The sequence below is a fragment of the Luteimonas sp. A611 genome (assembly GCF_054072715.1).
Genome location: NZ_JBSVRP010000001.1, coordinates 1,529,124 through 1,584,470 on the forward strand (window position 1 = coordinate 1,529,124; position 55,347 = coordinate 1,584,470).

Sequence of the window (55,347 nt, forward strand, 5' to 3'; positions counted from 1 at the left end):
CGTTGTACTCGGCCAGGTTCATCGGGTTGATGCAGGCGGCGGGCGAGGTCTCGGTCAGGCCGTAGGCCTCGATCAGGGTCACGCCGGTGGCCTTCTTCCAGCGCTCGGCCACCGAGCGCTGCACGGCCATGCCGCCACCCAGGGTGAGGTGCAGCGAGGAGAAATTGATCTGGTCGAAGCCGGGCGTATTGAGCAGGCCGTTGAACAGCGTGTTGACGCCGGTGATGGCGGTGAACTTCTCGCCCTTGAGCTCCTTGACGAAGCCCGGCATGTCGCGCGGATTGGTGATCAGGATGTTCCTGGCGCCGTACTTCATGAACACCAGGCCGTTCGCCGTGAGCGCGAAGATGTGGTACAGCGGCAGCGCGGTGACGATGACTTCCTCGCCGAGCTTGACGTTGGTACCGATCCAGGCCGAGGCCTGCTGCATGTTGGCCACGAGGTTGCGGTGCGTGAGCATCGCGCCCTTGGCCACGCCGGTGGTGCCGCCGGTGTACTGCAGGAAGGCGATGTCGTCGTGGGTAATGGTGATCGCGGGCAGCTCGTGCTGGCTGCCGAGCTTGAGCACATCGCGGAAGCGCACCGCCTGCGGAATGTCGAAGTCCGGCACCATCTTCTTCACGTTGCGCAGCACGAAGTTGACGATGGGGCCCTTCGGGAAGCCGAGCAGGTCGCCCAGGCCGGTGGTGATGACCTGCTGCACCTCGGTGTGCGGCAGCACCTCCTGCACGGTCTTGGCAAAATTGTCGAGCACAAGGACCACGGTCGCGCCCGAATCCACCAGCTGGTGCTTGAGTTCGCGCGGGGTGTACATCGGGTTGACGTTGACCACGGTCAGGCCGGCGCGCAGCACGCCGAAAGTCGCGATCGGGTACTGCAGGCAGTTGGGCATCATGATCGCGACGCGATCGCCCTTCTTGAGCTTCAGTTCGCCCAGCAGGTAGCCCGCGAACTGGCGGCTGAGTTCATCGATCTGGGCGTAGGTCAGCGCCTTGCCCATGTTGGTGAACGCCGGGCGGTCGCCGAACTGGCGGATCGACTGTTCCAGCACCGCGGGAATCGACTGGAACTCGTCGACGTCGATTTCAGCGGGCACGCCGGCTGGATACTGTGCAAGCCACGGGCGTTCGATCGTCATGTGTTCCCCTCCACGGGACGTTCTGGCCGGCATTCTGGGCGATACCGTTGAGTATGGATTGGAGCATAGGGTCCAGGGGCTGGCAAGGCGCCGCGGCGACGGACGCAAGCGCTGCACAGACGCCGATGGTCGTACAGTGGCGCGCATGGAAAACATCCTTGAACCCCATCGTTGTGGGCCGCGCTCGCGCCGCGCCGCACGGACGATGTGCACGTCGATGTGGATCGCGCTGATGCTCGCGCTATCCGTATCGTGTAGCCGCAGCGATCCGGAAGCGGCGCTGCGCGGAAGCGTGGACGCATTGTCCGCTGCCATCGAAGCGCGCGATCCTGCTGCAATGCAACAGCATCTGGCTGCCGACTTCATCGGCAACGATGGTCTCGATCGCGACGGCGCGCGCAGGCTGGCCATGGGTTATGTGCTGCGCCACCGCGATCTCGGCGTCACCGTCGGCCCGATGGAAGTCGAGATGGCGGCCGCTCATGCCACGGTCCGCTGCAAGGCGATCCTGCGCGGCGGCAGCGGCCGTGCGCTGCCGGACAGCGCGCGGATCTACGACGTCGAATCCGGTTGGCGGATGGAAGATGGCGAATGGAAGCTCGCCAGCGCGCGCTGGACGCCGGTGATGTAGTTGGCCGCGTCCGAACGCCCTCGCGCAGTGCGCGAGGGCGGGGCTTCCGCCCTGTCCGCCGGCGAGGCCTATTCCTGGGCCGCGAGCTGCCGCAGCACGTAGTGCAGCAGGCCGCCGTGGCGGAAGTACTCCACTTCCTTCGGCGTCAGCAGCAGCACGTCCACCTCGATGCGCTTCTCCGTTCCGTTGGCATGCGTTGCCACCAGGGTTGCGCTCCTGGAGCGCCCATCGTCGAGGCCGACGATGTCGATGACCTCGGTGCCGTCCAGCCCGTGGGTCTGCGCGTTCTCGCCCTCGCGAAACCGCAGCGGCAGCACACCCATGCCGACCAGGTTGGCGCGATGGATGCGCTCGAAGCTTTCGGTGACCACCGCCTTGATGCCCAGCAGGATGGTGCCCTTGGCCGCCCAGTCGCGCGACGAACCGGTGCCGTACTCCTTGCCGGCGAAGACCACCGTCGGCACGCCGGCCGACCGGTAGCGCATGGCCGCATCGTAGATCGACATCTTCTCGGGTGCATCGGTGCTGCTGCCCGGCGCGCCGAAGTACAGCGTGTTGCCGCCTTCCTCTCCGCCGAAGAACAGGTTCTTGATGCGGATGTTGGCGAACGTGCCGCGCACCATCACGTCGTCGTTGCCGCGACGCGACCCATAGCTGTTGAAGTCGGCCGGCTGCACGCCGCGCGACTGCAGGAACAGACCCGCCGGCGAGTCCTGCTTGATCGAACCGGCAGGCGAGATATGGTCGGTGGTGATCGAATCGCCGAACATCCCCATCACGCGTGCGCCGCGGATGTCTTCGATCGTGCCCACGTCCATGGTCATGCCGTCGAAGTAGGGCGGGTTCTTGATGTAGGTCGAATCGCCGTCCCACTCGTACAGGTCGCCATCGGGCGAATCGATCGAGTTCCAACGCTTGTCGCCCTTGAACACGTCCGCGTAGTTCTGGCGGAACATCTCCGGGCCGACCGTCCTTGCGATGAAATCGCCGATCTCCCTGTTGCTGGGCCAGATGTCGCGCAGGTAGACGTCATTGCCGTCGCGGTCCTGTCCCAACGGCTCGCGGGTCATATCGATCTCCACGGTCCCGGCGATGGCGTAGGCCACCACGAGCGGCGGCGAGGCGAGGTAGTTCATCTTCACCTCGGCGTGGATGCGCCCCTCGAAGTTGCGGTTGCCCGAGAGCACCGCGGCCACGGCCAGGTCGTTCTCGGCAATGCCGCGCGACACCTCCTGCGGCAGCGGGCCGGAGTTGCCGATGCAGGTGGTGCAGCCGTAGCCGACCACGTGGAAGCCCAGCTTCTCGAGGTCGTCGAGCACGCCCGCCTTGCGCAGGTAGTCGGTGACCACCAGTGAGCCCGGGCCGAGCGAGGTCTTCACCCACGGTGCGGACTTGAGTCCCTTGGCCACTGCGTTGCGCGCCAGCAGGCCCGCACCCAGCATGACCGCCGGATTGGAGGTGTTGGTGCACGAGGTGATCGCGGCGATCACGACCGAGCCGTCGGTCAGCTCGTGGTCTGCGTCCTCGAGGCTGATGGTGGAGATCGGCTTGGCGGCAAGACGTTCGGCCTGCGGCTGGTCGCCGCCGTCCTTTTCGAATCGGCTGATCTGCGGGTCTCGGGCGGCGTCGCGGGTGGCCACCAGCGGACCGACGTTGTCGCGGAAGTTCTGCTTCACGTCCTCCAGCAACACGCGGTCCTGCGGACGCTTCGGGCCGGCCAGCGAAGGCCGCACATCGGCCATGTCGAGCTCGAGCACCGAGGAGTATTCGGCCGCGGCATGGCCGGCTTCGTGCCACATGCCCTGCGCCTTGGCATAGGCCTCGACCAGCGCGATATGCTCCTCGCTGCGCCCGGACAGGCGCAGGTAGCGCAGGGCCTCGGCGTCGATCGGGAAAATGCCGCAGGTGGCGCCGTATTCCGGCGCCATGTTGCCGATCGTGGCGCGGTCGGCCAGCGGCAGGTGCTGCAGGCCGTCGCCAAAAAACTCCACGAACTTGCCGACGACGCCGTGCTTGCGCAGCATCTGGGTCACCGTCAGTACCAGGTCGGTCGCGGTGGCGCCTTCGGGCAGCTTGCCGATGAGGCGGAGGCCGATGACCTGCGGGATCAGCATCGACGAAGGCTGGCCGAGCATCGCCGCCTCGGCCTCGATGCCGCCCACGCCCCAGCCCAGCACGCCGATGCCGTTGATCATCGTGGTGTGGCTGTCGGTGCCGAACACCGTGTCCGGATAGGCCCACGTCTTGCCGTCACGCTCGGCAGTCATCACCACGCGGGCGAGGTGCTCCAGGTTCACCTGGTGGACGATGCCGGTGTTGGGCGGAACGACCTTGAAGTTGTCGAAGGCCTTCTGCCCCCAGCGCAGGAAGCCGTAGCGTTCCTTGTTGCGCGAGAACTCGATCTGGCCGTTGAGGTCCAGCGCATCGGGCCGGCCGAACACGTCCACCTGCACGGAATGGTCGATCACCAGCTCGGAGGGAATCAGCGGGTTGATCTGCTCGGGCCTGCCGCCCAGCCGGACCACCGCGTCGCGCATCGCCGCCAGATCGACCACGCAGGGCACGCCGGTGAAATCCTGCAGCACGACGCGCGCGGGCATGAAGGCGATCTCGATGTCCGGCTCGGCCTTGGGATCCCACTTGGCGACTGCTTCGATGTGCTTGGGCAGCACGGTCACGCCGTCCTCGTGCCGGAGCAGGTTCTCCAGCAGGATCTTCATCGAGTAGGGCAGGCGCGCGATATCGAAACGCTCACCGAGCTTGGGCAGGCTGGCGTAGGTCAGGGATTGGCCGCCGACCTCGAGGGTGGCGTGGGTGGAAAAAGTGTCGGCCATGGTGGGACTCCTTTGGCGGATGGCTGCGGCGTCTGCGCGCGAGTCTACGCCGGTCATTGTCGCCGGCTTGCGACAGCTGCGGACCGCGTCCGGACCGCGCCCGGACAGTATGCTCAGTTGGGTATGGAGAAGGAAGTATGTATAATCCATCCATACCGTTCCGTGCATGGGAGAGCTGGATGGAAGCCACCGTTGCCGAACGCGGCCAGATCACCCTGCCCAAGGCGGTGCGCGATGCGCTGGGGCTGACCAAGGGCAGCGTGCTCAAGGTCGAGCTCGATGGCAGCCGCATCATCCTGCGCAAGAGCGTGGATGACGCGATCTCGCGCGTGCGCGGCAAGTTCGCGCTCGATCCCGGCGGCAGGAAGGACGGATGATCGCGGTCGACGCGCCCGTCCTGATCGAACTGCTGACCGACGGCCCGCACGCGGACGCGGTCGAGGCCAGCCTGCGCCAGTGCCTGGCCGGCGGCCGCGTGGTGCTGTGCGACGTGGCGCTGGCGCAGCTGTGCGCCTGCCTGCGCAACGGCGCCGACGCGCTGGCCGCCGTGGAGGAGATGGGCGTGCATTTCGGTGCGGTCGAGGCCAAGTCGGCCCTGCGCGCCGGTGAGATGGAGCGGCGCCAGCGCCAGCGTGGTGCGGAGCCCAGGCCCATCGCCGATTTCATCGTCGGCGCGCACGCGCTGCTGCAGTGCGACGGCCTGGTCACCTTCGACGCCACATTCCATCGCGACTATTTCAAGGGCCTGAAGCTGATCGTCCCCAAGGCCTGACACTTTTTGATCTGTTTTCTGGAGCATCGAACCATGTTGGAAGCCTACCGCCACCACGCCGCCGAACGCGCCGCGCTCGGCATTCCGCCGCTGCCGCTGAGCGCGCAGCAAACCGCCGCGGTGATCGAACTGCTGAAGAACCCGCCGGCGGGCGAGGAAGCGTTCCTGGTCGACCTGCTCAGCCATCGCGTGCCGGCCGGCGTGGACGACGCGGCCAAGGTCAAGGCTTCGTACCTGGCCGCACTGGCGTTCGGCAGCGAGAGCAGCGCGCTGATCCCGCGCGAGCGTGCTGCCGAACTGCTGGGCACCATGCTCGGCGGCTACAATGTCGCGCCGCTGGTTGAGCTGCTCGATGACGCGGTGCTCGGGACCATCGCCGCCGAGAGCCTGAAGAAGACGCTGCTGGTATTCGACGCCTTCCACGACGTGGAAGAGAAGGCGAAGACCGGCAACGCCAATGCCCGGGCCGTGTTGCAGAGCTGGGCCGATGCGGAGTGGTTCACCAGTCGCAATGAAGTGCCGCAGTCGCTGACCATCACCGTGTTCAAGGTCCCCGGAGAGACCAATACCGACGACCTGTCGCCCGCACCCGACGCGACCACGCGCCCGGACATTCCGATGCACGCGCTGGCAATGCTCAAGAACAGGCGTCCCGACGCGCCGTTCGTGCCCGAGGAAGACGGCAAGCGCGGCCCGATCCAGGAAATCCTCTCGCTCAAGGACAAGGGCCACCTGGTCGCCTACGTGGGCGACGTGGTCGGCACCGGCTCAAGCCGCAAGTCGGCCACCAATTCGGTGCTGTGGTGGACCGGCGACGACATTCCGTTCATTCCCAACAAGCGCGCCGGCGGCGTGTGCCTGGGCAGCAAGATCGCGCCGATCTTCTACAACACGATGGAAGATGCCGGTGCGCTGCCGATCGAACTCGACGTCTCGCAAATGCACCACGGCGACGTGGTGGAGCTGCGCCCCTACGAGGGCAAGGCGCTGAAGAACGGTGAGGTGATCGCGGAGTTCGAGGTCAAGTCCGAGGTGCTGTTCGACGAGGTGCGCGCCGGTGGCCGCATCCCGCTGATCATCGGCCGCGGGCTGACCGCGCGGGCGCGCGAATCGCTGGGGCTGCCGGCGACCACGCTGTTCCGCCTGCCGCAGCTGCCGGCCGATTCGGGCAAGGGCTATTCGCTGGCGCAGAAGATGGTCGGGCGCGCCTGCGGCCTGCCGGAGGGGCAGGGCGTGCGTCCCGGCACCTACTGCGAACCGAAGATGACTTCGGTGGGTTCGCAGGACACCACCGGCCCGATGACCCGCGACGAGCTGAAGGACCTGGCCTGCCTGGGCTTTTCCGCCGACCTGGTGATGCAGTCGTTCTGCCACACTGCGGCCTACCCGAAGCCGGTCGACGTCAAGACCCATCACACGCTTCCGGAGTTCATCTCCACCCGCGGCGGCATCTCCCTGCGCCCGGGCGATGGAGTGATCCACAGCTGGCTCAACCGGATGCTGCTGCCCGACACCGTCGGCACCGGCGGCGACTCGCACACGCGCTTCCCGGTGGGCATTTCGTTCCCGGCGGGCTCGGGCCTGGTCGCATTCGCGGCGGCCACCGGCGTGATGCCGCTGGACATGCCCGAGTCGGTGCTGGTCCGTTTCAAGGGCAAGATGCAGCCCGGCGTGACCCTGCGCGACCTGGTCAACGCGATTCCGTACTACGCGATCAAGGCAGGCCTGCTGACCGTGGCCAAGGCCGGCAAGAAGAACATCTTCTCCGGCCGCATCCTCGAGATCGAGGGCCTGCCGGAGCTGAAGGTGGAGCAGGCGTTCGAACTCTCCGATGCCTCGGCCGAGCGTTCCGCGGCCGGCTGCACGGTGCGGCTCGACAAGGCGCCGATCATCGAATACCTCACCAGCAACATCACCCTGCTGAAGTGGATGATCGCCGAGGGCTACGCCGACGCGCGCTCGCTCGCGCGCCGCATCGCGAAGATGGAAGAGTGGCTGGCCAACCCGCAGCTGCTCCAGCCCGATGCCGACGCCGAGTACGCCGCCGTGATCGACATCGACCTGGCCGAGGTGCACGAGCCGCTGCTGGCGTGCCCCAACGATCCGGACGACGTCAAGTCGCTGTCCGATGTCGCCGGCACGAAGATCGATGAGGTGTTCATCGGTTCGTGCATGACCAACATCGGGCACTTCCGCGCTGCGGCCAAGCTGCTGGAAGGCAAGCGCGACATCCCGACCCGCCTCTGGGTCGCACCGCCGACCAAGATGGATGCCTCCGAGCTGACCAAGGAAGGTCACTACGGCACCTTTGGCAGCGCCGGTGCGCGCATGGAGATGCCGGGCTGCTCGCTGTGCATGGGCAACCAGGCGCAGGTGCGCGAGGGCGCGACCGTGTTCTCGACCTCGACACGCAACTTCCCCAACCGGCTCGGCCGCGACGCCAACGTGTTCCTCGGCTCAGCTGAGCTGGCGGCGATCTGTTCGCGCCTGGGCAGGATTCCATCGAAGGCCGAGTACATGGCGGACGTCGGCGTGCTCGACGAGCACGGCGCCGAGATCTACCGCTACATGAACTTCGACCAGATCGAGGAATACCGCGACACGGCGGCGACCGTCGCGGCCTGATCTGGCTGCAGCTGGAGGCGCCCGCAACGACGGGCGCTTCCATGCTTCGACGACTGGGCTCGGCAGGCAAGACCCGCCGGGCGCTCATTCCCTTGCAGCGTCGCCCACTCCCTGCGGCGACCCTGCCTGATCTACGGAAGTGATCCGATGACGCGTTTTCGCGCGCTTGCCCCCGCGGGCAGGCTGTTCTCCATTGTCGCCCTGGTCGAAGCGGGAACCTGGGCCGGCCTGCTGGTCGGCATGCTGCTCAAGTACGGCACCGGTACCACCGAGCTGGGCGTCTGGCTGTTCGGGCGCCTGCACGGCGCCGCGTTCCTGCTCTATGTCGCCGTGGTCATGGTGGCGGGCGCGAAGCTGCGCTGGCCGATTTGGGCGCTGCTGCTGGCCCTGCTCGCCGCGATTCCGCCGTTGGCGACGCTGCCGCTGGAACTCTGGTATCGCCGGCGCGGACTACTCTCGGCCCGCGCCGTGTCGCAGGCCTGACCTGGCTGGCGTTCGCGCCTGAAGGCGCTCCTACAAGAGCTGCGCACCAGCCGCACATCCACGCGCACTTCCCTGTAGGAGCGGCTTCAGCCGCGATCACCGCCCCGGGCCCCGGATACCGCGTTCGCGCCTGAAGGCGCTCCTACAAGAATTGCGCAGCGCCTGCACCAGCCGCGCACCACGCGCACTCCCTGTAGGAGCGGCTTCAGCCGCGAGCAGCCCCAGCACACCCGGCCAGCCGGGTCACGCAGGAACAGCCACCCTCAGTCCAGCCAGCCCTCGATCGACTGCAGCAGCGCGCGTTTGCGCAGGAATACGTCCCACACGCTGCCGCCAAGCTGGCGCCACAGCACCGCCGAGCGCAGCGACGAGAGCAGGATGGCGCGGATCTCGGCCACCACCCCGGCTTGGCCCAGGTAGTGCGGGTTGCCCTGGACCATGACCTTGGGCCGCAGCTGGCTGACGGTCTCGGCATAGAGGCCGCCCAGGGCCGACAGCACCTCCGGATGGCTGCTGCCCAGGCGCTCGGCCTCGGTGCGGATGGCGAGGATGCCTTCATGCACGCGTTCGGCGACCTCGTCGTCGGCAACGAAGCGGCGTTCGAGCTGGGTCACCGCAAGGGCGAGCTTCGGCAACTGCGGGTCGTCGCCCTCGTTGGTGAGGTAATCGCGCAGCAACAGCAGGCCCGGACGCAGGTTGCGCGCGCCGCCGTAGACCTCTTCGGGCGAGGCGGCATCGATGCGGAACACGCTCTCCAGCGACGTGGCCAGCACGCTGGCGTCGGCCTGGCCGGTGTCGGCGATGCGGCGCACCTGTTTGAGCGCCTGCACCAGGCCGGCCAGGGCGAGGACGCGGTCGTCGATCATGCCGCGGCCCCGCGCAGGCGGCGCTCGAGCGCGGCGTCGGTGGCGGCGATGACGGCGCCGCCCAGGCAGGCGTCGCCGTCGTAGAGCACCACGGACTGGCCGGGCGTGACCGCGCGTTGCGGATTGCGGAATTGCACTTCGAGGCTGCCGCTGGATTCGTCGATGCTCACCTGGCAGGGTTCCTCCTGTTGCCGGTAACGGGTCTGGGCCGTGCATTCGAAGCGGCGCGCCGGCGGGGTTCCGCCGATCCAGTGCGCCGGCTCGCTCCACAGCCGTGTCGATCTGAGATATGGGCTGTCGCTGCCCTGGTCAACCACCAGCACGTTGCGCGCGACATCCTTGCCGACCACGTACCAGGGCGCGGCGTCGAAACCGCGCAGGCCCCCCAGCTGCAGGCCTTCACGCTGGCCGAGGGTGAAATAGAACACGCCCTGGTGGAAACCGACCACGCGTCCGTCAGGCGTCTGCATCTCGCCTTGCCGGGCGGGAAGGTACTGCGACAGGAAGCTGCGGAAATCGCGCTCGCCGATGAAGCAGATGCCGGTGGAATCCTTCTTGTCCGCGGTGGGCAGGCCCGCGTCGCGGGCAATCGTGCGCACGTCGCTCTTGGGCAGTCCGCCCAGCGGGAACACCGTGGCCGCCAGTTGCTCCTGCCCGAGCTGGTGCAGGAAGTAGGTCTGGTCCTTGCCGCGGTCGGCGGCGCGCAGCAGCCGCCACTGGCCACGATCGTGCGCCACCGCGGCGTAGTGCCCGGTCGCGATCTTCTCTGCGCCCAACATGCGGGCCGCATCCAGGAAATGCCGGAACTTGATCTCGCGGTTGCACAGCACGTCGGGGTTGGGCGTGCGGCCGGCCGCGTATTCGGCGATGAAATGCTCGAACACGCCGCTCCAGTACTCGGCCGAGAAATCGCGGAAGTGGATCGGGATGCCCAGCCTGCCGCAGACCGCGACCGCATCGCGGCGGTCGTCCTCGGCGCGGCATTCCCCGCTGCCATCCTCTGCCCAGTTCTGCATGAACAGCCCGGCGATCGGAGTACCGGCGTCGCGCAGCAGCAGCGCGGCGACCGAGGAATCGACCCCGCCGGACATGCCGACGATGACCTGCGGACCGCTCATCCCATGTTCTGCAGCAGCGACAGCGGATGCCGGCTGCCAGCCAGGTGGTCGGCCACCACCTGCCAGACCAGCGGGCTGCGATGGCGCGCCGATTCACCCCGCAGCTCCGACGGCGCCAGCCACAGCGCGCGCTCGATGCCCTCGTCCAGCGTGCGGCCCGGGTCATGCCCGACCGGCTCCGCCGCGAAGGCGAAGCGCAGGTAATGGCGCCCGCTTTCCGGGGCCTTCCACTGATAGGCTCCGATGAAGGCCGTCAGCCGCACGTCCCAGCCGGTTTCCTCGCGGGTCTCGCGCAACGCCGCGTCCATCAGGCTCTCGTCCGGTTCCAGATGGCCGGCCGGCTGGTTGAGCACCAGCCGACCCTGCACCCGCTCCTCCACGCACAGCAGCCGGCCACCGTCGACCACGACCGTGGCCACGGTCACGTCAGGTTGCCAGAAGCGGCCTTCGCGGTAGCTCATGCGTCAGAGTTCGTCGCGGTCGCCGCTGAACTCGATTTCCTTGTCGTCGGCCACCTGCGCGGCGATGTCCATCGCCGCCTCCAGCGCGGCCGCGTCGACGCTGTCGGGCAGCTTGATGACGAAGTACAGCGCGTCGCCGACGATTTCCCAGGCCCCCAGCTTCTGCGTGCGGCTGTCTTCGAGCAGGGCCAGGGCGCGGGCGCCGTTGATGCCGTCCTGGCCTACCCGGGCGGCCGGGGCGAATACCTCGCGGATGCGGAAGCCGGCGATGTCCTCGGTTGTGCCCGACACGAAGGCGAGCTGGGTGCGGCCCTCGTTGGCATAGTTGTAGACCACCTTGTAGTCGCCGTCCTCGTCCACCGTATAGGTCACGCCGCGCGCGTCCAGGCGCTTGGCCACGGACATATCGGCCCATGCGGGCAGGGAAAGCAGGGCGGCCAGCACCCCGATGGTCAGCATCAGCGGAATACGGTGTTTCATGACAGCCCCCTGTGGATTGGACGTGGATTGTCTCGCGCCGGCCGGCACGGCGTCCATGCCGCCGCGTATCGACCGGCAGGCCACGCCGCGTCCGTATAATTGCCCGATGACCCGCAAGCATCCCGAACACGAACACGGCACCGTCGTCGAGACCAGCAAGCCGGAGTTGGCGCGGCCACCGCTGTATTCGGTGCTGCTGCTGAACGACGACTACACCCCGATGGACTTCGTGGTCGAGGTCCTGGTGCGCTTTTTCAGCCTGGACCTGGAGCGCGCCACCCAGGTCATGCTGCACGTCCACACGCGCGGACGCGGTGTCTGCGGCGTGTTCAGCCGGGAGGTTGCCGAGTCCAAGGTCGCGCAAGTGAACGAATATGCCCGGCTCAACCAGCACCCCTTGCTCTGCACCATGGAAAAGGCCTAAAAGGGGCCGAAGGCCGGGCATGGAAAAGCCAGAGACGCGGCCCCATACAGGCTGCAGTTCCCTGGAGGTTACCTCCCATGTTCAGCAAGGATCTCGAGTACAGCATCGGCCAGTGCTACAAGCGCGCCCGCGAGGCGCGTGACGAGTACATGACGGTCGAGCATCTGCTGCTTGCACTGCTCGACAACCCGTCCGCCGAGGCCGTGCTCAAGGCCACCGGCGCGGACTTCACCCGCCTGCGCGGCGACCTGGAGCAGGCCATCCTGACTTCGGTCTCCAAACTACCCGACGACGACGGCCGCGACACCCAGCCCACGCTGGGCTTCCAGCGCGTGCTGCAGCGGGCGGTCTACCACGTCCAGTCCTCCGGCAAGAAGGAGGTCACCGGCGCCAACGTGCTGGTGGCGATCTTCGGCGAGAAGGACTCGCACGCGGTCTACTTCCTGCACCAGCAGGACGTCAGCCGCCTGGACGTCGTCAACTACATGTCCCATGGCATCGCCAAGACCGGCGGCGAGGCGCCCGAGCAGGGCGGCGAGGATGCAGCCGCGCGCGTCGAAGGCGCCGAAGGCGAGGCCAAGGGCGATGCGTTGGCCGAGTTCGCCACCGACCTCAACGCCATGGCCCGCGAAGGCCGCATCGACCCGCTGGTGGGTCGCGCCGATGAGATCGAACGCACCATCCAGGTGCTGTGCCGCCGGCGCAAGAACAACCCGCTGTACGTGGGCGAGGCCGGCGTGGGCAAGACCGCGATCGCCGAGGGCCTGGCGCGCCGCATCGTGCATGGTGAGGTGCCGGAGGTGCTGGCCGACGCGACCATCTATTCGCTCGACCTGGGCGCGCTGGTGGCCGGCACCAAGTACCGCGGCGATTTCGAGAAGCGGCTCAAGGCGGTGCTGTCGGCGATCAGGAAGCACCCGGGCGCGGTCCTGTTCATCGACGAGATCCACACCATCATCGGCGCCGGCTCGGCGTCGGGCGGCACCATGGACGCCTCGAACCTGATCAAGCCGGCGCTGGCCTCCGGCGAGCTGCGCTGCATCGGGTCGACCACGTTCCAGGAATACCGCGGCATCTTCGAGAAGGACCGCGCGCTGGCGCGCCGCTTCCAGAAGATCGACATCGTCGAGCCGACCGTGGGCGAAACCTACGAGATCCTGCGCGGCCTGAAGTCGAGGTACGAAGAGCACCACGACGTCCGGTACTTGGACGAGGCGCTGCAGGCGGCGGTCGACCTGTCGGTCAAGCACATCGGCGACCGGCTGCTGCCGGACAAGGCGATCGACGTGATCGACGAGGCCGGCGCACGCCAGCGGCTGCTGCCGCCGGACATGCGCAAGACCCTGATTGACGTCGAGGAGGTCGAGGCCATCGTGGCCAAGATGGCGCGCATTCCGACCAAGCAGGTCAGCGCCTCGGACAAGGACGTGCTCGAACACCTGGAGCGCAACCTGAAGATGGTGATCTTCGGCCAGGATCCGGCGATCGAAATGCTGACCTCGGCGATCAAGCTCTCGCGCAGCGGCCTGGCCAACCCGGACAAGCCGATCGGCAACTTCCTGTTCGCCGGCCCGACCGGCGTGGGCAAGACCGAGGTCACCCGCCAGCTCGCGCTGCAGCTCGGGATCGAGCTGGTGCGCTTCGACATGTCCGAGTACATGGAGCCACATTCGGTCAGTCGTCTGATCGGCGCGCCTCCGGGCTACGTCGGCTTCGACCAGGGCGGTCTGCTGACCGAGAAGATCGTCAAGACGCCGCACTGCGTGCTGCTGCTGGACGAGGTGGAGAAGGCGCACCCGGACATCTTCAACATCCTGCTGCAGGTGATGGACCGGGGCGTGCTGACCGACACCAACGGCCGCGAGGCGAACTTCCGCAACGTGATCGTGGTGATGACCACCAATGCCGGGGCCGCCCAAGCGGCGCGGCGCTCGATCGGCTTCACCCACCAGGACCACAGCACCGACGCGATGGAAGTGATCCGCAAAGGTTTCAGCCCGGAATTCCGCAACCGCCTCGATGCGATCGTGCAGTTCCAGTCGCTGGGCATGGACCATATCCTGCGCGTGGTGGACAAGTTCCTGATCGAACTGGAAACCCAGCTACACGAGAAGAACGTGGCGATGTCGGCCACACCGGCGGCGCGTGAGTGGCTGGCCTCGCACGGCTTCGACCCGCAGATGGGCGCCCGGCCGATGTCGCGCGTGATCCAGGACAAGGTCAAGCGCCCGCTGGCCGACGAACTGCTGTTCGGCAAGCTCGCCAACGGCGGCCGCGTCAGCATCGACGTCAAGGACAACGCACTGGTGGTCGAGAGCTTCCCCGAGCCGGAGAAGCTGTTGCCGGCGACGGTTTAGCTGCACACGCGGCATCTGGCGCCCGGCCCGTTGCCGGCGCGCGTGGAAGAGGCGGCCCGCAGGGGCCGCCTTTTTTGGTTCTTCTCCCATTCGAGGGGAGTCCGCCGGGTAGGCGCGATCAGGCCTGCGTCCGGGAGTCGTTCCGGGCCGGGGGTTGCTCCCCGGCTCGGTCAGCCATCCATGGCTGACTCGCCGCCGCAGCGCATCCATGCGCTGCTTTCCGCAACCCCCGCCCCGGAACGACCATCGTCCAGTCACTGGCATGGCTTCGAAAAAAGCGCGCACCGAAGCATCGCAGCACCAGTCGCAGTGAGCCGTGCCCTGGCGAGCGGGGATCGCGGCAAGCAAAACATGGATGTTTTGCGCGCGAGTCAGGGCAGGATGCCCTGACCGAGCGAAAAGCGATTCCCGCTCGACAGGGCGCGGCGTCCATTCGAAGCCTGCGCCGGACTTCCAGCAATCGTGTTCACCTTCTCCCTTTGATTGGGAGAGGAACCTTTTTTTGTCTGCTCCCCGACTGCGCGAAGAACCTTCTGTCTTTTGGCCTTCCAGGGTCCCGCGCCTACGGTCGCGGGCCGGGTGGATTAGCCTGCCTTGCGTGCCACGACCCACTGGTCCACGCGTCGCTCCAACAGGTTCAGGGGCAGGGCGCCGCCGCCGAGCACGGCGTCGTGGAAGCCGCGGATGTCGAAGCGGTCGCCAAGTTCGGCCTCGGCCTTCCGGCGCAGTTCCTGGATGCGAATCATGCCGATCTTGTAGGCCGTGGCCTGGCCCGGCCAGGTGATGTAGCGCTGGATCTCCGAGCGGATCGCGGCCTCGGGCGTCGCGGAATTGGTGCTGAAGTACTCCACCGCCTGCTGCTCGGTCCAGCCCTTGGCGTGCAGGCCGGTGTCCACGACCAGACGCACTGCCCGCCACAGCTCGGAAGCCAGCCGGCCGTACTCGGAATAGGGGTCGACGTAGGTCCCCGGCATTTCCCGGGCCAGCCACTCCGCATACAGGCCCCAGCCTTCCGAATAGGCAGTCGACCGCGCCTGGGTGCGGAACTCGGGAACGCCGGTGAGTTCCTGAGCGATCGAGATCTGCATGTGGTGGCCCGGCAGGCCCTCGTGGTAGGCAATGACCTCGAGCTCAGGCTTGGGCATCGAGTTCATGTCAGACAGGTGTGCGTAGTACACGCCCGGGCGCGAGCCGTCGGCGGTGCCGGGGAAATAGTGCTGCGCGGCGCCGGGCTGTTCGCGGAAGGGCTCGACGCGCTTGACCACCAGGTCGGCCTTCGGCAGCAGGCCGAAGTACTGCGGCAGCACCTTCTTGATGTTGTCGATCGCGCGCGTGGCGTCGTCGATGTAGGCCTGGCGGCCGGCGTCGGTGTCGGGGTACTTGAACTTGGGGTCGGTCGAGATGTGCCGGAAGAACGCCTGCAGGTCGCCCTCGAAGCCGACCCGCTTCATCAGCGCCTCCATTTCGCCATGGATGCGCTTGACCTCGTCCAGGCCGATCTGGTGCACCGCATCGGCGTCGAGGTCGGTGGTGGTGTGCATCCGCAGCTGGTGGCGGTAGTAATCCGCACCGTCGGGCTGGGTGCTGCCGACGCCTGCGGGATTGTCGATGGCGTTGGCACGGTCGGCCTCCGCCCACGCGATCAGTTCGCGATAGCCGGGCTGGATGTTGTCCAGCAGCGCCTGGCGCGCCTGCGCCTGGAGTGCGGTGGCGCGGGCGGCATCAATGGCGCCGGCCTTCACCAGGCTTGCGGCCTTGGCCTGCAGGTCTGCCCACAGCGCCGAGTCCTTGCCCTCGTCGAATGGCGCGCCGGTGATCACCGCGCGCGCCTCCCTGAGCACGCCGTCGTAGGCGAACCGGGGCATGCGGTAGCCGTCGCCGGCGTTGCGCCGGGCCAGCTCGAGCATCTGCGTCATCGCGCGTCGCGCTTCCTGCAGGCGGGCGAGGTAGGCCAGGTAGTCGGCCTCGGTTTCAACCTTGTGGAAGTTGATCAGGAACGTCGGCAGGAACGACTGCGCGCCCTGCATCTGGTTGAACACGTAGACATTGCGCCGGTACTGGTTGGCCGCGGCAGCGTTCTCGTACTGCAGCTTCCACAGGTCCCAGGATAGCTTGGCCTCGTCGTCGAGCGCGTCGCGGTCGAAGTTCGCCTCCATCTCGACCACCGTGGCCTTGCGCCACGCCAGCTGCTGGTCCATCGCCTGCTCGGACATGTCGTCTAGCTTGTCGTAGAGCTCCTTGCGGCCGAGGAAGGTGAGGCTGATCGGGCTGAAACGCAGCTCTTCCTCGTACTTCTGCGCGAACCACGCGTTGAGCCGCTGGCTCTCGCTCCGCACGGTCTCGGCGGCTGTTTGCGCCTGTTGTGCAAAGACGGCCGGAGCCGCGAGCGCAAGCGCCAGGGACAGGGCGAGGGTACGGACCAGGGCGGGCCTTTGCATCGGGCAACTCCATCAGGTGGATGCCGGAAGCATAGGCGCGGCATGCCCGTCCCGCCATGCGACTGATGGCAGGGGGCATCCGGGTGTGGTGGCACGCCGTCGGGCGTGGTGCAGGAGGCATGCGCCGCGGCGCGGCGCGACCGGCCGGTGGGCCGGATTACTTCATGCGGTAGGTGATGCGACCCTTGGTGAGGTCGTAGGGGGTCATCTCGACCTTGACCTTGTCACCGGTCAGGATGCGGATGTAGTTCTTGCGCATACGTCCAGAAATATGCGCGATGATCTCGTGCCCGTTCTCCAGCTTCACCCGGAACATGGTGTTCGGGAGGGTTTCGGAGATCGTGCCTTCGAATTCAATGACGTCGTCTTTCGCCATGCGTCCTGTTGCCAGTGGTTGCGGGCGCGCCACTGCCTCGAAAATAAGCGTGGCATTCTGACACGGGCGCACTGTTGATGCAAAGCCGCAGCTGGCGCGCGACGTTCATTTCGCGAGATTGTGCAGCGGCAACTCGCCGAAACCGGAAGTCCAGGGGCCGGCGGCTTCGGGCGTCTCGACCAGCCCCGCGACCACGTCCAGGAACGCGGCGCGCGGCATGTGCATCGCGCCCAGTTTGAGCAGGTGTGCGTTTTCCACCTGTGCGTCGATCAGCGGCCAGCCGTGTCCGTGCAGCCAGTGCGCCAGTGCCGCCAGCGCAGCGGTGGAGCCGCCGGAGGCATCGCTGAACATGCTCTCGCCGAAGAACATCCGCCCCACCGCGACTCCGTAGATTCCGCCGACGAGCGCGGCGTCCGGCGCGGCATCGGCGAACACCTCGACGCTGTGCGCATGGCCGAGCCGGTGCAGGTGCAGGTAGGCCTCGCGCATCGGTGGCGTGATCCATGTGCCCGCCTGTCCCGCGCGGGGTGCGCTGGCGCAGCGGCCGATGACCCGTTCAAAGGCGGTATCGGCCCTTGCCACCCAAGGCGACCGGCGCAGGCTGCGCCGGAAGCGCGAGGACAGCCGCACCGCGTCGGTGCCGAACACCATGCGCGGGTCCGGTGACCACCACAGGATCGGCTGCCCGTCCGAATACCACGGGAAGATGCTGTGCCGGTAGGCGTTGAGCAACCGCGGCGCGGACAGGTCGCCGCCATAGGCGAGCAGGCCATCGGGCTGGCGCAACGCGGTCGACGCGTCGGGGAACGGCGCGTTCGGATCGTCACCCAGTCGCGGCAGATGCAGGCTCACGCCCCCATTGTAGGAGCGGCTTCAGCCGCGAGCGGCAGCACAGCCACCCGGTCGAGCGATCGTGGGCGTGGAGAGCTGTCGGTGGTCCTGGCGCGGTGGTCGCGGCTGAAGCCGCGCCTACGGGTTGGCGGGGGTGTTCCGGAAGGGCGATCGCTGGTCGAGCCAGCGCTTGTTGCGTTCGACCACCGTGCGCTCTTCCCCACACCAGGCCGAAAGCGCCTCGCGGAAGCGCGGGTCCGCGATCCAGTGCCGGCTGTGCACGAAGGTCGGCAGGAAGCCTCGCGCGATCTTGTGCTCGCCCTGCGCGCCGGGTTCGAACACGCGCAGGCCCTCGCGCAGACAGTAGTCGATCCCCTGGTAATAGCAGGTCTCGAAGTGCAGGCCGGGCAGGGTGGCGATGGCGCCCCAGTAGCGCCCGTACAGCGTGTCGCCACCGCGCAGGCAAAGCGCCCCGGCGACGTCCTTGCCCTCGTGCACGGCGAAGAACATCACCAGCCGATCGGGCATGGTCGCGGCGAGGTGCTGCAGGAAGCCTTGCGTGAGCGCCGGCGAGTTGCCGTATTCGGCAAAGGTCTGCAGGTAGAAGCCGTGCATCGTGGCCAGATCGGCTGCGCTGGCGTCGTCGCCGTGCACGGTGCGGAAGCCGATGCCGGCGCGCGTCACCTTCGCCCGCTCCTGGCGGATGTTCTTGCGGTGCTTGTGGTCCATCGCCGCGAGGTAATCGTCGAAGTTCGACCAGCCACCGTCGTTGCGCCAGTGGTACTGGATGTCGGTGCGCGCGAGCCAGTCCCCGCCGAAGTCCGTGTCCTCGCCGCCACCGTGGAAGTTGACGTGGGCGGACGACAGCGCAAGGCGCCCGGCCTCGGCAACCAGCGCATCGGCGAGCGCCGCACGCAGCCCTGCGGTTGGCGCCAGCAGGCGTGGCCCGGTGACGGGCGAGTAGGGCACGCCGCAAAGCAGCTTGGGGAAGTAGTCCTGCCCGTGCTGCGCGTACGCATGCGCCCAGGCATGGTCGAACACGAACTCGCCGTGCGAGTTGTGCTTCAGGTACGCGGGTGCGGCCGCGAGCAGACGCTCGCCGTCCCAGAGTGCGACATGGTGCGGCGTCCAGCCCCAGTCCGCGCGCAGGCAGCCGGTGTCTTCGAGCCCCGAGAGGAAAGCATGGGCGACGAAGGGATTGCCATCGTGCAGGGCGTCCCAGGCCAGCGCTGGGATGTCCGAAAGTCGTCGATGTATCCGCAGGTCCGGCATGTTGTCCCGCTGTGATTCCGACGAGGTGCTTTGCAGCCGCGAGGACCGGTCAGTGGGGGACCCGGATTGCCGCCAGACGCTTGCAAGCCCGTCCAGGGTGCTCGCGAGGGCCGGCAGCGCGTCCGTGCGAGTGGCACGAACCGCCGCGGGCAGTCCGCGACCGCGGCTAAGCGCCCTTGTCGAGGAACCGCTCCGCATCCAGCGCCGCCATGCAGCCGAAGCCGGCGGAGGTGACGGCCTGGCGATAGACCTGGTCGGCGACATCGCCCGCGGCGAACACGCCCTTGACCGAGGTTTCGGTGGCGCCGCCGGCCAGGCCCGATCGGATGTCGAGGTAGCCGCTGTTCATCGCCAGCTGGCCTTCGAACAGGGCGGTGTTGGGCGTATGGCCGATGGCGACGAAGAAGCCGTGCACGTCGATCTCGCGCGTGCTCCCGTCCTGCACCGACTTCAGGCGCATGCCGGTCACCCCGGCGTCGTTGCCCAGGACTTCGTCGACCACGTGGTGCCAGACCGTCTCGATCTTGCCGGCCGCGACCTTCGTCATCAGCTTGTCCTGCATGATCTTTTCCGCGCGCAGAGTGTCGCGGCGGTGCACCAGGTAGACCTTGCGGGCGATGTTGGACAGGTACAGCGCTTCCTCGACCGCGGTGTTGCCGCCGCCGACCACGGCCACGTCCTGGTCCTTGTAGAAGAACCCGTCGCAGGTGGCGCAGGCGGACACGCCGCGGCCCTTGAACGTCTCCTCCGACTCCAGCCCCAGGTACTTCGCGGTGGCGCCGGTCGCGATCACCAGCGCGTCGCAGGTGTAGCTGCCGCTGTCGCCGACCAGGCGGAACGGACGCTGCGATAGGTCGGCGGTGTGGATGTGGTCGAACACCACCTCGGTCTCGAAGCGTTCGGCATGCGCCTGCATGCGCGCCATCAGGTCCGGGCCGAGCAGGCCGTGGGCGTCGCCCGGCCAGTTGTCGACCTCGGTCGTGGTCATCAGCTGCCCGCCCATCTGCAGGCCGGTGATGACCACGGGCTTGAGGTTGGCGCGCGCGGCGTAGACGGCGGCGGTCCAGCCGGCAGGGCCGGAACCGAGGATGACAAGGCGGATGTGCCGGGGTGCGGAAAGTGACATGTATACTCGCAGGTCGTGAAGTCGCGGCGTATCGAAGCTCATAGCTTGGCGTCGTGACGGCGGCAACACAAGGCGCGAACAGGCCCTGCCGGCGAAACGCAGCGTCCATCGCGCGTCGCGCCGGGCGCACGGCTTCCTCCGGAACCTTGCACGTGCTGCGCGGTTTTTCGCAGGCCCTGACCACGCGGACAACGGCATCGGAGCGGACGCATGCGCATCGGGGTACCGAAGGAAACCAAGGCGCTCGAAGGTCGCGTCGCGCTGGTCCCGGCGGCGGTTGGCGACCTGGTGCGGCGCGGCCATGCGGTGTGGATCGAACAAGGTGCAGGCCTGCTGTCCGGTTTCGCGGACGCGGAGTACGAGCGCCTCGGTGCGCGCATCGCGCCCGATGCCGCGACCCTGTACGGGCAGGGCGAACTGATCGTCAAGGTCAAGGAACCGGTCGATGGCGACCTGGCCCTGCTGCGCGAACACCACCTCCTGTTCTGCTACCTGCATCTGGCGCCCGACCCGGTGCTGGCGCGGCGGCTGCTCGACATCGGCCTGACCGGCATCGCGTTCGAGACCGTCGAGCTCGACAGCGGCGAGCTGCCTTTGCTGGCGCCGATGTCGACGATTGCCGGCAGGATCGCGGTGCAGCTTGGCACCGCCTACCTGCACCAGCCACTGGGCGGCAAGGGCACCCTGCTTGGCGGGCTGCCGTCGACCCCGCGCGGCAAGGTGGTGGTGTTCGGCGCCGGCCAGGCGGGTGGCGCGGCGGTCGCTGCCGCCGCGGCGGGCGGCGCCAACGTGGTGGTGTTCGAGACGCGCCAGGATCGTCGCGACGCGATGATGCGCGTTGGCCAGAACGTCACCACCCTGCATCCCTATGACGACCTCGTCGCGCGTGAGGTGGCGTCGGCCGACCTGGTGATTGGTGCAGTGCTGGTGACCGGCGCGGTCGCCCCGCACGTGCTCACGCGCGAGATGGTCCGGGCGGTGGAGGACGGCAGCGTGCTGGTCGACATCGCGATCGACCAGGGCGGTTGCTTCGAGACCTCGCGTCCGACCACCTGGCAGGCGCCGACCTACGTGGAGGAGGGGGTCACCCACTTCTGCGTGACCAACATGCCCGGTGCGGTACCGCGGACCAGCTCCGAGGCGATCTGCGCGGCGATCCTGCCCTGGGTCGACCGGCTGGCCTCGGGCGACTGGCGCGGCCACCCGGCGCTGCTGCGCGGCGTCAACGTCGAGGCCGGCCGGCTTGTGCATCCGGCCCTGCAATCGCTCGACCTTTGAATTAAGATCAAGGCATTGGGTCGGTTTCCTAAGGCAGTGGATGACGGTGGCACGCGCGATTCCTGAACGCGGCAAGCGCCCGCGCGCGACGGCGAAAGAAGCCGCGCCGCCGGACCCGCGCCGGCAGCGTCTGCTGCGCGACATCGCGATGATCCTGATCGCGCCGCTGCTGCTGTACCTGCTGGTGTGCCTGGCCACGCATTCGCCCGACGACCCGGGCTGGTTTGTCGCCTCCGGCGGCGGCGTGGCCAGCGAGCTGCACAACGCCGGTGGCCCGGTCGGCGCGCGCATCGCCGACATCCTGCTGGGCCTGACCGGCTACGTCGCCTACCTGCTGCCGCTGATCCTGGGCGCAATCGCCTGGATCGCCCTGTTCGGCATGGATTCGGATGGAGACGGCCGGGTCGATTTTGGTCCGGCGCTGCGCCTGGTCGGCATCGTCGGCTTCGTGGTGGCGGGCACCGGGATGCTGTACCTGCGGCTGGGCAATGTCGAAGGCATGCCGCAGGGCGGTGGCGGCATCCTCGGGCGGCTGGTCGGCAACTCGCTCGACCGCGGCTTCGGCGCACTGGGCGGCAACCTGTTCCTGCTCGCGCTGCTGCTGGTGTCGGTGACCCTGGCCACCGGGCTGTCGTGGCTGGCCGTGGCCGACCGTGTCGGTGGCTGGGTGTTGAGGCTGCCGGAGCTGCTGCGCCGCGGCCGCAAGCAGGCGGCCGACCGCATGGAGGCGCACGAGCGTCGCGCCGAGCGCGTGGAAACGCGCAAGGTCGACACCGAGCTGCGCGCCAAGCGCGAGAAGGTCAGGATCGAACCACCGCCGGCACCGGTGGTGGAAAAGAGCGACCGGGCACGGCGCGAGCAGCAGATCCCGCTGTTCCACGTCGGCGACGGCAGCGGCATCCCGCCGCTGGCCCTGCTGGATGATCCAAAGCCGCAGGTCAAGGGCTACGACGAGGGCACGCTGGAGACGCTGTCCCGGCAGATCGAGTTCAAGCTCAAGGATTTCCGCATCGACGCGCAGGTGGTCGGCGCCTATCCCGGCCCGGTCATCACCCGCTTCGAGATCGAACCCGCGCCGGGCATCAAGGTCAGCCAGATCAGTTCGCTGGACAAGGACATCGCACGCGGGCTTTCGGTGAAGTCGGTGCGCGTGGTCGACGTGATCCCGGGCAAGGCGGTGATCGGCCTGGAAACGCCCAACACCCATCGCGAGATGATCTATCTCAGCGAGCTGCTGCGCTCGAAGGAATACGACAAGGCCACCAGCCCGCTGACCCTGGCGCTGGGCAAGGACATCGCCGGCCGCCCGACCGTGGCCGATCTTGCGCGCATGCCGCACCTGCTCGTCGCCGGCACCACCGGTTCGGGCAAGTCGGTTGCGGTCAACGCGATGGTGCTGAGCCTGCTGTACAAAGCGTCCGCAAAGGACCTGCGGATGCTGATGATCGACCCGAAGATGCTGGAGCTCAGCGTCTACCAGGGCATCCCGCACCTGCTGGCGCCGGTGGTCACCGACATGAAGGAGGCCGGCAACGGCCTGCGCTGGTGCGTGGCCGAGATGGAGCGGCGCTACAAGCTGATGAGCGCGGTGGGCGTGCGCAACCTCGCCGGCTTCAACAAGAAGGTGCGCGAGGCGCAGGAAGCCGGCCAGCCGCTGCTCGACCCGCTGTTCCGCCCGAACCCCGAGTCCAGCGAGGTCGCCGAGCCGCTGGAGACGCTGCCGTTCATCGTCATCTTCATCGACGAATTCGCCGACATGATGATGATCGTCGGCAAGAAGGTCGAGGAACTGATCGCGCGCCTGGCGCAGAAGGCGCGCGCCGCCGGCATCCACCTGATCCTGGCCACGCAGCGCCCGTCGGTGGACGTGATCACCGGCCTGATCAAGGCCAACATTCCCACGCGCATCGCGTTCCAGGTCTCGAGCAAGATCGATTCGCGCACCATCCTCGACCAGTCCGGCGCCGAGACCCTGCTTGGCCATGGCGACATGCTCTACCTGCCGCCAGGCACGGCGCTGCCCGAACGCGTGCACGGCGCCTTTGTCTCCGACGAGGAGGTGCACCGCGTGGTCGAGCACCTCAAGCAGAGCGGCGGCGGCCCGGATTACGTCGAAGGCGTGCTCGACGAGGCGCAGACCATGTACGACGGCAGCACGATCGGCGCGACCGGACTACCCGAGGCCGGCAGCGCAGCGGGCGACGAGTCCGATCCGCTGTACGACGAGGCGGTGAAGATCGTCACCGAGACGCGGCGTGCGTCGATCTCCGGCGTGCAGCGGCGCTTGAAGATTGGCTACAACCGCGCCGCGCGCCTGGTCGAGGCGATGGAGGCGGCCGGCGTGGTGTCCGCGCCCGAGCACAACGGCGACCGCTCCGTCCTCGCACCCCCGCCGCCCAAGTAGGAGCGTCGCGACGCCGGAGATCGTGTCGGCTGTTGCCCCCACCCCGGCCCTCCCCCGCAGGCGGGGGAGGGAGCAGGAAGGGCGCGATCACGCTGCTCTCCTCCCCCGCAGGCGGGCGAGGGAGCAAGCCGCGGAGAGGGGCGACGCACGTGAGCACGCTCTTCTCCTTCCCCCGCCTGCGGTGGAAGGCCGGGATGGGGGCGCGCGCAGCGCGGACTCCCTTATCCGGTACTCGTCCGTCTTCCACCCCGGTTCCCGTTGTCTTGAACTGGATGGGCGAAGTGCTTGTTCAGCTTGCTGTTTGCAGACTTGCGCTACCCATCCCCGAGGACCGCCTTCCATGATCCGCAATTGCCGCTGGCTGCTTGTCGCAATCGCCCTGCTGGCCGGTGCCGCGCACGCCGGCGCGCGCGAGCAGCTCGACAGCTTCACCCGTGGGCTCAAGGGCCTGGACGGGCAGTTCACCCAGCAGGTCTTCGACGACAACGGCCGCGTCCGCGAGTCGTCCAGCGGTCGCGTCGCGCTGTCGGCGCCGCGCCTGTTCCGCTGGGAATACGAGAAGCCCTATCCGCAGCTGATCGTGGCCGACGGCAAGACCGTCTGGGTCTACGATCCGGACCTCGAGCAGGTCAGCCGGCGCCCACAGGGCAGCGCCGAACAGGACAGCCCGCTCGCCGCACTGCTCGACCCGGCCCGCCTTGACCGGGATTTCCTGGTCGAGGAAGACGGTGAATCGGACGGACTGCAGTGGCTGGTCCTGAAGCCGAAGCAGAACGCCGAGGAGGCCGCATTCCAGAGCGCGCGACTGGGCATGGGCGATACCGGCCTGGCGCGGATGGAGATTGTCGACGCGCTCGGCCAGCGCACGCAGATCCGGTTCAGCGGCTGGAAGCGCAATCCCGCATTTGCCGCCGACACGTTCACCTACACGCCGCCGGCGGGCGTGGACGTGGTCGGCGAGGGCTGACCGGCTCGGCGCTGGCGGCGCCGGACACAGGGAGACGCATGCACGGGCAACCGCAACCGATGATCCGACGCCGCTACGACGCCCGGCTGCTGTTAATCACCGCTTGCCTGGCGACGCTGCCCGCGCTGGCGCAGTCGACCCCGGTGGCGACGTCGCCGGTCCAGGTGTCGGCGTCCGTACCGCAGCGTCTTGCGACCAGCGGCGACGAGGCGCTGGACAATGCGGTGGCCGCGGTGGTCGTCGCCGCGCTGGCGGAACAGATGAATACGGCTTCGATCGCAGTGGCCATCGAGTCGTTCGATGTCGCCATCGCCAGCGTGAGCGACCGCACCGTCAGCGGTCAGGGGCGCGTGCGGCTGGGGGATGATGCCGACTGGATCGGGTTCCGGTTCAGCACGCTCTACGACACCACGTTCGCCAGCGCCGGCTATCCGCGGATCCTGATCGGCGGGGTCGCGACCGGCGAGCGCGAAGTGCCGAACGATTCGGCGCTCGTGCGCCAGCTCGAGGAGCGCGTGGCAGTCGAACTCGACCGGCAGTTCGGCAACACCCAGGCGCGACTTCAGCTCGACGACATCAGCACGGTCGAGGGCGGGCGCAGGCTGCTGCGCATCAACGCCCAGGGCATCGCCGATTTCGGCCGCAACGGCAATACGCCGGTGCGCATCGAGGCGCTGTACGACCGCATCGCCAACGCCTGGCAGCGGGTCAACTACGAACTCGGGGTCGCGGCGCGCTGACGCGGGCGTTCGCGCGCCCTGCGAGTCGGTCTTGCTATCGTGGCCGGCCTGTTCCCTGCCTGATCCCCACGCCGTGCCACGCGCCAGGACCTCCCCGCCCGATCAACGCGGCGACCTGCTCACGGTCGATCGCGACGCCCTGCGCCCGCTGGCCGAACGCATACGTCCGCGCACGCTCGACGAAATGGTGGGCCAGCGCCGGCTGGTTTCGCCCGACTCGGCACTGCGCCAGTCGATCGAGGCCGGCGCCGTGCATTCGATGGTGCTGTGGGGGCCGCCTGGCTGCGGCAAGACCACGCTGGCGCTGCTGCTGGCGCGCTATGCCGACGCCGAGTTCCGATCGGTCTCGGCCGTGCTCTCGGGCCTGCCCGAGGTGCGCCAGGTGCTGGCCGAAGCCGCGCATCGGTTTGCCGAAGGCCGCCGCACCGTGCTGTTCGTGGACGAGGTGCACCGCTTCAACAAGGCGCAGCAGGATGCGTTCCTGCCGCATATCGAACGCGGCACGATCGTGTTCGTCGGCGCCACCACCGAGAACCCGTCATTCGAACTGAACTCCGCGCTGCTTTCGCGCTGCCGCGTGCACGTGATGGAGGCAGTCTCGGCCGAAGACATCCACCTCGCGCTTGCGCATGCGCTGGCGGACACCGAGCGCGGCCTTGGCGGACGCGGGCTGCAGATCGAGGATACGCAGCTGCACCTGGTCGCGGTCGCCGCCGACGGCGACGTGCGTCGCGGCCTGACCCTGCTCGAGATCGCCGCCGAGCTGGTGGGCGAGGGCGGCGCGATCACCGATGCGGTGCTGGAGCAGGTGCTGGCCGACCGCACCCGCCGCTTCGACAAGGGTGGTGAGCAGTTCTACGACCAGATATCGGCGCTGCACAAGTCGGTGCGCAGCTCCAATCCCGACGCGGCGCTGTACTGGCTGGCGCGGATGCTCGACGGCGGCTGCGACCCGGTCTACCTGGCGCGGCGCATGACCCGCATGGCGGTCGAGGACATCGGCCTGGCCGATCCGCGCGCGCTGCAGATGGCCGTCGATGCCTGGGACACCTACGACCGCCTCGGCAGCCCAGAGGGCGAACTCGCGCTGGGACAGTTGGCGATCTACCTCGCCAGCACCGCCAAGTCCAACGCCGCCTACGTGGCGTTCAAGGCCGCACGTCGCGACGTGGCCGAGTACGGGACCCAGGACGTGCCGATGCACCTGCGCAACGCGCCGACCAAGCTGATGAAGGAACTCGGCTACGCCAAGGGCTACCAGTACGATCACGACCGCGATGGCGGCGTCGCGCTGGACCAGACCGGATTCCCCGATGCGATGGGCGAGCGGGTGTATTACCAGCCGGTCGAACGCGGGCTGGAGCTCAAGCTCAAGGACAAGCTCGACCGTTTGCGCGAGGCGCGCTCGGGCGCGAAACCCGCGCCTCCGGAGCGCGGCGGATAGCAGTTGGACGTGGCGTGGCAGGCGCGCCAGCGGCTGTTTTCGTAGCGCGCGATCCAACCCAAGTCCCACTCTTCACCGGGTTCCGGCGAAGATGCGCCTTTCCCGAAAGGTGCGTACATGGCGGACGGGACCAGGCGCAGGACGTGGATGCTCGCTGGCGCGGCGGTGGTGGCCCTGCTGCTGCTCGCCTGGGCCGTGGCGCGGATGCGTGGCCCTGCGTTGCCCGGCTACGAGGTGGCCAGCGGCCCGCTGGTGCAGAACGTGGTGGCGACCGGGCGCATTGCGGCGCTGTCGCGCGTCCAGGTGGGCGCGGAAATCGCCGGGCTGGTGCTGGAACGACGGGTGATGGAAGGCGATCGTGTTGCGCCCGGCGACGTCTTGGTGCTCCTGCGCGCGCGCGACCTGGAAGCGCGTCGCGACGAGGCGCGCGCGGCGCTGGCCACCCTGCGCGAAGCAGAGCGTCCCGACGCGGAGGCGCGACTGCGCCAGGCGCGCGCCGACCTGGCCCAGGCCGAGCGCGACCTCGCCCGCCGGCGTGAGCTGGGCAGGCGGCAGTTGGTCTCGCGCGAAGACGTCGAACAGGCCGCGCAGGGCGTGGTGGCCGCGCGCGCAGCGGCCGACCAGGCGCAGGTGGCGCTGTCGGCGCTGGCTGGCGGCGCGCGCGAGGCGCAGGCACGAGAACGCCTGGCCGCAACCGAGGCCGACCTGGCGCGCGCCGAGATCCGCGCCACCGTCGCCGGCACCGTGCTGATCCGCAACGTGGAGCCGGGCGATACGGTCAATCCCGGCGACGTGCTGCTCGAGATCGCGCGCGATGCGCCCGGCGAGGTGCTGCTGGCACTGGACGAGAAGAACCTCGACCGGATTGCGGTCGGCCAGTCGGCCACCTGCATCGCCGATGCCTTCCCCGGCCGGCCCTTCGCCGCCATCGTGCACCACATCGCGCCGGGCGTGGATCCTACGCGCGGCACCATCGACGTACGCCTGCGCATCGACCCGGCGGCTGACTACGTGCGCCAGGACATGACCGTGACCGCGACCATCCTCACCGGCCGCAGCGATCGCGCGCTGGCCGTGCCCAACGACGCGCTGCTCGATGCCCGGGCCGGATCCGGGCAGGCCAGCGTCCTGCGCGTGCGCGATGGCCGCGTGCAGCGCAGTCTGGTGCAGCTGGGCCTGCGTGGGCTTGCGATGAGCGAGGTGCTCGAAGGCCTGGAAGCGGGCGACCAGGTGGTCGCCGCGGGCGCCCTCGGGCCGGAAGAGCTGCCCGAAGACGGCGACCGCGTCCGCATCGAGGGCCAGCCCGCCCCCGAGGCCGGTGACGACAGCCGCCGCGGCGAGCTGCCGGCCCAGTTCGACTGACGCCATGTGGATCGAGTCCACCATCGCCATGCGCTTCCTGCGCCATGGCCGTGCGCAGACGATGCTGATCCTGTTCGGGATCGCCGTCGGCGTGGCGGTGATCGTGTTCGTCACCGCGCTGATCGCCGGCCTGCAGGACAACATCATCGACCGCACGCTCGGGACCCAGGCGCACCTGCGCGTGGAGGCGCCGCGCGAGGCCAACCTGGTCGCGCCCGCGCCGGACGGGAGCCTGCAACTGGTGCTGGAGGATCCGCGCCCGCAATCGCTGCGACCGATCGACAACTGGCTGCAGGTGCGCGATGTGCTGGACCGGCTGCCCGGCGTCACCGCGGTGTCGCCGCTGGTGTCGGGCCCGGCCTTCGGCCGCCGCGGCGCGGCGGTGGAGTCGGTGGCGCTGGTGGGCGTCGACCTGCCGCGCTACCTGCAGGTGATCCCGCTCGACGAGAACATGGTCGAGGGGCGTCTCGAGGTGGGGTCGGGCAATGCCGTGGTCGGCCGCCAGCTCGCCGAGGACCTTGGCCTGCGCCTGGGCGGCAAGCTGCGGCTCGAGGCCGGTGACGGTCGCGACGCCGTGGTCAACGTGGCCGGCATCTTCGAGCTGGGCGTGCGCGAGCTCGACGCGCGCTACGTCTATGTCGACCTCAAGCAGGCGCAGTCGCTGCTGGCGCTGCCCGGCGGGGTGACGGTGATCGACGTGACCGTGCAGGACCTGTTCGCCGCCGACCGGGTGGCCGCGCGCGTGCGCGGACTCACCGGGCTGCAGGCCGAGAGCTGGATGGAAAGCAATGCCCAGCTGATGAACGCGCTGAGCTCGCAGAGCCTGTCCACCCGCATGATCAGCTTGTTCGTGGCGATCTCGGTCGCGCTGGGCATCGCCAGCGTGCTGGCGGTCAGCGTGGCCCAGCGCACGCGCGAGATCGGCATCCTGCGCGCCATGGGCACGCGTCGCGCGCAGATGCTGCGCGTGTTCCTGGTGCAGGGCGCGGTGCTGGGGCTGGCGGGTTCGGCGATCGGCGCGCTGTCCGGGCTGGGACTGGTGGCGGTATTCAACAACTTCGGCCCCAAGCTGTTCTTCATCCCGCTGCCGCCCGCGCTGGTGCCGGCGGCTATGGGTCTGGCCACCGTTGCCGGCATGGCGGCCGCCTACGTGCCGGCCTCCCGCGCCTCGCGCATGGACCCGGTGGAGGCGATCCGTGGTTGAGCCGCGCGAAGTGCTGCGCCTGGAAGGCCTGCGCAAGTCCTACAACATCGGCCAGCCCAACGAGGTGGAGGTGCTGCACGGCGTCGACCTGCGCGTGGACAGCGCGGACTTCGCCGCGCTGGTCGGGCCGTCCGGATCCGGCAAGAGCACCTTGCTCAACCTGATCGGCCTGCTCGACTCGCCGACCGGAGGCGAACTCCACCTGCTCGGCGAGCCCACCCGCGAGATGGACGATGAAGCCCGCACCGAGCTGCGCGGGCGCCGCATCGGCTTCGTGTTCCAGTTCCACCACCTGATCAACGCGTTCACCGCGCTGGAGAACGTGCTGATGCCGTGGATGGTCGCCAATGGCCGGCCGGACCGCGGGATCACCGACACCGCCCGCGGCCTGTTGGCCGCGGTGGGGCTGGAAAAGTTCGTCGACCGCAGGCCCGACCAGCTCTCCGGCGGCCAACAGCAGCGCGTGGCGATTGCGCGTGCGCTGGTCACCAGGCCGGCCCTGCTGCTGGCGGACGAACCGACCGGAAACCTCGACACGAAGACGGCGGCGGAGGTGTTCGAACTGCTGCGCCGCTTCAACCAACAGTTCGGATGCGCGGTGCTGGTGGTGACGCACGACCCGCGCCTGTCGGAAACCTGCGACCGCACGGTCAACCTGGTGGACGGCTGCATCGTGTCGGACGAGCGGCGTGAAAAAGCCGGGACCGCGCGAGGACAGTTGGGGCCTTCAGGACAGTCCGGCTGAGGCCGCCCGGTGGCATTGCCTGCACCCAGAAACAGAAAACCCGGCGCAGGGCCGGGTTTCGTGCAAGGGTCTGGCCTTGTGTGGTGGGCGGTGCAGGGTTCGAACCTGCGACCCTCGCCGTGTGAAGGCGATGCTCTACCGCTGAGCTAACCGCCCGGTCCTGTATCGCCAGCGTGTGGCGATCGCGCCGTCACGGTTCCCGCGAGCGGGAATTGGTGACGGTGAAACGGGACGCGAAGTCTACGGGGAGCGGAGGGGGTGGGGCAAGCCTTGCAAAAGGGGCGGGCCTGCGGGCCACGCGGGAAAGCGTGGCCGTGGGTCGCGGAAACGCGTGGGAGGCAGGCTGCCTGAGCGTGCGTGCAGGGGCCGGCCCGAGCGCCTTGTCGGCATGGCTCGGCATGCGTCGAGAGGCTGGCGCATGTGGCGCCACCCCGGCGAAGCCGCCCGACTGCGGTGTTGCGCCCGTCAATCCGTGTAGGCGCGGATCAGCTGGTCCAGCTGCACGCGCTCGGCGTCGCGCAGGAAGGGGGAGAGCAGCATCATCACCTGCACGATCCCGTCGCGGATCGCAGCGCGTTCGTCGCCATCGCCGCGGATGGCGGCGTAGTTGAGCCAGAACGTGGCCAGCACCAGCAGGTTGGTCGCGGCGGCGTCGATTTCCGCAGGCGACGCGCGGATGACGCCGGCCTGCAACAGGCCCTGCATCACCGTGCGTGCGCGGTCGTCGGCGCGCTTGAGGATGCGCGCGAAACGTGTCCGCAGGCGCCGGCTGCGGCTGAGGATCTCCAGCAGGTCGCGGTAGAGGAAGCGGTACTCCCAGATGCATTCGAACACCTGGTGCAGCTGCAGCCAGATGTCCTCGAGCCCGGGCAGGCGACCGTCGGGCGGGGTGAGCACCTCGTCCATGCGCGCCTCGTAGCGCGTGAACAGCTGCTCGATGATGTCGTCCTTGTTGCGGAAGTGGTAGTACAGGTTGCCGGGGCTGATCTCCAGCTCGTCGGCAACGTGGTTGGTGGTGACGGTCGGCTCGCCCTGCGTGTTGAACATCACCAGCGCGCAATCGAGGATGCGCTGTCGCGTGTCGCGGGCCATCGGCGCGCTCAGCCCTTCAGGCTGGCGACGAGGTCGACGTATTGCTGCTGCGCGAGTTCGCGGGGGGTGCCCTTGAGTCTGCTCCAGGCCTCGAACTTGGCCGTACCGACGAAGTCGAAGAAGCCGGGTTTCTCGCCGGTGATGTCGCCTGCCGAACCCTGCTTGTAGAGCGCGTACAGGCGCAGCAGGGTCTCGTTGTCGGGCCGCTCCGGCAGCGACTGGACGTCCTTGGCCGCCTGCTCGAACGTCAACCTGCCGCTGGCCATCCCGCCCTTCCGAACTCAACCGGCCGCCATGACACCATGCAGCCCCGGGGTGGTCAACACGCCCTCCGCGCGCGCTGCAGCGTCGCCTTCATCAGTACGACCGACACTGCCGGAACCGCACCGTCGCGGTGCTGCCCGGCGGCGGGGTGAGCTGGATACGCGACGCCGCGAGATCGTCGTAGCGTTCGACCAGCGGGCAGATGCGGCCGAAGGGGTCGTCCTGGATGGTCGAGAGGAAGACTTCCAGAGTCGATTCGGTGGACCAGGCCGCGCGGTCCACGTCGGCCAGCGTGGACACCTCGGCGGCAACTTCGGCGCGCTGCTGTTCGATGTCGAGCGGTGCTGCCGGTGGCGCGGGGACGGCGGCCTGTGGCGCTGCGGACGGTTGCAGCGCGGTCGTCGGTGCGGTTGCCGGTGCGGGCAATGGTGCAGGCGAAGGCGTGGAGACCGGCTCGGCCGCGGAGACCGGCGGCGGGGATCGTGTTTGCGAGGGCGCAGCGATGGACGCGGGCAGGGCCAGCCAGATCGCCACGCCCGCGAGCAGCGCCGCCAGCCACGACAGCAGCACGCGCTGGCGCGCCGCCTGCGCGGCCTGCGCGCGGATGCCGGCCAGCTGTTCCACCGGCAGGAATTCGCGCAGCTGCGGCCACAGCGCGGGGCCGTCCAGCAGTTCGATGCGCTGCAGTGCCGCGACCGGGCGCGCGTCGTCGGTGATGCGTCCCTGGGTGAGCAGGAAGCCGCCCGCCGCGCCCTTCATGTCCATTGCGCGCGCAAGCTCGTTGACGGTCAGCCGGCCCAGCACGAAGGCGCTGCCGTGCTTGCACGAGAGCAGCCAGTGCTCGCCCTTGCGCTCGAGCATGTACTCGGTATCGCCGGCAGGATTGTCCTCGTCCACCAGGCGGCTGAACCCGCGCCGCGACAGCGCGTCGAGCACCATGTGGATGAAGGCCCGCCAGGACACCCCCGACAGTGCCTTGATGCCCGCCCGGGTCTCGTCGCGTCGCAGCTGCACCGTGCGGAAATACAGCGTGGCCACGCCACCGATCAGCAGCACGACGCCGATCGCGATCAGCCAGTTGGACATCGGTTACCAGGAGTCAGGGGGACAGCAAAGGATAGCGGAATCGACCGCGCAGGCAGATTCCGGCGCAGCTGCGGGCCGCTGGACGCCGAGCCGGATGCGTTCAGTTTCGAAGGCTGACCGGGTGCGCCGCGCAGGCAGCCTTCAGCTGTCGATGCCGCCCTGGAATCGTTCCGACAGCACCCGCCGAATTTCCGCCTCGATCGGGCCCTTCATCGCGGACAGCAGGAACCCCAGGGAGGCGGTCACGTGCAGCGTGTTCGGCTGCAGCGCAATGCGGCCGTCCACGCCGGAGCGGGCGAAGCGCATGACGTCGTCCTGCCAGCTGTAGTCGACGCCGAAGCGCTCGGACAGGCTGCGTGCCACCTGTTCGACGGCTGCGCGGGCCTGGTCCATCGGCAGGGAATGGGCGTGGTGGATATCGATGCCTGACATGGCGGCGCCTTGGCGGGGAGGGTCGACATTCTGCGACGGACTGGTGCGTCCGGCCAAGCTCGGCGAGATGGCTGCGTGCTAGATTGCCGCGCCATGGAACCCGTCAGATTGCGAATCGCCGGCCAGCCGCGCGACGACCGTCCGCTGTCCGTTGGCATGCACGGCATCGGCCGCACCGGAGCCGGCCGTATCGAAGTGGTCGAGGGCGGCGGCGAGTTCCCGCTGCGGCTGTGCGTGGACCGCCGCGGGGTGTGGCTGAACGTGGAGGAGGGCGCCCCCGGCGTCCACGTGAACGGCCGCCAGGTCCAGCGCATGGCGATGCTGCGCGCCGGCGATGCGATCTACGTCGATGGGGTCGAGCTGCGCCTGCTGTCGGCGCAGCCGGCGCAACTGCCGCGCGCCACCGACGAGGCCGGGCCGCCCGACGAGATGCCGAACCTGCGCGTTGTCCTGCGCGGTGTCGGTGGCCGCTTCCACGGCCGCTGCTTCACCCTGGAGCGGCCACGCCTGGTCGGCCGTCATTCCGATGCCGACATCCGCATCGACGATCCCGCCTTCGCCGATCGCCACGCGAGGCTGGAGCTGGTGGGCGAGCAGGTGGTGCTGCGCGACCTGGGTTCGGCCGAGGGCAGTCTGGTCAACGGTGAGCCGGTGCGCGATGCGCTGCTCGAATCCGGCGACCAGATCGTGTTCGACGGCCACCACCGCTTCGTGGTCGAAGCGCCGAGGCGGCGGCCGCGGACGGCCGCGGAAGACGCGGCGGCTGGGGTGGACACGCCGCTCGCAACGCCACCCGCCACCGGGCGGGCCATGCGCCTGCCGTGGCTGCTGCTCGCCGCCCTGGGCATGGCGGCACTGCTGGCGGCGCTGCTGCTGTTCGGCCCGGGCTGAAGCACTCCACCGCCGGCACGTGCCGGCCCGCGATCCCGGACGCAGCCATCGGGCTATCCGCGCGCGGCTTGTGAAGCCAGCGGGGCGGTCCGGCGCGACAGCCGTTTCCACAGGCGCCAGCCAAGCAGGCTGGCGAGGATCGCCGCGTACAGCAGCGGCTCGCGGTAGTCCGATTTCACGATCCACCAGAAATGCAGCACCGCCAGCGCTGCCACCGCATAGACCACGCGGTGCAACCGGCCCCAGTTGCGGCCCAGCCGCCGCATCCAGCCTCGGGTCGAGGTCACCGCCAGCGGCACCAGCAGCAGCCAGGCGGCAAAGCCCACGGTGATGTAGGGGCGCTTGACGATCTCCTCGAACACCAGCGCCCACCAGCCGCGCAGGTCGAGCGCGAGGTAGGCGGACAGGTGCAGACTGGCGTAGGCGAACGCGTACAGGCCGAGCATGCGCCGGAAGCGCATCAGCACGACCTGTCCGCTGAGCTGGCGCAAAGGCGTGACAGCGAGCGTGAGCAGCAGCAGGCGCAGCGCCCACAGCCCCAGCTCGTGCTCGATCGCGGCCACCGGATCGGGGCCGAGCGCGTCGATGTCAGCCTCGCTCCACACCTGCCACACGCGCCACGCCAGCAGCGTCAGCGGCGTCAGCGCCAGGGCGTGGACGCCGGCCTTGGCCAGCACGAGCGGACGGGAAGCCTGCGCCATGTGTGTCGATGTCCCTGGTGAGTTCTTGAAGCGCTCTGATTGTCATTCCGAGCGAAGCGAGGAATCACGAGCGGACACCGGATCTCTCGCTGCGCTCGAGATGACAGCCGGGTCGCGGAGCGTTCAGGCGTGACGCTCGACGCCGGATGCCGGTCTCGCGCGCAAACCGGCCGCTCGGTTCGGCGGCGCCGGCTTCAATACCACTGCTTCAGATCCATCCCCGAATACAGCGCCGCCACCTGGTCGCCATAGCCGTTGAACATCCGCGTCGCGATGCGGTCGGCGAACAGTCGATTGCCGGTGCCTGCGATGCGGCGCTCGGTTTTCTGGCTCCAGCGCGGATGGTCGACGCCGGGATTGACGTTGCTGTAGAAGCCATACTCGCTGGGCTGCAGCCGGTTCCATGCGGTCGGCGGCATGCGCTCGGTGAATCGAATCTCCACGATCGACTTGATGCTCTTGAAGCCGTACTTCCACGGCACCACCAGGCGCAGCGGCGCGCCGTTCTGCTGCGGCAGCGGCTTGCCGTACAGGCCGGTGGCCAGGAACGCGAGCGGGTGCAGGGCCTCGTCGATGCGCAGGCCTTCGCGATACGGCCAGTCGATCGCGCGGAAGCGCAGGCCGGGCATCTGCACGGGGTCGGCGAGCGTGGTGAAGGCGACGTACTTCGCCTTCGATGTGGGTTGGAACTTCTTCAGCACATCGGCCAGCGGCACGCCCAACCAGGGGATCACCATCGACCAGCCCTCCACGCAGCGCAGCCGGTAGATCCGTTCCTCCGGCGTGATGCCCTTGAGCAGGTCTTCGAACGACAGGTTGCCGGGCTTCGCGCATTCGCCCGACACGGCGACGTTCCAGGGCGAGGTGCGCAGCGTCTTCTTCGCGCGCGAAGGATCGGCCTTGTCGGTGCCGAACTCGTAGAAGTTGTTGTAGCCGGTGATGTCCTCGTAACGCGTCTGCGCTTCATCGGTACGGAAACCCGAGCGCGCCTGCGCAGGCGTGACCACTGCAGTCGATGGCGGCGCTTCGGCTTCGGCGCATCCGGCCAGCGGCAACAGCGAAGCGCCGGCGAAGGCTCCAAGCAGCCGTCGGCGTGCGCGATACACGGTTTCATCGGTAACGTCAGATGCGGGAATTGCCAGCACGCTGCGCAGCGACATAGTGGTTTCCTCTGGAAGCGTGGCTTGGACGCCGCGAGGCGCGAAAAGTTGCGCACGGGCGGCAGGAATCGCTGTTGCGCTGCGGCATACTAGGGCCCTTCGTCCTACCGACACGTGAAGCACGATGGCACGCGCATACAACTTCAGTCCCGGCCCGGCCGCATTGCCCGAAACCGTCCTGCGCCAGGCGCAGGCGGACATGCTCGAGTGGGGCGACACCGGTGCATCGGTCGTCGAGATCAGCCATCGCGGCCCGGAGTTCCTGGCGGTCGCGCGACAGGCCGAAGCCGACCTGCGCGAGCTGATTGCCATTCCGGACGACTACGCGGTGCTGTTCCCGGCCGGTGGTGCGACCACGCAGCAGGCACTGATCGCGCTCAACTTCGCCGATGCCGGCCAGCGCGTCGATTACGTGGTGAGCGGGCACTGGGGCCGCACCGCGCTCAAGCAACTGGCGGCAGTCGACGTCAACATCGCCGCGAGCGGCGAGGACGACGGCTTCCGCACGATTCCCGCGCGCGAAAGCTGGAAGCTGTCGGACGATGCCGCCTACGTGCACCTCACCGCCAACGAAACCATCCACGGCGTCGAGTTCCGCCCAGCCTGGGGACAGGTGCCGCCCGACACCGGCAAGGTGCCGCTGTTCGCCGACTTCAGCTCGAGCATCGCCTCGGAGCCGATAGACGTGTCGAAGTACGGCCTGATCTACGCTGGCGCGCAGAAGAATCTCGGCCCGGTCGGGATCAGCGTGGTGATCGTGCGCCGCGACCTGCTCGAGCGCGCCGGCCAGCCGCGCGCGCAGATCTTCGACTACAGTTCGCAGCTGAAGAGCGAGTCGATGCTCAACACCCCGCCGACATGGAACTGGTACCTGCTGGGCCTGACCGTGCGCTGGATGCTGGACGAAGGCGGCACCGCGGAGTTCAACCGCCGCAGCGATGCCAAGGCAGGATCGCTCTACGGGGCGATCGACGGTTCCGGCGGCTTCTATCGCAACGAGGTCGACGCCAGCGTGCGCTCGCGCATGAATGTGCCGTTCTTCCTGCCCGATGCCGCGCTCGATGGCGTGTTCCTCGATGGCGCGCGCGAGGCCGGCCTGATCGGTCTCAAGGGCCACCGCGTGCTCGGCGGCATGCGTGCCTCGCTCTACAACGCGATGCCGGTCGAAGGCGTGCAGGCACTGGTCGACTACATGCGCGAATTCCAGAACCGTCATGGCTGAGCGCAGCACGCGCGCCCGGGCGAAATCCGCGGCAACCAAGAACAAGCCGAAGGGCGCTGCAAAAGACGCGACGCCCAAGGCTGCAAGCCGCAAGCCTGCGGCGATCAGTGCAGCGCCGTCGCGCACGCCGGCCCCGGCTTCGGCGCGCGCATCGGCGCGCAGCCGCGGCGAGCTTGCCGGGCAGGCCACGCCGGATCTGTCGGCGGTGCGTGTACAGATCGACAGCATCGACCGGGAAATCCAGGCGCTGATCGCCGAGCGCGCGCTGTGGGCGCACCAGGTCGGCAAGGCCAAGGGCAAACTGGCCGCGGCGATCGACTACTACCGTCCCGAGCGCGAGGCGCAGGTGCTGCGGCGCGTGGTCGACCGCAACGACGGACCGCTCAGCGACGAAGTGCTGGTGCGGGTGTTCCGCGAGATCATGTCGGCCTGCCTGGCCCAGCAGGAGCCGCTGAAGATCGGCTACCTCGGCCCCGAGGGCACGTTCTCGCAGCAGGCGGTGCACAAGCACTTCGGCCATTCGGCCAAGGGCCTGCCGCTGGTGAGCATCGAGGAGGTGTTCGACGAGGTCGCCGCGGGCAACGCCGATTTCGGCGTGGTGCCGGTGGAGAACTCGGGCCAGGGCACGATCCAGTCCACGCTCGACATGTTCCTGACCTCGCCGCTGAAGATATGCGGCGAGGTCGAGCTGCGCGTGCACCAGTACCTGCTCTCGCGCACCGGCCACATCGAGGACATCGAGCGCGTGTACTCGCACGGCATGTCGCTGGCGCAGTGCAAGAACTGGCTGCGCCAGAACCTGCCGGACACGCACAAGGAAGCGGTGTCGAGCAACGCCGAGGCGGTGCGGCGCGCCAAGCTGTCCGACGACGCGGCGGCGATCGCCGGCGAGAACGCCGCGCACGTGTACGGCATGAAAGTGGTGGCCGGCCCGATCGAGGACCGCAGCGACAACACCACGCGCTTCCTGGTGATCGGACGTGCGCTGTTCCCGCCGTCGGGCAACGACCGCACCTCGCTGATGGTCTCGATCCGCGACCAGCCCGGCGCGCTGTATCGGATCCTGGAGCCGCTGGCCCGCGCCAACATCAGCATGAACCGGATCGAGTCGCGGCCGGCACACGGCGCGGTCTGGCAGTACGCCTTCTTCATCGACGTGCAGGGACACGTGGACGAGTCGCCGTTGAAGGACGCGCTCGCCGAGATCGACGATTTCGCCGGCGACGTGCGCGTGCTCGGCTCTTATCCGGTCGCGGTGCCGTGACCACGCGCGGCCCTTGCGCCGGCTCGCCGGCGACGGGCCGCCATGCGCGCGCGTCGGCGCGAGGCGCGCACGCACACACCAATGATTGACCTGCACGGGGAGATGCAATGAGCAGCGGCACGGATATGGACTGGATCGCATCGAAGGGCGCGCCGCTGCACGGCGAGCTGGCGGTGCCGGGCGACAAGTCGGTCTCGCACCGCGCGATCATGCTGGCCTCGCTCGCCGACGGCACCTCGCGCATCGACGGCTTCCTCGAAGGCGAGGACGCACGCGCCACCGAGACGATCTTCCGCCGCATGGGCGTGCGCATCGAGACGCCGCAGGCCGGCAGCCGCATCGTGCACGGCGTGGGCATCGACGGCCTGCGCGCACCCGACGGGCCGCTCGACTGCGGCAACGCCGGCACCGGCATGCGCCTGCTGGCGGGCCTGCTGGCCGGGCAGTCCTTCGACACCACACTGGTGGGCGATGCCTCGCTGTCGAAGCGGCCGATGCGCCGCGTCACCGTGCCGCTGGCGCGCATGGGCGCGCGCATCGATACCGGCGAGGGCGGCGTGCCGCCGCTGCGCATCCACGGCGGCAGCGCGCTGCAGGGCATCGACATCGAGACCGAGGTGGCAAGCGCGCAGGTCAAGTCCGCGCTGCTGCTGGCCGGGCTGTACGCGCAAGGCACGACCACCGTGCGCGAGCCGCACCCGACCCGCGACTACACCGAGCGCATGCTGCAGGCGCTGGGCTGGCCGATCGAGTTCTCGCCGGGCTTCGCCAGCGTGCAGGGTGGCCATCGCCTGCAGGCGCGCGACATCGTGGTGCCCGCTGATTTCTCTTCCGCCGCATTCTTCATCGTCGCCGCCAGCCTGGTGCCGGGTTCGGAACTGCGGCTGCAGCGCGTTGGCGTCAATCCACGCCGCACCGGCCTGCTGCACGTGCTGCGCCTGATGGGCGCAGACATCGTCGAGCATCCCGCGGGCGAACAGGGCGGCGAACCGGTGAGCGACCTGGTAGTGCGCCACGCGCCGCTGCGCGGGATCGAAGTGCCCGAAGCGCATGTCGCCGACATGATCGACGAGTTCCCGGTGCTGTTCGTGGCTGCCGCCTGCGCGCAGGGCGATACCGTGGTGCGCGGCGCGGCCGAACTGCGGGTCAAGGAGTCCGATCGCATCGCCACGATGGCGACGGGGCTGCGCTCGCTCGGCGTGCAGGTCGAAGAATCGCCAGATGGCGCGATCATCCGCGGCGGCAGCCGCCTCGGCGGCGGCAGCGTCCAGGCCCATGGCGACCATCGCATCGCCATGTCCTTCGCCGTCGCCGCGCAGCTGGCGCAGGGCGAGGTGCGCATCGGGGACGTGGCCAACGTGGCGACCTCGTTCCCCGGGTTCGAAGCGCTGGCCACTGGTGCGGGATTCGGCCTGCGCCCGGCCTGAGCTGTAGGAGCGGCTTCAGCCGCGATCGATGCTGGCGTGGCGCGATGCCCCGCCACGCTGGCATGGGGCTGATGCATCGATCGCGGCTGAAGCCGCTCCTACAGACGCTTCGGAAGACCCGGCGCCTGGCGCGCGCTACGGCGTGTCGATGGTGAAATCGACCGGCACCTGGACCACCGAGGCGACCGTCTTGCCATTGCGCATGGCCGGCTGGAAGGTCCAGTCGCGCACGGCACGCTGCGCGGCCCGATCCAGCTCGCGCGAACGGCTGCGCTCGGCCACCTGCACGTCGGTGGGCTTTCCGTCCGCCCCCACGTCCACGCGCAGCACGACGGTGCCCTGTTCGCCGGCGCGCAGTGCGGCAGCCGGGTATTCCGGCTGCGGCTGGTCGATCGGCGCGGCGACACGGTCGGCCGGGGTGGCCGGTCGGGCACGTTCGGGTGCCGGCCGCTCGCGCGTGACCGGCGGGGCCGAAACCGGTGACTCCGAGGGCAGCGGCGTGGTCTCGCCAATCGGCGGGGTGCTGTCCAGTGGCGCGTTGCCGCGGCTGATGAAGTACCACGCTGCCAGGATGAGCGCGAGCAGCAGCAGGATCCAGGGCAGCGGGCTGCGGCGGCGCGCCTGTGCGGCGGCGTCCGGTGGCGGTGGCGGTGGCGGGCCAGGGGGTTCGCGCGTCGGGTCGGACATGGCCGGGGATTCCTGTCGGGTGGCCCTGGCAAAGTTCCACGCGGCGCGTGCAGGCAGCGTCGCAGCGGCGTCAACGGCGGGTGAGGCTCAGCGCGGTGCGTCGAAGCGGATGGTCTGCTGGACCGTGCCAGGCACCGCCACACCATCGCGCAGTGCCGGCTCGAAGCGCCAGCGCCGGACGGCTTGCACCGCTGCGCGGTCGAGCGCACGGTTGCGGCTGCCGCTCACCACGCTGACCTCGCCGGCGCGCCCGTCGGCGCGAACCTCGATGCGCAGCACCACGTCGCCCGAAGCGCCGGCCCGCAGTGCGGCCGAGGGGTAGTCCGGCGGAGGCGCGGAGACCGCCCGGGGCTCGCGCGATCCCATGGCAGCTGCCGGCGCCTGGGTCGTTTGCGCGGCAGAGTCCGGGGCGACGGTGGCGGGAGCACCGTGCTGGTCGATCCGCGGCGCGTCAGCAGGTGCTGGCGCATTGGTGTCCATGCCACTTGCCGTGCTTTCACCGGCCGGCAGCGGCGCCGGCAGGGGATCGAAGACCTGGGTCGGCGCGCCGGGCATGATCTCACCCGTCGCGCGGTAGAACTCGAACTCGTCGCGCTTGTTCGACAGCACCAGCGCGAACAGCAGCAGCCCGGCCAGGACCGCGCCGCCGACCAGCCACCATGCGCGGCCCGAGGGCAGGAATCGGGCGATGCCACGGGATGCGGGAGCAGGGGCTGGAGGCGTCGACATGCGTGGGGAAAGGCCTGTGTTTGGCCCGATTCTGGCACAGCCTGCCGATCGCGCCGAACGCGGCGGGGCAGCGCGCGGGCATCTCGGCGATAATCGCGCTTTCCCGCACTGCCTCTCCCGCCATGCTCGATCCGACCCTGCTCCGCCAGCATCTAGCCGATACCGCCGCCCGACTGCTGCACACGCGCGGCTTTGAAATTCCGGTCGAGCGGCTGCAGGCGCTGGAAGACGAGCGCAAGCAGATCCAGGTACGCACGCAGGAGCTGCAGAACCTGCGCAATACGCGCAGCAAGGCCATCGGCCAGGCGAAGGCCAAGGGCGAAGACGTGGCGCCGCTGCTGGCCGAGGTAGCCGGGATGGGCGACGAGTTGAAGACGAGCGAAGCGCGCCTGGATGTGATCCGCGCGGAACTCGAGTCGGTCGCGCTGGGCGTTCCGAACCTGCCCGATCCGTCGGTGCCGGTCGGCGCCGACGAAACGCAGAACGCCGAGCAGCACCGCTGGGGCACGCCGCGCGCGTTCGACTTCGAGGTCAAGGACCATGTCGAACTCGGCGCACGCAACGGCTGGCTGGATGGCGACACGGCGGCGAAACTCTCCGGCGCACGCTTCACGGTGCTGCGCGGCCAACTGGCGCGGCTGCACCGCGCGCTCGCGCAGTTCATGCTCGACGTGCACACCGGCGAACACGGCTACGAGGAGACCAACGTCCCGGTCATCGTCAACGCCGAAAGCCTGCTGGGCACCGGGCAGCTGCCCAAGTTCGAGGAGGACATGTTCGCCACCGAGCTGGGCGAGCACCGCCGCTACCTGGTGTCGACGGCGGAGATCCCGCTCACCAACACCGTGCGCGACGAGATCCTCGATCCCGCGCGGCTGCCGCTGCGCATGACCGCACATTCGCTGTGCTTCCGCTCCGAGGCCGGCAGCGGCGGTCGCGACGTGCGTGGCATGATCCGCCAGCACCAGTTCGAGAAGGTCGAGCTGGTGTCGATCACGCGCCCGGAAGACAGCGACGCCGAACTCGAGCGCATGACCCGCAGCGCCGAGACCGTACTCGAGCGCCTCGGCCTGCCGTACCGGCGCATGCTGCTGTGCTCCGGTGACATGGGCTTTGCCGCGCGCAAGACCTACGACCTGGAGGTGTGGCTGCCTTCGCAGCAGACCTACCGCGAGATCTCCTCGTGTTCGAACTGCGGCGATTTCCAGGCCAGGCGCATGCAGACGCGCTGGCGCAACCCCGACAGCGGCAAGCCCGAGCCGGTGCATACCCTCAATGGCTCCGGCACGGCGGTCGGCCGCGCCCTGATCGCGGTGATGGAGAATTTCCAGCAGGCCGACGGCTCCATCACCGTGCCGGACGTGCTGCGGCCCTACATGGGTGGCGCAGATCGCATCGCCTGAGCTGCACCGGTTTTCGCCAGTTTGCCTCCCGACGTGCCGTCCCGGACGCATCCCAACGTCCCATTCCGGACGCATCCCAACGTCCCGTCCCGAGCGCATTCCAACGTGTCATCCCGAGCGTAGCGAGGGATCTGCCCCTGCAGCTCAGCGTTGGGAACGAGGCTTGTCTGCACCCGAACGGCATGGACGGCCTCTCAGGCCGCTGCGGCCATCGCGGCCGGGATCGAGGCGAGCGCCTGCTCGATCGCGGCGGCCCGATGGTCCGGCGACAGCGCCACGCCATCGGCGCGCACGGTCTCGATGTCGGTGATGCCGAAGAATCCCAGCACCTGCCGCAGGTAGGGTTCGACGAAGTCGGTGGCCTGTCCCTCGTGCGCGCCACCCGCCGCCAGCGCCAGGATCACGCGCTTGCCGCCGGCCAGGCCGACCGGGCCCGATTCGGTGTAGCGGAAGGTGCGTCCGGCCACCGCGATCCGATCGATCCACGCCTTGAGGGAGGAGGGCGGGCCGAAGTTGTACATCGGCGCACCGATCACCACGACGTCCGCGGCCAGGAACTGCTCCAGCGCGGCCGTGCCGCGTGCGGCGCCCAGCTCGTCACGACCGGCGAGGATGTCGCCGGACAGATGCGGCAGCGGGTCCCGCTCGAGGTCGCGGACCTGGACTTCCAGCCCGCGCACCTCGGCCTGCCAACGTGCGACGATGGCGCCAGTCAGCTGGCGGGTGACCGAGTTCTCTCCGAGCACGCTGGAATCGAGCTGCAGCAGTTTCATGATCCTGTTCCTCTCTCGTTGGCGGTTGCCGAAGGAGGACACGGTAGTTTGTTGCGTTTATGGAATAAATGCCGTTAAATATCACGCATTGTTCCAAATGGGAGGTTAAAGTGCAGGACCTCAACGATCTGTACTATTTCGCCATGGTGGTCGAACACGGTGGCTTTGCCGCCGCCGAGCGCGCCCTGGGGATCCCCAAGTCGCGCCTGAGCCGACGCATCAGCCAGCTGGAGAACGAGCTCGGCGTGCGCCTCCTGCAGCGCTCGACGCGGCGCTTCGCCGTCACCGACGTCGGCCAGAGCGTGCACCGCCACGCCGTGTCGATGCTGGCCGAGGCCACCGCCGCGCGTGAAGTGGTGGACCGGCTCAGCGCCGAGCCGCGTGGCGTGGTCAAGGCCAGCGTGCCGGTGGGCCTAGCGCAGCAGCTGATGCCCAAGCTGCTGCCAGAATTCCTTGCCCGTTATCCCGAGGTGCGCGTGCAGCTGCACGTGAGCAACCGCCGCGTGGACGTGATCAACGAAGGCTTCGACGTGGCGATCCGCGTGCGCACGCGCCTGGACGACGACGGCAGCCTGGTCATGCGCAGCTTCGGCCAGATACAGGAACTGCTGGTGGCCAGCCCGAAGTACCTCGACCGCGCCGGCCGCCCGACCTCGCCGGAACAGTTGGGCGAACACACCACCATGACCATGGGCGAGGACGAGGGACGACAGCGCTGGGAGCTGCAGGGCAAGGAGGGAGAGGTTCGCCGCGTCGAACTCAAGGCGCGCGTGTCGGGCTTCGATTTCCCGATGCTGATGGCGCTGGCCAAGCAGGGCCTCGGCATCACGATGCTGCCCGAGACCATGTGCGCCGAGGCTGTGCGCGGTGGCGAGCTGGAAGTTGTGCTGCCCGACTGGCGCCTGCCGCAGGGCGTTGCGCACGCGGTATTCGCCTCGCGTCGCGGCATGCTGCCGTCGGTGCGCGCGTTCATCGATTTCCTGGCCGAGAAGCTGCCGCCGCTGATCGAGGAATCCAGCCTCAACTGCCGCAGCTGCGGCAAGGAAGGCAGCGTGCCCGCGGCCCTCGCCGCACCGCGTCGCGCTGGCGACGCCGGAGCCCATGCGACAATGCGCTAGGCCGACGCACCGCCGCCTTGCAAGAGCTGCGGATACGCGCGCAAGCGCCGTGTTGCGCAGGCGCAAATCCGGAGAGATGGCCAAGTGGTTTAAGCCACCGGTCTTGACCCGGCGGTCGCAGGCCGGAGGGAACAGCGGCGCAGCCGCTGGTCAAACCGGCGAAGACGGCGCGCAAGCACCGTGGCTGGGATGCGCTGGAAATCGGAGAGATGGCCGAGCGGTTTAAGGCACCGGTCTTGAAAACCGGCGAAGGGTCAAACCTTCCGTGGGTTCGAATCCCACTCTCTCCGCCATTCCGCGGCAGTCGAGCAGTCATTCCAGCGCACGCTGGAATCCATGTTGATCTTCAGCGACACGGCCGCCGTCAAAATGGATCCCGGCGTTCGCCGCGATGACGGCTGGATCCCGCAATCGCGGGGCGTGGTTGGCTCGTCCGGACCGCCATGCAGATGCCCCCGACGGCCGCAGCGCACCGATGCGGAGCCGCAGCGGCTTGCGCCCGCGTGGCGCATGGCGCTAGCCTCGGCAACGCAGGGGTGGAGCAAGGGGAACAGGGATGACGATCCGGGTGTTCATGGTCGATGACCATGCGCTGGTCCGCGCAGGGATGCGCATGATTCTTTCAGCCGAAACCGACATCGAAGTGGTGGGCGAAGCCGACTGCGGCGAGACCGCGTTGCCGATGATCCGCAAGCTGCGGCCCGACGTGGTGCTGTGTGACCTGCACCTGCCTGGCGTGAGCGGGCTGGAGATCACCGAGCGCCTGGTCAAGGGCGGGCACGCGAAGGTGATCGTGGTGTCGGTGCTGGAAGACGGTCCGATGCCGCGCAAGCTGATCGAGGCCGGTGCATCGGGCTACGTCGGCAAGGGCGGGGATTCGGCCGAACTGGTGCGCGCGGTACGCGACGTGGCGCGCGGCAAGCGATTTCTGGCGAGCGCGATCGCGCAGAAGCTGGCGCTGTCGGGCCTGGACGGGGAAGCCACGCCGTTCGACGAGCTGTCGCCGCGTGAGCTCGAGATCACGATGCTGCTGGTGCAGGGCCTGCGCCAGGAAGAAATCGCACGCCGGCTCAGCCTCAGTCCGAAGACGATCAACACGCACAAGTCGCGGTTGTTCGCCAAGCTCGGGATCGAGGACAACATCGCGCTGGCGCGGGTCGCCAGTCGCTACGGGCTGGTGGATCCCTCGCAGGTGATCTAGCACCTGCGAGGGAACACCGTTGCAGCGGACGATCAGGCGCTGCGGCTGCCGGCGCTCTCGCCGCTGTCTTCGTCCTGCGAAGCGGAGGCTTCGTCGATCGCGTCGGCGGCTTCATCGGCAGGCGAAGCATCCTGCACTGCGGACGCAAGCGGAGCAGGGGCGGGCGCGTCGAACAGACCGGGTGCACGCTGATCGTCCTGTTGTGCCTGCCCGACGGCAATCGCCGCGGCCTGTGCCGGTTCCGCTGCCACGGGCGTCGCCTGCGTGGCGGTGTCCTGAGCCGTGGCAAAATCCGGACCCGCGTCGTCGCCAACGGGCGCGATGACCTGCGGGGCGATGACCGGTTGAGCGATAGCCGGTGCCGCATCTGCAACCACAGCGGCAGCTTCCGGAACCACGGCCGGTGTGGCATCCGCGACAGCGGCGACAGCTTCCCGATCCACGGCCGGTGCGACATCCACGGCAGTGGCGGCAGCTTCCCGCTCCACCGCTGGTGCCACATCCGCAACTGCGGCGACGGCTACCGTATCAACGGCAGGCGCGGTGTCCTGCGCGTCGTCGGGAGCGTCGTCGTCGGCAGCGGCGACTGCGGCGACTGCGGGGGCGGTTTCGGCGCTGGGCGACGGCCACGCGGCCTCGACCGGCATCGGCCGCTCTGCGGCCGGTGCGGCCACTGCCGCGGACTGCGCCTCGTCAACGGTATTCGCGACGGGTTCGCGCGTGGCGGGTTCCGGCGCAGGCTCCGGCTTCACCGCTGCGAACGCAGCCTGCGACGGTGCGCCGGGCTCGTCGAACTCGAACTCCGGCTGCGCGCGCTGTGCCTGCGGCGTCGCGACTGCCTCGTCCTCGCCCTCATCCTCGCCGTCTTCGCCGTCCTGGCCCAGATCATCGTTGAGGCCATCGGCAAGTCCTGCGGTTTCGCCGGCACCGCGACGACGGCGACGACCACCGCGACGTCCACGGCGGCGGCGGGCACCCGTGCCTTCCTCGCCGTTCGACGAAGCGTGTTCGCCGTTCTCATCCGCGCCGTTGGCGGTCGCTGCAGCGACAGCTTCGCTGGCGACAATCGCCGGCTCGTGTGCTGCAGCCGGATCGGCCTGGTGTGCGTGTGTGATCGGCTCGACGACAGGCGCGTCCAACGGCGTCACTGGCGCCTCGAACGGCGCATTCGTCGCGGGTTCGACGGCTTCGACCGCCCTGGGCTGCCGTGCCCTGGGCTGCTTTGCGGCCTTCTTTTGCTGTGGCTGCGACTGAGACTGCACCTGCTCCTCGCCCGCCTGCGCCTGCCTGGCGGGCTGCTGGCCACGTGCGGGCTGCGCCTGGCGCGCTTCCTTCTGCGGGCCCTGCCCGTTGCTGCCTTCGCGGCGCGCGGGCTTGCCCTGGCGCTGGTCGCGACGGCTGCCGTTGCGCTCGCCGCGGTCGCCGCGCTCGCCCCGGTTGCCGCGGTCGTTGCGTTCGCCGCGCTGCGACGGCTGCGCCGCACGCGAAGCCGCTGCCGGCGTTGCGGCCGGCTCACCGACGAAGATCCGCCGGAACCAGCCGACCAGTCCGCCAGCGGCGACCGGCGCCGCGATCGCGGCGGCCGCAGCCACCGGAACCACTGGAGCAGGTGCCGGTGCCGCTTCCGGCTGCGGCTCGCGCACGGGCGCGGGCTGCGAAGGACGCACGTTGGTCACGGCCGGCGGCGGGATGTTGAGGTTGTTCTTGTTCAAGGTGATGGTCGCCACCTTGCGCGGCGTGCCGCGCTGGTAGCTCGGGCGCGCGCTTTCCTCGCTGAGCTCGTTATCGCGCAGGCGCGTCACCTCGTAGTGGGGCGTGTGCAACTGCTCGTCGGCCACGATCACGATCGGTGCGCGGTGGCGCTGCTCGATCTCGGCCAGCGCGCCGCGCTTTTCGTTGAGCAGGAAGTTGGCGATCTCCACCGGCGCCTGCACCAGCACCTGGCCGGTGTTGTCCTTCATGGCGTGCTCTTCAGCCACGCGGATGATCGACAGGCTCAGCGATTCGACGCTGCGCATGCGGCCATGGCCCTCGCAGCGCGGGCAGACGATCTGGCTGGATTCACCCAGCGAGGCGCGCAGGCGCTGGCGGCTCATTTCCATCAGGCCGAACTTGGAGATCCGGCCCAGCTGTACGCGCGCGCGGTCGTACTTGAGCGCGTTCTGCAGCTTGTTCTCGACCTCGCGCTGGTGCTTGCTCGAGTCCATGTCGATGAAGTCGATCACCACCAGGCCGCCCAGGTCGCGCAGGCGCATCTGGCGCGCGACCTCTTCGGCCGCCTCCAGGTTGGTGTTGAACGCGGTCGTCTCGATGTCGGCGCCCTTGGTGGCGCGCGCGGAGTTGACGTCGATCGCGGTCAGCGCCTCGGTCTGGTCGATCACCAGCGCGCCGCCCGAGGGCAGGCGCACCGTGCGCTCGTAGGCGCTCTCGATCTGCGACTCGATCTGGTAGCGGTTGAACAGCGGCACGTCGTCGGTGTAGTGCTTGAGCTTGCGCAGGTTGTGCGGCATCACCTGCTCGACGAACTCCTTCGCCTCCTGGTACATCTCAGGCGTGTCGACCAGGATCTCGCCGATGTCGGCGCGCATGTAGTCGCGCAGGGCGCGGGTGATCAGGCGCGATTCCTGGTAGATCAGGAACGGCGAGGGCTTGCTCAGCGCGGCCTCGGCGATCGCGCGCCAGATGCTCAGCAGGTAATCGAGGTCCCACTGCAGCTCTTCGGAGTCGCGGCCGACGCCGGCGGTGCGGATGATCACCCCCATCTCGTCGGGGATTTCCAGCACGTCCATCGCCTTCTTCAGCTCGGCGCGGTCGTCGCCCTCGATCCGGCGCGAGACGCCGCCGGCGGTCGGCGAGTTGGGCATCAGCACCATGTAGCGGCCGGCCAGCGAGATGAACGTGGTCAGCGCGGCGCCCTTGTTGCCGCGCTCTTCCTTGTCGACCTGGACCACGACCTCCTGGCCCTCGCGCAGGAGTTCCTTGATGTTGCCGGAGCGGTGGTCGGCGCCGGCCTGGAAGTAGTCGCGGGAGATTTCCTTCAGCGGCAGGAAGCCGTGGCGTTCCGAGCCGTACTCGACGAAGGCCGCCTCGAGGGACGGTTCGAGCCGCGTGATGCGGCCCTTGTAGATGTTGGACTTCTTCTGTTCGCGGGACGGCTGTTCGATGTCGATGTCATACAGGGACTGGCCGTCGACGATCGCCACGCGCAGTTCTTCGGCCTGCGTGGCGTTGATGAGCATTCGCTTCATGGTTTGCGTTTCCTCGCGCTTGCCGCTGCCGCGCTCTCGTCGAGCGTGGACAGGCGCGCGGAACGCCGGGGCGTTTCGCCTGGAGCTTCGGTTGGCCGCCAGCCGCGCAAGCGCAGCGGCGATCCCGGGTTTCCAGCGCTACGACACCACGGCGGACCGCGGGAGCGCTTCAATATCAAAAAGAGTGTTACGGGGCCGGCGGCTGCTTCGCGGCGGCCTTTCGGGCCGGCGCTTGCGCCGCACGGGACATGTTCAGCACCGCTGCCGTGGCAACAGGCGATGTCCGGGACTGCCGTCCAGCCGCTAACATGGCCGCCCCGGGGGCGGTGGCCGCGTACTGGCACGGACCTCGCGGAAGGAGGGCTTTCGACCCGTGATCTTCCAGCGAAATCAGCACCTTATCTCGCCCGCCGAGTGTAGCAGATAAAGCCCGAGAATGAATGACATCCAGTTACCCCCCAGCGGCGGCGTGCGCACCGTCAAGATCGACGGCGAGCGCGACGGCCAGCGGCTCGACAACTTCCTGCTCTCCCAGCTCAAGGGGGCGCCCAAGTCGCTGGTCTACAAGATCGTGCGCAGCGGCCAGGTGCGGATCAACGGCGGACGGGCCAAGCCCGAGACGCGCCTGGAGGAAGGCGACCAGGTGCGGATTCCGCCGGTCCGTCTCGAGCAACCTGGAGACAAGGGCACGCCCGCCAAGGGCCTGCTGGAGGCGATGGCGGCCAGCATCGTGTTCGAGGACGCGCGCCTGCTGGCGATCAGCAAGCCCACCGGGGTGGCCAGCCATGGCGGCAGCGGGATCAGCTTCGGCGTGATCGAGACGCTGCGGGCGCTGCGGCCGGGGCAACCGCTGGAGCTGGTGCACCGGCTTGACCGCGACACCTCGGGGCTGATGATCATCGCCAAGAAGCGCTCGGCGCTGCGCGAGCTGCAGGCGCTGCTGCGCGAGGATCCGTCGGTGCAGGCCCGGGGCATCGCCAAGCGCTACCTGGCGCTGTTGACCGGGCGCATGCCCGACGGGGTGATGAGCGTCGACGCGCCGCTGCACGTCGGCCTGCGCCAGGGCGGCGAGCGGCATGTGCAGGTCAACCCGGCGGGCAAGGCTTCGCTGAGCCATTTCAGGGTGCTGGAGCGGCGCGGCGGGCATTCCTACTGCGAGGTGCGGATCGAGACCGGCCGTACCCACCAGATCCGCGTGCATGCGCAGCACATCGGGCATCCGGTCGCGGGCGACGACAAGTACGGCGACGCCGAAGTCAACAAGCGCCTGCGCGAGCAGCTTGGGCTCAGGCGCCTGTTCCTGCACGCGGCATCGCTGGAGTTCGCGCTCGAAGGCGGGCAGGCACCGTATGTGCTCAATGCGCCGCTGGTGCCGGAGCTTGTCGAGGTGCTGGACCGGCTGGGGTAATGCATCCGCAATGCAACGACGTCGCGACGACGCACTGCGCGGTGTAATGGCGCACCTTCCCCGAGCGCTGCCATGCCTGGACATTCCACCTCCGAAGGGCACCGGGATCCCCCGGCGCAGTCCATCTGGACGATCGGGCATTCGACCCGGACCTGGGACGAGTTCATGGGCCTGCTGGCCGCGCACCGGCTTGAGGCGGTGGTGGATGTGCGGCGTTTTCCAGGGTCCAGGCGCCATCCCTGGTTTGCCAGTGAGGCCATGGCCGTGCAGTTGCCGGCGGCGGGTCTGCACTACCACTGGCTGCCGCAGCTTGGCGGGCGCCGCAGGCCGGTCGCAGGATCGCCCAACGGCGCCTGGCGCAACGCCGCATTCCAGGGGTATGCGGATCACCTGCGCAGCGCCGAATTCGCCGAAGGACTCGGGTTCGCGCTGGAAAGCGCGAAGGCGCGACCCACTGCGCTGATGTGTGCCGAAGCGGTGTGGTGGCGGTGCCACCGGCGGCTGATCTCGGACCTGCTCGTGCACCGCGGGGTGGAGGTCGTCCACATCCTCGGGGCCGGTCAGGTCCAGCAGCACGTCCTGCATCCGGATGCGCGGCCCGATGGCGACTTGCTGGTGTATCCGCCTGCACAGGCCGGGCTGTTTGCGGGCGATCCGGACTGAGCGTGCAGCGCATTGCGCCAAGCAGTTGCAGGCCTGGTAGCGAAACGCGGAGAGGGCCCTTGCGGGGCGCTCTCCGGGCATCACGCCATGGGGGAGGGCGTTACTCTTCTTCGTCGCGCCCGGGCTGCTGCTGTCCCTGCTGGCGCTCCTGGTTGCCGCGGTCCTGTGGTTCACGCTGGGTGTCTTCGCTGTCACGCATGTCGTGGTCTCCTGCCTCGGCCCAATGCCGAGGTGGCGCGAGGCTGCGCCACTTCGCGTCAAGGTGGCGTGCGAGCGGCGATCAGTGGATTCACCATGCTGAAGCGCGCCGCGTTGTGGCACGCGCTCAGCCGTCCAGTGCGGCAAGCAGTTGCCTGATGCGGTAGGGCTTGGACAGGAAATGCGCGCCTTCGGGCAGGTGCTCAAGCTGCGAGCGCTGGTAACCCGATGCCACCACGACGCGCGGCCGCGGTTGCTGCAGCAGCGCTTCGGCCGCGACCGCCAGCCCGGAAACGCCCTCGGGCATGCTGACGTCGGTGACCACGTGCGAGAAGCTGTGCTCACCTTGGAGCTGTTCCAGCGCCTCGCGTCCGTTTCGGGCCATCGTGACCTCGTAACCGTGGTCGGCGAGCGCGCCTTCCATGATGAGGCGCAGGTCGTCCTCGTCCTCCACGAACAGCACATGCAGTGTCGTCGAGGCGCTCATTCCGCCTCCGGGACAGGCAGGCGAATCACCAGGATCGCCGCATTGCCCGGCGTGCTGGTCAGTTCCACGCCGCCGCCGGACTGAGAGGCGAAACCGAACACCTGGCTCAACCCCAGGCCGCTGCCCCTGCCGACTTCCTTGGTGGTGAAGAACGGCTCGAACACGCGCGTCTGGTTCTCGGCCGGGATACCCGGGCCGGTGTCCGCGACCTCGATGCACACGAATCGCGCGTCGCCGTCCTCTGGCAGCAGCGGGTCCGGGCCCTGGCGCAGGAACGTCCGGATGCGGATCTGGCCGCCGCCCACCATTGCATCGCGGCTGTTGCTCACCAGGTTGAGCAGGGCGGCCTCGAGCTGGCCGGCGTCGACGTCGACCTCGGGCAGCCCGTCGGCGAGTTCGACGGTCAACTCGATCGGGTCGCCGGCACATCGCCGCAGCAGCTCCTCGCAGCTGCCGATCAGCCCGTTGACATCGAGCCGCTCGGGCGCGAGGTTCTGGCCGCGGCCGAATGTCAGCAGCTGCCTGGACAGCAGCACGCCGCGCTCGGAGGCGCGTAGCGCGGTTTCCACCGTGCGCGAGACGCGTTCGTCGCGGACACGGCCGTCGATGACATCCAGGCTGTTGATGATGATGGTCAGCAGGTTGTTGAAGTCGTGGGCCAGCCCGAGGGTGAGTTTGCCGATGGCCTCCATCTTCTGCGACTGCAGCAGCGAATGGCGTGCCTGCTCCAGGCGCAGTTCCGCCTCGTAGCGCTCGGTGATGTCGCGCGTGATCTTGGCGAAACCGAGCAGCCGGCCGTCCTCCAGGATCGGGTCGATCACCACGCTGGCGTGGAAGCGCGTGCCGTCCTTGCGCAGGCGCCAGCCTTCGCCCACGTAGCGGCCCTCCACGTGGGCGGTGTGCAGGTTGCGTTCGGGCAGGCCGGCAGCGGCGTCCTCCACTGAATAGAAGCGCGAGAAGTGGCTGCCGACGATCTCCTCCGCACGGTAGCCCTTGATGCGTTCGCCGCCGGGGTTCCAGGAGCGGACATGCCCGGTCGCGTCCAGCATGTAGATGGCGTAATCGGTGACGGAGTTGAGGAGCAGGGCGAACTGACGTGATGGATCTTCCAGCTCGTGCGTGGTCGTCTCGTCCTGCACCGACTGCATGTGGTCTTCTCTCCGCCGGGTTGTCAAATTAGGCTTGCGAAAGTGAAGCGGCCGTCAAGGTTGCGCGTCGCGCGCGATGCTGGCGCGGTGGCGATGCGCGGCGTAGTAGCATCCAGCTCCAGGCCGCCGGTGGATCGGCGCCACGCACGATCCGATGGTCGCACGGGAGATGGGGAACGATGGTCAGTGCAGGCTGCCGCGTCCTGCTGATCGAGGACGAGGCCATGCTCCGGATGCTGCTCGAGGATATGGTCGAGGACCTGGGCTACGCGCTGGCCGGCAGTGCCGGCAGCCTGGACGAAGCAACGCGAATGGTCGCCACGTTGCCGCGGATCGACGCCGCGATCATCGACGTGAACCTGGGTGGCGTGGCCTCGTTCCCCCTGGCCGACGAGCTGCGCGCCCGGCGGGTGCCGTTCCTGTTCAGCACCGGCTATGGCGCCGAAGGGATTCCCGAGCGCTTCCGCGACGTGCCGCTGCTGGGCAAGCCGTATCGGCGCGACGACATCCGCCAGGCACTGGCAGGGCTGTGCGTGCCGCCAGCCTGATATGGCGAGGCGCGGGCATCGGACGTGGCGCCCTTCAAACCTTTGGCGCGCGCCGGCCCGTAGTGGATGCCCGGACCGACACGTGGCTGCTGCCGGACACGTGCCAGCGCCACGGAAATTCCACCGCCCGACTGATGCCGATGCGGGGGCCGACGACCGGATCCTGCGGCGGCGGCATGCCGTCACTGACGATGGCGATGCCGTTGTCGGCCGTGACCAGGTCGGCGCCGTCCAGCGCGCCGGTGATGCCGAACGCCTGGGACAGCTTGCCAGGCCCGCTGGCGAGGTCGCGGTCGCGACGCGCGGCCGGGCGCAATTGCCGCATCGCCTCCACGCCTTGCAGCGGTTCGGCGGCGCGCAGCAGCACGCCCATGCCTTGGCCGACGTCGCCGCACACCGCGTTGCTGCCCCAGTGCATGCCGTAGGTGAAGTAGACGTACAGATGGCCCGGCTCGCCGAACATGGTGGCGGTGCGCGCGGTCATGCCGCGGAACGAGTGGGCCGCGGGGTCCTCGCTGCCGGCATACGCCTCGACCTCGACGATGCGCGCGGCGCGGCCGTCATCGCGCAGCAGGATCTTGTTCAACAGTTCCGGCGCCACCAGGGCAGGGTGGCGGCGGTAGAAGTGTCGCGGCAATGCGGCCCAGTGCGCGTGCATGGCGAGACCCGTGTCCAGATACGGCTCCGTGTCGATCGGCGGTCGTCCGCTTGCGGCGCATGATGCCGCAGCGGCTGCAAGGGGCTGTCAAGGCCCGCGCCCGCACCTGGCTGCGACGCGAACCTATGTATGCTGCCGGCTGTTTCCAGGCTAGGCATCCGCATGAGACAGGTCGTCACCGCGTTCGTACTGTGCCTCTCGCTGGTCGCCTGTTCGACCACAAGTGCGGTCCTGCAGGCGCCGGCCGCGGCCATTGCCGGCCCCTATGGTTATGTCTTCGAGAACCAGGGCGGTGATGACGTCGCGGCGATCGCGGAGCTGGACCGGACCATCCAGCGCACGCTCAGGGACGCCGGGCTGTTCGTGCCGGGCACCACCGGACGCAGGATCGAGGTGGCGCTGACCCACTTCTACCTGCGCTCGGACGGCGCGCGCTTCTGGGCCGGTGCGATGGCCGGCCGCGACAAGATCATCAGCCGCGTGCGGGTCGTCGAGGCCAACGGCACGCAGGTGGCCTCGTTCGAGGTGACCTCGACCAATGCCACCGCGGCGGGGTCGTCGGGCGGGCTGATGGACAAGCACGCCAACGAGATCCTCGCCCAGCTCAAATGACGCCTCCGCGTCAACCCCTTGCCTGCCGGGCATCGGGATCACTAGAATATGCGGCTCACCTGTCGGGGTGTAGCTCAGTCTGGTAGAGCGCTACGTTCGGGACGTAGAGGTCGCAGGTTCGAATCCTGTCTCCCCGACCAATTGATTCAAGCAGTTGGCCACCCTTGCGGGTGGCCTTCCTGTTTCCGGAGCTGGAAAGACGGCCCGGACATCGGCTCCGGCTTCTCGCGTCGCGCCCATGCCACGGCCGCCATACTGCGCGCTTCCGTTGTTTCCGAGACGCGATGAACGCCTCCCTTGCCGGGCCCGCGCCGGCAGAACGCAAGCGCCGCGTGGACTGGCTGGACGCGCAGCTCGCGCCGGTCCGCGCGACGCATCGCAGGTCGCTGGCCTGCACGGTGCTCGCGGGCTGGCTGCTGTGGCCGCAGGCCTGGGCGATCGCGACGATCGGGCAGGCGGTCTTCATCGAGCGGATCGCGCCGCCGGCGCTGACGGGCCCGTTTGCGGTGCTGCTGGCGGCCATGCTGCTGCGCATAGTGCTGGCCCGACTT

51 protein-coding genes and 3 tRNA genes (2 of these 54 running past the window's edge) are annotated in these 55,347 nt (G+C 68.7%); 29 read left to right on the top strand and 25 right to left on the bottom strand.

The annotated features are described in order from the left end of the window. Window positions 1-1,138: the 5' portion of a long-chain fatty acid--CoA ligase gene (locus tag ACW5EG_RS06745; RefSeq protein ID WP_457021110.1), read on the bottom strand. The gene continues 536 nt to the left of window position 1, outside the view; only the first 1,138 of its 1,674 coding nucleotides appear in the window; its start codon is at window positions 1,136-1,138; its stop codon lies beyond the left edge, outside the window. Between ACW5EG_RS06745 and ACW5EG_RS06750 the strand changes: the two genes are divergently transcribed. Beyond that, window positions 1,137-1,769, top strand: coding sequence for a hypothetical protein (locus ACW5EG_RS06750; RefSeq protein ID WP_457018001.1), 633 nt, complete (start codon window positions 1,137-1,139; stop codon window positions 1,767-1,769). The two genes, ACW5EG_RS06745 and ACW5EG_RS06750, sit on opposite strands and share 2 nt — an antisense overlap. Window positions 1,770-1,837: 68 nt before the next feature. On the opposite strand, the gene acnA is transcribed toward ACW5EG_RS06750, so the two are convergent. After that, window positions 1,838-4,603: an aconitate hydratase AcnA gene (gene acnA / locus ACW5EG_RS06755; protein ID WP_457021111.1), complete on the bottom strand. Its 2,766-nt coding sequence runs from the start codon at window positions 4,601-4,603 to the stop codon at window positions 1,838-1,840. A 179-nt stretch (window positions 4,604-4,782) separates the two neighbouring features. On the opposite strand from acnA, the gene ACW5EG_RS06760 reads away from it, so the two are divergent. The 4 genes from ACW5EG_RS06760 (at window position 4,783) to ACW5EG_RS06775 (ending at window position 8,483) form a co-directional block, all read left to right on the top strand. Continuing rightward, complete coding sequence (locus tag ACW5EG_RS06760; protein ID WP_280940938.1) at window positions 4,783-4,980, top strand: AbrB/MazE/SpoVT family DNA-binding domain-containing protein; 198 nt, start codon at window positions 4,783-4,785, stop codon at window positions 4,978-4,980. Further along, window positions 4,977-5,375, top strand: coding sequence for a type II toxin-antitoxin system VapC family toxin (locus ACW5EG_RS06765; protein WP_457018003.1), 399 nt, complete (start codon window positions 4,977-4,979; stop codon window positions 5,373-5,375). The genes ACW5EG_RS06760 and ACW5EG_RS06765 overlap by 4 nt, the downstream gene beginning before the upstream one ends. A 33-nt stretch (window positions 5,376-5,408) precedes the next feature. Next, a complete protein-coding gene (gene acnB, locus ACW5EG_RS06770; protein ID WP_457021112.1) occupies window positions 5,409-8,000 on the top strand; it encodes a bifunctional aconitate hydratase 2/2-methylisocitrate dehydratase in 2,592 nt (863 codons plus the stop codon). A 147-nt stretch (window positions 8,001-8,147) separates the two neighbouring features. After that, entirely contained in the window at window positions 8,148-8,483 is a 336-nt protein-coding gene (locus tag ACW5EG_RS06775) for a DUF3817 domain-containing protein (RefSeq protein WP_457018005.1), read from the top strand. Between the two features lie 263 nt (window positions 8,484-8,746). Here the strand turns inward: ACW5EG_RS06775 and hflD are convergent, their stop codons facing one another. From hflD to ACW5EG_RS06795, 4 genes are read right to left on the bottom strand one after another with little or no spacing between them, the layout of a single operon-like run. Next, window positions 8,747-9,349, bottom strand: a complete 603-nt coding sequence (gene hflD / locus ACW5EG_RS06780) for a high frequency lysogenization protein HflD (RefSeq protein ID WP_457018006.1) — start codon at window positions 9,347-9,349, stop codon at window positions 8,747-8,749. After that, window positions 9,346-10,467 carry a tRNA 2-thiouridine(34) synthase MnmA gene (gene mnmA / locus ACW5EG_RS06785; RefSeq protein WP_457021114.1) on the bottom strand — a complete coding sequence of 374 codons (1,122 nt, stop codon included), beginning with the start codon at window positions 10,465-10,467 and terminating at the stop codon, window positions 9,346-9,348. Before mnmA ends, hflD begins: the two co-directional genes overlap by 4 nt. Further along, on the bottom strand, window positions 10,464-10,928 hold the full coding sequence (locus tag ACW5EG_RS06790; RefSeq protein ID WP_457018008.1) for an NUDIX hydrolase: 465 nt from the start codon (window positions 10,926-10,928) through the stop codon (window positions 10,464-10,466). The genes mnmA and ACW5EG_RS06790 overlap by 4 nt, the downstream gene beginning before the upstream one ends. A gap of 3 nt (window positions 10,929-10,931) precedes the next feature. Beyond that, window positions 10,932-11,408, bottom strand: a complete 477-nt coding sequence (locus ACW5EG_RS06795) for a hypothetical protein (RefSeq protein WP_457021115.1) — start codon at window positions 11,406-11,408, stop codon at window positions 10,932-10,934. Between the two features lie 106 nt (window positions 11,409-11,514). On the opposite strand from ACW5EG_RS06795, the gene clpS reads away from it, so the two are divergent. Next, window positions 11,515-11,832, top strand: a complete 318-nt coding sequence (gene clpS / locus ACW5EG_RS06800; protein ID WP_457018010.1) for an ATP-dependent Clp protease adapter ClpS — start codon at window positions 11,515-11,517, stop codon at window positions 11,830-11,832. Window positions 11,833-11,909: 77 nt separating this feature from the next. Further along, window positions 11,910-14,189 carry an ATP-dependent Clp protease ATP-binding subunit ClpA gene (clpA, locus tag ACW5EG_RS06805; protein WP_457018011.1) on the top strand — a complete coding sequence of 760 codons (2,280 nt, stop codon included), beginning with the start codon at window positions 11,910-11,912 and terminating at the stop codon, window positions 14,187-14,189. A gap of 584 nt (window positions 14,190-14,773) precedes the next feature. Here the strand turns inward: clpA and ACW5EG_RS06810 are convergent. From ACW5EG_RS06810 to trxB, 5 genes are all read right to left on the bottom strand, one after another. Beyond that, complete coding sequence (locus tag ACW5EG_RS06810) at window positions 14,774-16,627, bottom strand: DUF885 domain-containing protein (protein WP_457021116.1); 1,854 nt, start codon at window positions 16,625-16,627, stop codon at window positions 14,774-14,776. A 157-nt stretch (window positions 16,628-16,784) separates the two neighbouring features. Then, window positions 16,785-17,003: a translation initiation factor IF-1 gene (infA, locus tag ACW5EG_RS06815; protein WP_112926214.1), complete on the bottom strand. Its 219-nt coding sequence runs from the start codon at window positions 17,001-17,003 to the stop codon at window positions 16,785-16,787. A gap of 105 nt (window positions 17,004-17,108) precedes the next feature. Further along, on the bottom strand, window positions 17,109-17,855 hold the full coding sequence (aat, locus tag ACW5EG_RS06820) for a leucyl/phenylalanyl-tRNA--protein transferase (RefSeq protein ID WP_457021117.1): 747 nt from the start codon (window positions 17,853-17,855) through the stop codon (window positions 17,109-17,111). A gap of 117 nt (window positions 17,856-17,972) precedes the next feature. Beyond that, window positions 17,973-19,106 (bottom strand): GNAT family N-acetyltransferase, encoded by a 1,134-nt coding sequence (locus ACW5EG_RS06825; protein ID WP_457021118.1) that lies wholly within the window; start codon window positions 19,104-19,106, stop codon window positions 17,973-17,975. A gap of 166 nt (window positions 19,107-19,272) precedes the next feature. Beyond that, the gene (gene trxB / locus ACW5EG_RS06830) at window positions 19,273-20,232 is read right to left on the bottom strand and encodes a thioredoxin-disulfide reductase (protein WP_457021119.1); all 960 of its coding nucleotides are present in this window, start codon (window positions 20,230-20,232) and stop codon (window positions 19,273-19,275) included. Between the two features lie 210 nt (window positions 20,233-20,442). Here trxB and ACW5EG_RS06835 point away from each other — a divergent pair, with 210 nt between their 5' ends. The 8 genes from ACW5EG_RS06835 (at window position 20,443) to ACW5EG_RS06870 (ending at window position 30,376) form a co-directional block, all read left to right on the top strand. Then, window positions 20,443-21,510 (top strand): alanine dehydrogenase, encoded by a 1,068-nt coding sequence (locus tag ACW5EG_RS06835; protein ID WP_457021120.1) that lies wholly within the window; start codon window positions 20,443-20,445, stop codon window positions 21,508-21,510. A gap of 46 nt (window positions 21,511-21,556) precedes the next feature. Beyond that, window positions 21,557-23,914, top strand: a complete 2,358-nt coding sequence (locus tag ACW5EG_RS06840; RefSeq protein ID WP_457018426.1) for a DNA translocase FtsK — start codon at window positions 21,557-21,559, stop codon at window positions 23,912-23,914. Window positions 23,915-24,254: 340 nt separating this feature from the next. Beyond that, entirely contained in the window at window positions 24,255-24,881 is a 627-nt protein-coding gene (gene lolA, locus ACW5EG_RS06845) for an outer membrane lipoprotein chaperone LolA (RefSeq protein ID WP_457021121.1), read from the top strand. Window positions 24,882-24,940: 59 nt separating this feature from the next. Beyond that, window positions 24,941-25,621 (top strand): hypothetical protein, encoded by a 681-nt coding sequence (locus tag ACW5EG_RS06850; protein WP_457021122.1) that lies wholly within the window; start codon window positions 24,941-24,943, stop codon window positions 25,619-25,621. Between the two features lie 73 nt (window positions 25,622-25,694). Then, window positions 25,695-27,065: a replication-associated recombination protein A gene (locus tag ACW5EG_RS06855; RefSeq protein WP_457018019.1), complete on the top strand. Its 1,371-nt coding sequence runs from the start codon at window positions 25,695-25,697 to the stop codon at window positions 27,063-27,065. Between the two features lie 117 nt (window positions 27,066-27,182). Continuing rightward, window positions 27,183-28,427, top strand: coding sequence for an efflux RND transporter periplasmic adaptor subunit (locus ACW5EG_RS06860; RefSeq protein WP_457021123.1), 1,245 nt, complete (start codon window positions 27,183-27,185; stop codon window positions 28,425-28,427). Between the two features lie 4 nt (window positions 28,428-28,431). Further along, window positions 28,432-29,631 (top strand): ABC transporter permease, encoded by a 1,200-nt coding sequence (locus tag ACW5EG_RS06865; protein WP_457021124.1) that lies wholly within the window; start codon window positions 28,432-28,434, stop codon window positions 29,629-29,631. Next, complete coding sequence (locus ACW5EG_RS06870) at window positions 29,624-30,376, top strand: ABC transporter ATP-binding protein (protein ID WP_457018022.1); 753 nt, start codon at window positions 29,624-29,626, stop codon at window positions 30,374-30,376. Before ACW5EG_RS06865 ends, ACW5EG_RS06870 begins: the two co-directional genes overlap by 8 nt. 81 nt (window positions 30,377-30,457) lie before the next feature. Here ACW5EG_RS06870 and ACW5EG_RS06875 read toward each other — a convergent pair. The 5 genes from ACW5EG_RS06875 to ACW5EG_RS06895 form a co-directional block, all read right to left on the bottom strand. Beyond that, window positions 30,458-30,532 (bottom strand) — tRNA-Val (locus ACW5EG_RS06875). Between the two features lie 309 nt (window positions 30,533-30,841). Beyond that, window positions 30,842-31,468, bottom strand: coding sequence for a TetR/AcrR family transcriptional regulator (locus ACW5EG_RS06880; protein WP_457018035.1), 627 nt, complete (start codon window positions 31,466-31,468; stop codon window positions 30,842-30,844). Window positions 31,469-31,476: 8 nt separating this feature from the next. Then, window positions 31,477-31,734 (bottom strand): acyl-CoA-binding protein, encoded by a 258-nt coding sequence (locus ACW5EG_RS06885; RefSeq protein WP_457021125.1) that lies wholly within the window; start codon window positions 31,732-31,734, stop codon window positions 31,477-31,479. Window positions 31,735-31,825: 91 nt separating this feature from the next. Then, window positions 31,826-32,818: a restriction endonuclease gene (locus tag ACW5EG_RS06890; RefSeq protein ID WP_457021126.1), complete on the bottom strand. Its 993-nt coding sequence runs from the start codon at window positions 32,816-32,818 to the stop codon at window positions 31,826-31,828. Between the two features lie 141 nt (window positions 32,819-32,959). After that, entirely contained in the window at window positions 32,960-33,250 is a 291-nt protein-coding gene (locus ACW5EG_RS06895) for a polyhydroxyalkanoic acid system family protein (protein WP_457018427.1), read from the bottom strand. Window positions 33,251-33,343: 93 nt separating this feature from the next. Between ACW5EG_RS06895 and ACW5EG_RS06900 the strand changes: the two genes are divergently transcribed. Further along, window positions 33,344-34,141, top strand: a complete 798-nt coding sequence (locus ACW5EG_RS06900) for an FHA domain-containing protein (RefSeq protein ID WP_457018038.1) — start codon at window positions 33,344-33,346, stop codon at window positions 34,139-34,141. Window positions 34,142-34,194: 53 nt separating this feature from the next. On the opposite strand, the gene msrQ is transcribed toward ACW5EG_RS06900, so the two are convergent. After that, window positions 34,195-34,842, bottom strand: coding sequence for a protein-methionine-sulfoxide reductase heme-binding subunit MsrQ (gene msrQ, locus ACW5EG_RS06905; protein ID WP_457018039.1), 648 nt, complete (start codon window positions 34,840-34,842; stop codon window positions 34,195-34,197). 194 nt (window positions 34,843-35,036) lie between these two features. Continuing rightward, window positions 35,037-36,002, bottom strand: coding sequence for a protein-methionine-sulfoxide reductase catalytic subunit MsrP (msrP, locus tag ACW5EG_RS06910; RefSeq protein ID WP_457021127.1), 966 nt, complete (start codon window positions 36,000-36,002; stop codon window positions 35,037-35,039). Window positions 36,003-36,126: 124 nt separating this feature from the next. Here msrP and serC point away from each other — a divergent pair, with 124 nt between their 5' ends. From serC to aroA, 3 genes are all read left to right on the top strand, one after another. Beyond that, window positions 36,127-37,224 (top strand): phosphoserine transaminase, encoded by a 1,098-nt coding sequence (gene serC, locus ACW5EG_RS06915; protein ID WP_457021128.1) that lies wholly within the window; start codon window positions 36,127-36,129, stop codon window positions 37,222-37,224. Further along, a complete protein-coding gene (pheA, locus tag ACW5EG_RS06920) occupies window positions 37,217-38,488 on the top strand; it encodes a prephenate dehydratase (RefSeq protein WP_457021129.1) in 1,272 nt (423 codons plus the stop codon). The genes serC and pheA overlap by 8 nt, the downstream gene beginning before the upstream one ends. A gap of 107 nt (window positions 38,489-38,595) precedes the next feature. Next, window positions 38,596-39,915, top strand: coding sequence for a 3-phosphoshikimate 1-carboxyvinyltransferase (aroA, locus tag ACW5EG_RS06925; RefSeq protein WP_457021130.1), 1,320 nt, complete (start codon window positions 38,596-38,598; stop codon window positions 39,913-39,915). 135 nt (window positions 39,916-40,050) lie between these two features. Here the strand turns inward: aroA and ACW5EG_RS06930 are convergent, their stop codons facing one another. After that, entirely contained in the window at window positions 40,051-40,602 is a 552-nt protein-coding gene (locus ACW5EG_RS06930; protein WP_457021131.1) for an energy transducer TonB, read from the bottom strand. An 87-nt stretch (window positions 40,603-40,689) separates the two neighbouring features. After that, window positions 40,690-41,331 carry a TonB family protein gene (locus ACW5EG_RS06935; RefSeq protein ID WP_457021132.1) on the bottom strand — a complete coding sequence of 214 codons (642 nt, stop codon included), beginning with the start codon at window positions 41,329-41,331 and terminating at the stop codon, window positions 40,690-40,692. A 122-nt stretch (window positions 41,332-41,453) separates the two neighbouring features. Here ACW5EG_RS06935 and serS point away from each other — a divergent pair, with 122 nt between their 5' ends. Then, entirely contained in the window at window positions 41,454-42,734 is a 1,281-nt protein-coding gene (gene serS, locus ACW5EG_RS06940) for a serine--tRNA ligase (RefSeq protein WP_457018046.1), read from the top strand. Window positions 42,735-42,928: 194 nt separating this feature from the next. On the opposite strand, the gene ACW5EG_RS06945 is transcribed toward serS, so the two are convergent. Beyond that, window positions 42,929-43,507 carry an FMN-dependent NADH-azoreductase gene (locus ACW5EG_RS06945; RefSeq protein WP_457018047.1) on the bottom strand — a complete coding sequence of 193 codons (579 nt, stop codon included), beginning with the start codon at window positions 43,505-43,507 and terminating at the stop codon, window positions 42,929-42,931. A 110-nt stretch (window positions 43,508-43,617) separates the two neighbouring features. Between ACW5EG_RS06945 and ACW5EG_RS06950 the strand changes: the two genes are divergently transcribed. From ACW5EG_RS06950 to ACW5EG_RS06960, 3 genes are all read left to right on the top strand, one after another. Then, complete coding sequence (locus ACW5EG_RS06950) at window positions 43,618-44,625, top strand: LysR family transcriptional regulator (RefSeq protein WP_457018048.1); 1,008 nt, start codon at window positions 43,618-43,620, stop codon at window positions 44,623-44,625. 203 nt (window positions 44,626-44,828) lie between these two features. Next, window positions 44,829-44,918: transfer RNA gene (locus tag ACW5EG_RS06955), tRNA-Ser, on the top strand. A 263-nt stretch (window positions 44,919-45,181) separates the two neighbouring features. Then, window positions 45,182-45,826 carry a response regulator gene (locus ACW5EG_RS06960; RefSeq protein WP_457018054.1) on the top strand — a complete coding sequence of 215 codons (645 nt, stop codon included), beginning with the start codon at window positions 45,182-45,184 and terminating at the stop codon, window positions 45,824-45,826. Between the two features lie 32 nt (window positions 45,827-45,858). Here the strand turns inward: ACW5EG_RS06960 and ACW5EG_RS06965 are convergent, their stop codons facing one another. Then, complete coding sequence (locus tag ACW5EG_RS06965) at window positions 45,859-49,074, bottom strand: Rne/Rng family ribonuclease (RefSeq protein WP_457021133.1); 3,216 nt, start codon at window positions 49,072-49,074, stop codon at window positions 45,859-45,861. 436 nt (window positions 49,075-49,510) lie between these two features. On the opposite strand from ACW5EG_RS06965, the gene ACW5EG_RS06970 reads away from it, so the two are divergent. Further along, the gene (locus tag ACW5EG_RS06970) at window positions 49,511-50,482 is read left to right on the top strand and encodes an RluA family pseudouridine synthase (protein ID WP_457018056.1); all 972 of its coding nucleotides are present in this window, start codon (window positions 49,511-49,513) and stop codon (window positions 50,480-50,482) included. Window positions 50,483-50,554: 72 nt separating this feature from the next. After that, window positions 50,555-51,145, top strand: a complete 591-nt coding sequence (locus ACW5EG_RS06975) for a DUF488 domain-containing protein (RefSeq protein WP_457021134.1) — start codon at window positions 50,555-50,557, stop codon at window positions 51,143-51,145. A gap of 325 nt (window positions 51,146-51,470) precedes the next feature. On the opposite strand, the gene ACW5EG_RS06980 is transcribed toward ACW5EG_RS06975, so the two are convergent. Beyond that, window positions 51,471-51,830: a response regulator gene (locus ACW5EG_RS06980; RefSeq protein ID WP_457018058.1), complete on the bottom strand. Its 360-nt coding sequence runs from the start codon at window positions 51,828-51,830 to the stop codon at window positions 51,471-51,473. Continuing rightward, window positions 51,827-52,978, bottom strand: a complete 1,152-nt coding sequence (locus ACW5EG_RS06985; protein ID WP_457018059.1) for a two-component system sensor histidine kinase NtrB — start codon at window positions 52,976-52,978, stop codon at window positions 51,827-51,829. The genes ACW5EG_RS06980 and ACW5EG_RS06985 overlap by 4 nt, the downstream gene beginning before the upstream one ends. A 179-nt stretch (window positions 52,979-53,157) precedes the next feature. Between ACW5EG_RS06985 and ACW5EG_RS06990 the strand changes: the two genes are divergently transcribed. Beyond that, window positions 53,158-53,526, top strand: a complete 369-nt coding sequence (locus ACW5EG_RS06990; RefSeq protein ID WP_457018060.1) for a response regulator — start codon at window positions 53,158-53,160, stop codon at window positions 53,524-53,526. Between the two features lie 34 nt (window positions 53,527-53,560). Here the strand turns inward: ACW5EG_RS06990 and ACW5EG_RS06995 are convergent, their stop codons facing one another. Continuing rightward, a complete protein-coding gene (locus ACW5EG_RS06995) occupies window positions 53,561-54,184 on the bottom strand; it encodes a DNA-3-methyladenine glycosylase (protein ID WP_457018061.1) in 624 nt (207 codons plus the stop codon). A 162-nt stretch (window positions 54,185-54,346) separates the two neighbouring features. On the opposite strand from ACW5EG_RS06995, the gene ACW5EG_RS07000 reads away from it, so the two are divergent. From ACW5EG_RS07000 to cydD, 3 genes are all read left to right on the top strand, one after another. After that, window positions 54,347-54,796, top strand: a complete 450-nt coding sequence (locus ACW5EG_RS07000; protein WP_457018062.1) for a DUF4410 domain-containing protein — start codon at window positions 54,347-54,349, stop codon at window positions 54,794-54,796. Between the two features lie 63 nt (window positions 54,797-54,859). Then, window positions 54,860-54,936 (top strand) — tRNA-Pro (locus ACW5EG_RS07005). A 144-nt stretch (window positions 54,937-55,080) separates the two neighbouring features. Next, window positions 55,081-55,347: the 5' portion of a thiol reductant ABC exporter subunit CydD gene (gene cydD, locus ACW5EG_RS07010; RefSeq protein WP_457018063.1), read on the top strand. It continues 1,449 nt past the right edge of the window; 267 of the gene's 1,716 nt are visible here — the first part of the coding sequence; the start codon lies at window positions 55,081-55,083; the stop codon falls past the right edge of the window.

What these genes read in the sequence shown, in the direction of transcription:
- infA (WP_112926214.1), bottom strand. Translation starts at nt 17,003, where the DNA reads ATGGCGAAAGACGACGTCATTGAATTCGAAGGCACGATCTCCGAAACC.
- ACW5EG_RS06835 (WP_457021120.1), top strand. Translation starts at nt 20,443, where the DNA reads ATGCGCATCGGGGTACCGAAGGAAACCAAGGCGCTCGAAGGTCGCGTC.
- ACW5EG_RS06865 (WP_457021124.1), top strand. Translation starts at nt 28,432, where the DNA reads ATGTGGATCGAGTCCACCATCGCCATGCGCTTCCTGCGCCATGGCCGT.
- ACW5EG_RS06775 (WP_457018005.1), top strand. Translation starts at nt 8,148, where the DNA reads ATGACGCGTTTTCGCGCGCTTGCCCCCGCGGGCAGGCTGTTCTCCATT.
- ACW5EG_RS06960 (WP_457018054.1), top strand. Translation starts at nt 45,182, where the DNA reads ATGACGATCCGGGTGTTCATGGTCGATGACCATGCGCTGGTCCGCGCA.
- ACW5EG_RS06790 (WP_457018008.1), bottom strand. Translation starts at nt 10,928, where the DNA reads ATGAGCTACCGCGAAGGCCGCTTCTGGCAACCTGACGTGACCGTGGCC.
- msrQ (WP_457018039.1), bottom strand. Translation starts at nt 34,842, where the DNA reads ATGGCGCAGGCTTCCCGTCCGCTCGTGCTGGCCAAGGCCGGCGTCCAC.
- acnA (WP_457021111.1), bottom strand. Translation starts at nt 4,603, where the DNA reads ATGGCCGACACTTTTTCCACCCACGCCACCCTCGAGGTCGGCGGCCAA.
- ACW5EG_RS06980 (WP_457018058.1), bottom strand. Translation starts at nt 51,830, where the DNA reads ATGAGCGCCTCGACGACACTGCATGTGCTGTTCGTGGAGGACGAGGAC.
- hflD (WP_457018006.1), bottom strand. Translation starts at nt 9,349, where the DNA reads ATGATCGACGACCGCGTCCTCGCCCTGGCCGGCCTGGTGCAGGCGCTC.
- ACW5EG_RS06880 (WP_457018035.1), bottom strand. Translation starts at nt 31,468, where the DNA reads ATGGCCCGCGACACGCGACAGCGCATCCTCGATTGCGCGCTGGTGATG.
- ACW5EG_RS06810 (WP_457021116.1), bottom strand. Translation starts at nt 16,627, where the DNA reads ATGCAAAGGCCCGCCCTGGTCCGTACCCTCGCCCTGTCCCTGGCGCTT.
- aroA (WP_457021130.1), top strand. Translation starts at nt 38,596, where the DNA reads ATGAGCAGCGGCACGGATATGGACTGGATCGCATCGAAGGGCGCGCCG.
- mnmA (WP_457021114.1), bottom strand. Translation starts at nt 10,467, where the DNA reads ATGAGCGGTCCGCAGGTCATCGTCGGCATGTCCGGCGGGGTCGATTCC.
- ACW5EG_RS06945 (WP_457018047.1), bottom strand. Translation starts at nt 43,507, where the DNA reads ATGAAACTGCTGCAGCTCGATTCCAGCGTGCTCGGAGAGAACTCGGTC.
- pheA (WP_457021129.1), top strand. Translation starts at nt 37,217, where the DNA reads ATGGCTGAGCGCAGCACGCGCGCCCGGGCGAAATCCGCGGCAACCAAG.
- clpS (WP_457018010.1), top strand. Translation starts at nt 11,515, where the DNA reads ATGACCCGCAAGCATCCCGAACACGAACACGGCACCGTCGTCGAGACC.
- ACW5EG_RS06985 (WP_457018059.1), bottom strand. Translation starts at nt 52,978, where the DNA reads ATGCAGTCGGTGCAGGACGAGACGACCACGCACGAGCTGGAAGATCCA.
- ACW5EG_RS06795 (WP_457021115.1), bottom strand. Translation starts at nt 11,408, where the DNA reads ATGAAACACCGTATTCCGCTGATGCTGACCATCGGGGTGCTGGCCGCC.
- ACW5EG_RS06885 (WP_457021125.1), bottom strand. Translation starts at nt 31,734, where the DNA reads ATGGCCAGCGGCAGGTTGACGTTCGAGCAGGCGGCCAAGGACGTCCAG.
- ACW5EG_RS06860 (WP_457021123.1), top strand. Translation starts at nt 27,183, where the DNA reads ATGGCGGACGGGACCAGGCGCAGGACGTGGATGCTCGCTGGCGCGGCG.
- serC (WP_457021128.1), top strand. Translation starts at nt 36,127, where the DNA reads ATGGCACGCGCATACAACTTCAGTCCCGGCCCGGCCGCATTGCCCGAA.
- ACW5EG_RS06935 (WP_457021132.1), bottom strand. Translation starts at nt 41,331, where the DNA reads ATGTCGACGCCTCCAGCCCCTGCTCCCGCATCCCGTGGCATCGCCCGA.
- ACW5EG_RS06930 (WP_457021131.1), bottom strand. Translation starts at nt 40,602, where the DNA reads ATGTCCGACCCGACGCGCGAACCCCCTGGCCCGCCACCGCCACCGCCA.
- lolA (WP_457021121.1), top strand. Translation starts at nt 24,255, where the DNA reads ATGATCCGCAATTGCCGCTGGCTGCTTGTCGCAATCGCCCTGCTGGCC.
- serS (WP_457018046.1), top strand. Translation starts at nt 41,454, where the DNA reads ATGCTCGATCCGACCCTGCTCCGCCAGCATCTAGCCGATACCGCCGCC.
- ACW5EG_RS06995 (WP_457018061.1), bottom strand. Translation starts at nt 54,184, where the DNA reads ATGCACGCGCACTGGGCCGCATTGCCGCGACACTTCTACCGCCGCCAC.
- trxB (WP_457021119.1), bottom strand. Translation starts at nt 20,232, where the DNA reads ATGTCACTTTCCGCACCCCGGCACATCCGCCTTGTCATCCTCGGTTCC.
- msrP (WP_457021127.1), bottom strand. Translation starts at nt 36,002, where the DNA reads ATGTCGCTGCGCAGCGTGCTGGCAATTCCCGCATCTGACGTTACCGAT.
- ACW5EG_RS06825 (WP_457021118.1), bottom strand. Translation starts at nt 19,106, where the DNA reads ATGCCGGACCTGCGGATACATCGACGACTTTCGGACATCCCAGCGCTG.
- ACW5EG_RS06975 (WP_457021134.1), top strand. Translation starts at nt 50,555, where the DNA reads ATGCCTGGACATTCCACCTCCGAAGGGCACCGGGATCCCCCGGCGCAG.
- ACW5EG_RS06890 (WP_457021126.1), bottom strand. Translation starts at nt 32,818, where the DNA reads ATGTCCAACTGGCTGATCGCGATCGGCGTCGTGCTGCTGATCGGTGGC.
- ACW5EG_RS07000 (WP_457018062.1), top strand. Translation starts at nt 54,347, where the DNA reads ATGAGACAGGTCGTCACCGCGTTCGTACTGTGCCTCTCGCTGGTCGCC.
- ACW5EG_RS06750 (WP_457018001.1), top strand. Translation starts at nt 1,137, where the DNA reads ATGTGTTCCCCTCCACGGGACGTTCTGGCCGGCATTCTGGGCGATACC.
- ACW5EG_RS06850 (WP_457021122.1), top strand. Translation starts at nt 24,941, where the DNA reads ATGATCCGACGCCGCTACGACGCCCGGCTGCTGTTAATCACCGCTTGC.
- ACW5EG_RS06765 (WP_457018003.1), top strand. Translation starts at nt 4,977, where the DNA reads ATGATCGCGGTCGACGCGCCCGTCCTGATCGAACTGCTGACCGACGGC.
- acnB (WP_457021112.1), top strand. Translation starts at nt 5,409, where the DNA reads ATGTTGGAAGCCTACCGCCACCACGCCGCCGAACGCGCCGCGCTCGGC.
- ACW5EG_RS06970 (WP_457018056.1), top strand. Translation starts at nt 49,511, where the DNA reads ATGAATGACATCCAGTTACCCCCCAGCGGCGGCGTGCGCACCGTCAAG.
- ACW5EG_RS06895 (WP_457018427.1), bottom strand. Translation starts at nt 33,250, where the DNA reads ATGTCAGGCATCGATATCCACCACGCCCATTCCCTGCCGATGGACCAG.
- ACW5EG_RS06900 (WP_457018038.1), top strand. Translation starts at nt 33,344, where the DNA reads ATGGAACCCGTCAGATTGCGAATCGCCGGCCAGCCGCGCGACGACCGT.
- clpA (WP_457018011.1), top strand. Translation starts at nt 11,910, where the DNA reads ATGTTCAGCAAGGATCTCGAGTACAGCATCGGCCAGTGCTACAAGCGC.
- ACW5EG_RS06990 (WP_457018060.1), top strand. Translation starts at nt 53,158, where the DNA reads ATGGTCAGTGCAGGCTGCCGCGTCCTGCTGATCGAGGACGAGGCCATG.
- ACW5EG_RS06760 (WP_280940938.1), top strand. Translation starts at nt 4,783, where the DNA reads ATGGAAGCCACCGTTGCCGAACGCGGCCAGATCACCCTGCCCAAGGCG.
- ACW5EG_RS06965 (WP_457021133.1), bottom strand. Translation starts at nt 49,074, where the DNA reads ATGAAGCGAATGCTCATCAACGCCACGCAGGCCGAAGAACTGCGCGTG.